Genomic DNA, 54,270 nt, shown 5'->3' with positions numbered 1-54,270 from the left:
TTTCGTGCGCGGCGCGGAGAAACGCGCCCAACGCCGCACGCGCCAGCGAACCGCCCACGCTGACGCGCCGCACGCCCAGCGCGCGCAGGTCGTCGAAACTGAGCAGGACGCCTTGCAGCCCCATCAACACATTGACCGGCCGCTCGAGCGCGCCGACCACGGCGGCGATCTCTTCGCGCGTTTTCAGGCCGGGCGCGTAAAGCACATCCGCGCCGGCTTCCTGATAGGCCTGCAGGCGCCGGATCGTGTCGTCGAGATCGGGCCGGCCCACCAGATAGTTCTCGGCGCGCGCCGTCAACGTGAATGGAAACGGCTGGGCACGCGCGGCAGCGACCGCCGCCCGCACACGCTCCACGGCGGCTTCGAACGGGTAGATCGGTTGATCCGCGCGACCGGTCGCATCCTCGATCGAACCACCGACCACGCCTGCCGCCGCGGCCTGCCTGATCGTTTCGGCACAGTCTTCCGGAGCGTCGCCGAAGCCGTTTTCCAGATCGGCGCTGACCGGCAAGTCGGTCGCGCCCGCGATTTCGGCGAGATGCACCATCATCTGCGCCCGGCCGATGGCGTTATCCGGCAGGCCACGCGAAAACGCATAGCCTGCGCTGCTGGTGGCGAGCGCCTTGAACCCGGCCAGCGCCAGGAGCCGCGCCGTGCCGATGTCCCACGGATTCGGGATGATGAAGGCCTCGCCCGCTGCGTGGTACGACTGGAATTGCTGTGCTTTTTCGGTTTGCGTTGTCATCGACAGTTCCATTGGAGACGGAGACCAGCGTTTTCGCGTCCACGCGCTGTCCGGTCGTCGTTATGTTCGTGAAGTGGCAAATGGTGTGCGGGTGAATTGCAAGTACGCGGCAGATGCAAGTGCGCGGCAAACGACCTGCAAATCGGAAAAACCAACGGAAAGCGGCAGCCGGCGGCGCCTGGCTACCTCTGCCGGCCGGCCCTGCATAGGTTTGCAGTGGATGAACCGCGGCTCAGGTCTCGAGCCTGGCGTCCATCGTGATAGTGGCGTTCAGTACCTTGGAAACCGGGCAACCTGCCTTGGCGTCCGCAGTAGCCTGCTCGAATGCGGCTTTGTCGCCTCCGGGGATTTTGACGGCTACGTCGAGATGCACCGCGGTAATCGAAAAGCCGCCGCCGTCCTTGTCGAGCGTGACTGTTGCCGTGGTGCCGATACGTTCCGGGGTGATGCCGGCCTTGCCCAGTTCGGCCGATAGCGCCATCGAGAAACAACCCGCGTGCGCGGCCGCAATCAGCTCTTCCGGATTCGTGCCGATGCCGTCCGCGAAGCGTGTGGCAAACGAGTATTGAGTTTCCTTGAGGACGCCGCTGTCGGTGGAAATCGAGCCTTTGCCGTTTTGCAGGTTGCCTTGCCAGACCGCTGATGCCTTGCGCTTCATCGCTCTCTCCTGTTTGTGCCCTGCTTCGCGCCGCCCCTCAACCCTACGTGATGCCACCCGCAACGGTCCAGCCCGGATTTTCGTGGTATCGGCATCGGTTGTAAGTGCCCCAGGGAGATTTCCTTCGGGGCATGCCGCGCGGCGCTGCAAGCGCGGGGTGGGCCGAACTTCATCATAGGCGCTTCCGTGTGCCAGTGTCGTGACGACGCCGGCAACCGAATCAAACAGGACGACGCCGGCGCTATTCGGCGAACGGCAAGCTCGCCTGCCCCACGGCTCGCATATCGAACACGTTCAGCGTCATCGCCACCAGCGCGTAGTAGCCGAGCAGGCCCACCAGATTGATCACCACTTCGTGGCCGAAGCGCTCGACCGCCTTTTTATAGGTGACATCCGACACCCGTTTGGTGTCGTACAGTTCGCTCGCGAAGTCGTGGATCAAGGCGTCGTCTGGCTCCGTGAAGGCCGGGCGCTGACCCTGGCGGATCGCCTCGGCGTCCGCTTCGGGCACACCGGCTTCCAGGGCGATCGGATAGTGGATATACCACTCGGCTTGCGCCTGCCAGCGCGCCGCGGTCACCAGAATCGCCAGCTCCGACAGGCGCAGCGGCAAGCCGGTGCGATAGCGGCAGAACGCGCCGAGCCGCTGCGCCTGCTGCGCCAGCTCCGGACTATGAATCCAGCCCAGAAACGGCCCGTTCAGATTGCCGCGCGGGCCGGACAGGATCTCGTCGAGCACGGCCTTCTGTTCAGGCGTGGCATCGGACAGCTCGAAGTGAGGCAAACGCTCGGTCATCGCAAATCTCGCAGGAATGGGAAAGACATCAAATGGCGGTCAGCGCGCCTTCGATCGCATCCGTCAACCGGCTGACGATCTCGTCGATGTCGCGTGCGGTGCAGATGAACGGCGGCGCCAGCAGCACATGATCGCCGAGATTGCCGTCGACAGTGCCGCCCATCGGATACACCATCAAACCCCGCGCGAACGCTTCGCGCCGGATCGCCGCGTGCAGCTTCAGCTTCGCATCGAACGGCGTTTTGGTGGCGCGATCCTGAACCAGTTCGACGCCGACAAAGAGGCCGCGCCCGCGGACGTCGCCGATATGCGGATGCTGCGCATAATGCTCGCGCAGCCGGCCGCGCAACTGCTCGCCGCGCGCCTGCACGTTCGGCAGTAGATGGTCGTCGGCAATCACGCGTTGCACTTCCAGCGCCGCGGCGCAGGCGGTGGCGTGGCCGATATACGTATGCCCATGCTGAAAGAAACCCGAACCGCCGACGATCGCCTGATAAATCCTGTCGCTGACCAGCGTCGCGCCGATCGGCTGATAGCCGGCGCCGAGCCCCTTGGCGATGGTCAGCATGTCCGGCGCGACGCCGTCTTCTTCGCACGCGTACAGGTAGCCCGTGCGGCCCATGCCCGACATGATCTCGTCGAGGATCAGCAGCACGCCATAGCGATCGCACACCGCGCGAATCTTGCGGAAATACTCGCGCACCGGCGGCACCGCGCCGGCCGTGGCGCCCACCACCGTTTCCGCAACGAACGCGGCCACCGTGTCGGCGCCGAGTTCGAGAATCTTCTGCTCGAGTTCGTCCGCGAGACGCTGCGCGAACTGCTCTTCGGATTCGTCGGCGCGCTGCTCGCGATACGCGTAACACGGGCTCACGTGATGCGCTTCGATCAGGATCGGCAGAAACGGCTCGCGCCGCCACGCATTGCCGCCAATCGCCAGCGCCCCCAGCGTGTTGCCGTGATAGCTCTGGCGCCGCGCGATGAAATGACGGCGCTGCACCTCGCCCTTCTCGACGAAATATTGCCGCGCCAGTTTGAGCGCCGCCTCGATCGCTTCCGAACCGCCCGACACGAAGTACACGTGTTCGAGCCCTTGCGGCGCGCTCGCCACGAGACGGTCGGCGAGTTCCTCGGCGACCTGGGTCGTGAAGAACGACGTGTGCGCGTAAGGCAATTGCTGCGACTGCCGTTTGATCGCGTCGATCACGCGCTGATTGCTGTGGCCGAGGCACGAAACGGCAGCGCCGCCTGAGGCGTCGATATAGCGCTTGCCGGTCGAATCGATGATTTCGATGCCGTCACCGGCGACAGCCACCGGCAACGACTGCTTCGGCGAACGATGGAATACAGTGGACATGGTTTCACTTTCCTTTCTGATTGCGACGGCTGCTCAAACGCCGGTCTGCGCTGGCGATAGGCGTGCGATGAAGGTGTCGAACGCGCATTGCCCCTGTCGATAAACTTTCATGGCGACACCGGTGCTGCCGAGTTCGAAAAGCGCCGTGGCGAGGGTGTTTTCGTCGTCGGGATCGAGCGGGTCGTCGCGGTAGATTGGCAGGCCCGAAGGCGCGCGATCCTGCAACACGTCGAGCAATGCAGCCGGCTTGACTGGACCCGCGAGCGTGCCCAGCAGATGATCGACGCGCACCTGCCGGTCACGCGATGAATCGGTGACGATTTGCGCTTCGGCTTCGCAGCCGGAATGAATCAGATGGTTCGCATGGCCGGCGATAGCGGACACTGTCTGCACAGAACATCGCTGCGCACTGGCTTCGACGCTGAAAAGACGCGCGTCGCCCGCGCAACCGAGTGTGTGATGAAAACCGCTCGCGGCCGGCGTACGGCGCAGGATATGCAGCGCCTCGTCGAGCGAAGCCGCGTCGAGCACTGCCCGCGCGAGAATCATGCGCGGCACGCCCGCTGCGGGTACGCGAATGCGCAGATTGTTGATGGCCTGCACGAGACCGGCGCGGCTGGCGGCAAAGGTGTGGCCCGGCAACGATCCGGGGTAATAGAAGCTCACGAAGCCCGGCTTGCCTGCAGGTTGAACCTCGACCAGAGAACAACGCTCGCGCAGAAAGGGATCGCCGTCTTCATTGTGCGCGATGAAACGCGCATCGCCTTCGACGGCCGCCAACGTCGTGCAACCGTCCGGCGCGTTGTGAATCAACTCGCCGCGGCAATTCCACAAAAAGATATCTTCCGCCGACCAGCCCAGTCCTGCCGCCATGCCGTCGAGTTCTACCAGCAGCGCCGGGAAATGCGCTTCGGTAGCATCGCGCAGCTTCTGCACGAACGGATCGCCGCGCCAGCGCCGAACCGCGCGCCATGCGCCGCTCTGCTCCATATAATCGGCGAACACTGGCCTGGCGAGTTCGCCCAGCCGATAGCCGATGTCATACGGCTCACCGCTCACCTGAAAAAGATTCAAATCCTGCTTCGACGCCACGGCGCACACTCATTCAACAATCGGTACGCATTTATACTTCCAAACAACATTTGTTGTCAAACAGTGTGGCGACGAAACAGATGACGCGTTGATGCTCCGTGGCAGATATCGGCCTGATTCAGACGAAGCGCATCAAGGCACATACGCGCCCTTGTCATGCAGCGATTGCTCGGCAATACCGAGTTGCTCGACGGCGCCCGCCCCTTCCAGCGCGAGCAGATGCGCGACCAGCGATTCGGAAATCGCCGTGGCCGCCACCAGCGAAGGAAAGAACGATGGGCTTTCATGCGAAAAAATCAGCACCTTGTCGGCGTTCAACGCGATCGGCGACACCGCACTGTCGGTGATCGCGATCAGCTTGCTGCCCTTTTCCAGCGCCGCCTCCGCCACGCGCGCCGCTTCGACTGAATACGGCGCGAAACTGATGACGATGGTCGCACTGTCGTGCTCGATCGTGCGCAGTTGCATCTCGAGCGTGCCCGCTTCGCCGTTGAGCAGCGACACGGACGAACGGAACAGCCGGTAGCCGTAGATAAGCCCGAACGCCACCGCATAGCAGGAGCGAAAGCCCGCGACATGCACATGCGAAGCGCGCCGCAACAGACGCGCCGCTTCCACGATCGCGCGACCGTTGTGCGCGGCAGTGACCTCCAGATTGTGCTGTTGCGCGGCCAGCAGGTCGTTGGCCAGCGCATCTTTCGATTTGACGAGCGAACGGGCGCGGCTGGTGAGCGGCTCGGGCCGCGTGCGCACGCGCGCGACGAACAGGTTGCGTAATTCGTTCCAGCCGGGGAAACCCAATTGTTGCGACAGGCGTACCAGCGAGGCCGGTTGCACCTGCGCCCGCTCGGCCACTTTACGCATTGATGAGACCGCGACTTCGTCGGGATGATCGAGCAAAAACCCTGCTCCCATCTGGAACTGCGGACTCAGTTCGGAGAAGCGCGCCCGGATCAGGGCGGCAAGCTGGTCGAAGCTGTCTGGCATGCGATATACCGGGTGAACGGTCGATAAGGATGACAACAAATGTTACCACCCGGTGCATCGCATCCAACAAAACTTCCAGCGTATGAACAGCAGTTGCCTAAAGAAGCGCGACCACCCGCACGTCGCCCTGCTCGGCCGCCGATGCGACCACCTTGTCGCCGATTCGCCTGAACGTGATCGACACCGACGAATCGCCCACCTTGAGATCGCCGACCTCGAGCCAGTCGATACCCTCGGGCAACATCGGTTGCTCGATCACGACTTCGCGCCGGGCCGCATCGATCGTGATGCCCAGACAGGCTTCGAGCATCATGAACGGCGAGCCCGCCGCCCAGGCTTGCGGCAGACAGGCGACCGGATAAGCGGTGGGCGGTTCGCCGCGCCGCCGCGGGAAGCCGCAGAAGAGCTCCGGCAAACGCATGTCGAAATTGACCGCCGCCTGGAATAGCGCCTGCAACAGCCGCACGGCCGCCGCCTTGCCGCCGTAGCGTGACAGACCGCGGGCACAGAGCGCATTGTCATGCGGCCAGACCGAGCCGTTGTGATACGCCATCGGGTTGAAGCGCGCCTGGCTCGCGGCCAGCGTACGCACGCCCCAGCCGGTATGGAACAGCGTGGAGTCGAGCGCGTGCACGACAGCTTCGCCACGCTCACGCGAGGGCAGACCGAAGGCCAGCAGGTGGCCCGCATTCGACGCCATCACGCGACACAGTTCGCCGTGACCGTCGAGCGCGATGCCGTAGAAGCCGGCCTCTTCCATCCAGTACTTTTCTTCGACGCACTGACGGATTTTCTTTGCGCGCTCGCTGTATTGCCTGGCGGGATCCTGCAGGCCGCGCAGCTTTGCGAAGTGAGCCATCGTGTCGAATGCCGCGCTCGCATAGGCCTGCACTTCGACGAGCGCGATAGGACCGTCGGGGAAATGGCCGTCGGCGTGGAAGACCGAATCGTGGCTGTCTTTCCAGCCTTGATTTGCAAGACCGCCATCGGATTCGCGCTGGTAGTCCAGCAGACCGTAACGGTTCTTGTCGCAGACACCCGCAACCCATTGCGCCGCGCGCTCCAGCGCCGGCCACAATTCGTCGATCAGTGCGAGATCGCCGGTGCGTGCCGCATAGGCGCCGGCCAGCACGATAAACAGCGGCGTGGTGTCGACGCCGCCGTAGTACAGCGCGAACGGCACTTCGCCGGTGGCGGCCATTTCGCCTTTGCGCATCTCGTGCATGATCTTGCCGGGCGCGGCGTCACGAAACGGCGAATTTTCACGTGCCTGATGTTCGGCGAGAAAGCGCAACACGCCTGCGGCCAGAGTCGGTTGCAGCCACAGCGCCTGCAACGACGTGATGACGGCATCGCGCCCGAACGGTGTTGAAAACCACGGGATGCCGGCGTACGGATACGGACCGGTGGCGAGATCGGTAGTCAGCAAACCCAGATCGGCGAGCGAGCGATCGATCCATGCGTTGAAGAGCGGATTGCTCGAACGCACCCGCGCGGTGACGCGGCGCCGCTCACGCATCACCAAGTGGGCGTCGACCAGTGCGGCGCGCACTGCGGCGCGGCCGACGCGCGGGCGCTCCGCATCGATTTGCGACAGATGAGCCTCGCTCACCGCATGCATGGGTTGTGCGACGTCCGCGCCCGGTTTGTTGGCTTGCGGGACAACTTTCACCGCAACCGACAGATAGATCGACACGCAGGCTTGCGCCGGCAGCTTGACGGTGTAGTCGGCGCGGTCGGCGAAAAGCTTGTCGGGTTCCGGCGAGAAGGCGATCTGCACATTGCGCGCCACGTCATCGAGACCGATATAGCCGAGCAGCACTTCGCGGTTCTCGACACGCGCCGGTTTGACTCGGCCCTGTTTGTCGCGTTTAAGGCCGCGCACTTCGAACATGTCGCGGAAGTCGCTGGCAAACGAGATAGAAAGCGGCACGACGGCGTCGCTCGTGCCGTAGTTGGTGAGTTCGATGGCTTCGTTGAGGACGGTGCCCGAGAGCACACGTACGCGCTCGACGTGGATCACGCCTTCGGGCGTGCTGTCGCCGCCGAGCGGCGGCAAGGGACGGTTGGTCAGGTGCGCGGTGAACGACGTGTTGTCGCTGTTGACGCTGCCCGACAGCAGCGACGGCGCGCGGCCACCGAAGGTGAGACGTAGTTGCGAGAGGACGCGGGTGTCGTTGACGAACAGGCCGTCGTCGTGGCCGGTGATATCGCCGAGGGGGTCGTTGACGATAAAGGTGTTGCCAGACTTCAGCACATGCTGGGTGGCGCTCGCGACGTTGAGATTTTCCGTCGGGATGAATGCGCCGTCCGGCTCGGGTTCGTGGTGGTCGATTCCACCCGAGTGAGACAGGCCGCCGAGGGCTTCTGGCTGCTGCATCAGGGTCGCTCCTATGGGTTCGGGTTTGGGTTCGGGTTTGCTTTCGCTTTTGCGTTTGCTTTCGGATTCGGTTGCTGGTGGGCGGTTGGGCGCTGCCCGGTCGTTTCTGATTGTAGAGGGTCTGTCCGCGTCAGACGAACTTATCACATGGGAGTTTCGATTTTTTGTTTTGATCTCACTTTGGGGTTTGGGTTTTTGTTTTGATTTTTGTTTTGATTGGGGTTTGGATTTTTTTTGGCATGGGAGATGCAGGTGCGGGTTTGATTCCCCGCGCGGGGCTTGTTTGTCTGTTCGCCTGTGGCGTTGGTCTTTCCCTGGTTTTATGGTCTGTGCGACACTTGTTTGTCTGGTTGTCTGTTCGACGCGTTTTTCTGTGCGCTTTTGGCGTTGGCCTTTCTTTGATATGTTTGCCTGCGGGGCGCTTATTGTCTGGTCGCCTGCGGTGTTGGCCTTTTCTTGTCTGGTTGCCTACGGCGTTGGCCTTTCCTTGATCTGGATTCTTTGGGCTTTGGTTCTTGGCCTTTCCTTGAATGGATATTGGTTTATTAGCGTCGCCCCTGTGCGGGGCAGGCACCTACTTTTCTTTGCCTGCTGCAAAGAAAAGTAGGCAAAAGAAAGCAGCTCACACCGCTAATTCTTAAGCGGGTCCCCCGCACAGTCACGGTAGTGGTGCATCTGGAATCGGTGCCCTCGCACATTCGGCCCTGGTGACAAGGCTGTCATGCTTCCCGCCTCGCACTACGTGCTCGCCGGAAGGGGCCATCAGGAAACCAAGGGCTTCGCTTGGTCGTGGCGAAAGCCATCGGCCCCGCCTCGGCGACAACGGTATTGCCTGGGAAACCAGAGGCTTCGTTTGGGCGTGGTGGGAACCATCGGCTCCACCTCGGTGACAACCGTATTGCCCGGGAAACCAGAGGCTTCGTTTGGGCGTGGTGGGAACCATCGGCTCCACCTCGGTGACAACCGTATTGCCTGGGAAACCAGAGGCTTCGTTTGGGCGTGACGTGAACCATCGGCTCCGCCTCGGCGACAACGGTATTGCCTGGGAAACCAGAGGCTTCGTTTGGGCGTGGTGGGAACCATCGGCTCCGCCTCGGCGACAATGGTATTGCCTGGGAAACCAGAGGCTTCGTTTGGGCGTGGTGGGAGCCATCGGCTCCGCCCCGGTGACGACGGTATTGCTTGGGAAACCAGGGGCTTCGTTTAGGCTTGACGGGAACCATCGGCTCCGCCCCGGTGACGACGGTATTGCATGAGAAACAGGGGCTTCGTTTAAGCGCGATGTGGCCATCGGCGTCACCTCGGCAACGATGGAGTTGTGTGGGAAGCTGGGGGGTATCGTGAGGCGCGATTAGGCCATCGGCTTCGCCCCGGCGGAGCGCCGAATAGAGCACTCATGCGAGAACGTGGAGATGAGTTCTTGAAGTGTGCCCATGCCATTGGCGAGTCAAGATACTGAGCGAAACGCGGGTACGAAAACGTAGCGATTGGTTTTATGAAATGCGCGTCGGCGCGCGCAGCGCCGCCGGAAGTATGACGGCCTTGTCACGAACGTCGAATGTGCGAGGGCACCGATTCCAGATGCGCCACTACCGTGACTGTGCGGGGGACCCGCTTAAGAATTAGCGGGGTGAGCTGCTTTCTTTTGCCTACTTTTCTTTGCAGCAGGCAAAGAAAAGTAGGTGCCTGCCCCGCACAGGGGGCAATCCACAAAATATCTTCTTTCCCGCGAACCTCTTGTCTGGCATGGGTTTCCGCGATTTTGCCGTTCACCGGAAGAAGATTTTTATTTGCATCAGGACAATCTGAGGACAATTTCTGCGGCTTTCCTGCAACACACCAGCGTATCCCGCACCCATACACAAAGAAACCCGCCGAAGCGGGTTCTGGCTGTCGAAGCCGTTTATGCCACGCCGGGACAGCGGCGCAGTCAGTCAACCGTTTCCGCTTCCTCTTCAAACACGTCGAGCGTACCGCGCACGCCGGGCCTATGCAGGAGCGACAGGACGCGCGCCGAAACCTGTTCGTCTCCTGGGTAGACCTTGACCCGGAATGTGTACGCGACGGTGCCGCCCTCCCTGGGTACGAACCTGATCCTGTCCAGCTTCGCGTCGGTGAACGGCAGGTCGTCGTCATGATCGCTATCGCTGAATGTGAAGTCAGCAGGGAAACTGCCCGACCAGTGCAACGTCCCTAACTGGGGGTTGCGCAGGCGCGGCGTGTGATCGGGGTCAACCAGATCACCGGTTCCGTCCGCATCATAAAGCGAGCGGCGCAGCGTGGACGACAGCCGGTCGAGCGACGTATTCGGGAGGTCGGTCGTGATTATCAGATCAAGGGCCAGCACTTCGTCATCGCCGTGATACTCAGTGCGCGTATTGATGTGCTCAACCCTGACCGGTTGATTTTCGAAGGTCATCATCGCGCGCCTCTCAATCGGACGGCGGCTCTTGCCGCGCCCAGCGGTATGCTTCGCCGAGATATGCCCGTTTCTCCCGTTGCAGGATTTCGAGCACCAGTATGCTTACAACGTCGCTGTCGATGTCTGCAAGCGTGTTGACTGTCTCCAGCACAACGAGCGCGCCCGCGTAGAAGCATGCGCGCATATCAGAGACCTGCCCGTCAGACAATGTTGCCGGTATCACCTGACGTCTGAAGCGATCCCAGCCCTCGCCAATCGTTACCGTATTCATTGTGTTCATTGCTCGCCCTCCATCCTGTGGCGTTTCGTTACATAGAACTCTTCCAGTTCTTCGCGCTGGCCTTCGTCCGGCACGCTGCGTATCAGGTTGGCGGCAACGTCGAGAAGGCCAGTTGCATCGGCTTTTTCAAGTCCGTCCATGACCTGCGCGAAGGTCATCGCGATCGGTTCCGCGTCAGTTACCTTCCTGCCCGCCTGCGAAGCGGCACGCGCTGCTGCAAGCCTGTCGCTGTACGCGGTGCGCGCAATCTCCTTTTCCTGACCGGTGCGCAACTTCATGGCGAGTTCGCCCGCTGCGGTGAGTTCACCGGCGCTCCGTGCCTCTGCAATCCGCTTCAGGACTTCATCCAGCGTCGGCACGGTTTCGTGTGGTGGCGCATTCCTGCTCATGCGCTGCTTGACGCTGTTGGTGCGCGACGATTCACGCGGCGGGTCGGGCCGCACTTCTTCGGCTATTCCCATATCGTGCACGCCGCCGTCGATCACTTCCAGTTCGTCAGGCGTGCGCACGCCGAAAACAACTTCGGACGCGTGCAGGCGTGACCAGCGCTTACCGGACAGGTAAGCAATCTGCTGCTTCGGGTCGTCCGCCCATAGTGTCGAGTTGCGTACGCGCGCCTGCTTCATCAGGATCGTGAGCACACGCGGTCCGCGCTCGCCCCTGAGCGTCGCGAAGCAACGCACGCCAAGCCTATCTTCGTCTTCGATGTTCCACGCAGGCACGCGATACCGGACAGGCTCGCCGTGTTCGTTCTTCTTCGTCTTCGACTCGCGTTCAGCGAACTGTCCGACGATCTTTTCCCACGGGCCGAACCATTCCCAGTTGATACGGTCCGCCAGCAGGCCGGAGGTGTTGACGGCGGCGATGACTAGCTGCGCTTCATAGCCGATCTGATTGTTGACGAAGTGCGTCTTTGCTGCGACCGCGAATGGGTTCATGTTCCAGGTCAACGCTTGCAATGTCACTGCCGCACAGTTGCCCGGATTGTTTCGATAAGGCTCCGGTACGGTGATGCCGGCTGTGGACATCAGCATCGCGAAGCGCTCGACATACCCAAGGGTATCGGCGTTAAGTTCGAATCGCGTGCCGCTCAATAAGGTGTTGTCGCTCATAGCGTATTTCCCTCATGCAATCGCCGCTTCGCGGCTAGATAAACCACGTAGGCATCGGCGGATGTCGCGTACCGTCCGAGATTTAGCTTTTTCCCTCCTGCTGAAATCTGCGCAAGATACCTTCCTCGCGAAACGTCGTAACTGACGCCAAGCAGCCCTGTTGTGTTGTCGCTGCGGGCTGAGTGCTGATTCTGGGAATTGATCGATGGTGTTGCATCGCGCAGGTTCTTCCAGCGGTTATTCGAGGTTTTCCCGTCGCGATGATCGACGGGGCCTGACGGCCAGCCGCCGGTCATATAAAGAAAGGCGAGCCGATGCGCCTTGTAGTTTCGACCGCAAATATGTATTTGCACATAACCATCGGCATCGAGGCTGCCCGCTATCCGATTGGCGACAGCTTTACCGGACCGGGTTACACGATTGATGAATACCCCGTTGTCAGGGTTATAACTCAACAACTCGCGAAGACGCGGAGCAGTCAACTGTGTGCTCATTACACGCTCTCCCTGGGCTTGCTGTAGGTCAGCGTCGTGTAATCGCAGTCCTCGACGCTGTACGCAGGGCGGTGCACGACCCTGCGCCGGTATGCGCCGCCATTCGGCAGGCGACCTACCGCGGCGTCCCCCATCGCGTGCAGGAGGTGCGCGCGTGCGCCGTCGCTGACGGCCTGATACGACTTGACCTGTTCGTCGGCTTCGATACGCACGTAATGCCAGTCCATCAGCGAAGCATCGAGCCTGACGGTTTCGCCGGTTGTGCCCGGATAAAGCCGCTTCAGGATTTCAACGGCGTGCCGGTGCGAGTAGTCAAACGGCGGTGGTTCGCCGGTTTCCACGAACGTCCAGAACGTCATTTCCTGGTCAATCAGCAGTTCGGAAAATTCGGGGTCGCGCTCAATGGTGTAGGTCACAAGACGGTTGCCACCGACCACCGCGCCAAGGTGCCAGACGTCGTAATCGAGTACCGTCAGATAGTGATGGCACTGGCACAGGTATTCGACCGGAACCTGGTCGGAACCCTGATCGCCCCATTCGCCGGAGAATCTGAAAAAGTCGGCGTTGACGTTCTTCGCTTCGAAGCCTTCGCGGCGGCCTTCCACCAGCCGGTCAACCGACGCCGCCATAAAGGGATACTTCGGGTGGCGGATGATCTGGTTGCGACGGCGCAGGCGCACGCCCATGCGATGCGCAAACATGTCGGCTGCAATTGCTTCCATCGCCTGGCCGAAGCGGATCGCTTCGTTTTCTTCGCGCTCGCCCGCTGTCTGCCCGGTCTTGTCCAGCCACAACTCATAGGCTGTCTGATAGCGCGACTGCCCGATAGCGGCGGCCGCATCGCTGCCGCCGACGCCCTTGCGGCGCTCCGCAAGCCATTCGTCCCTTGAGTTCATGGGCTTTACCCTTTGAGCGAAAGACCACGCAGTGCCAGCGTGTCGGCAACGCAATGCGCTGAGTACTCGCCGATGCCCTGAATCAGTTGCAGGTCATGCAGACTGTGCGCGCACAGTTCGCCTATTGACCAGATCCCGGCCGCCTGAAGCCGGTTGGTGATCCGTGCCGTCACGCCGAGCACCGTAACCGGCTGTTGAGCGAGCAGCGCGCTGACCATCGGGCTACGCTGTGGGAGGTCGAACGTACTCATTGCAGCGGCTCCGGCAGGACGCGAACGAACACCGTCCACAGACCCGTTTCGATGTCGCGGTACTGACCGGTGATGACCGGCATGCGGCTCGCCTGGAGCGAGTCCCGGACAGTCAGCGCATGGCGGTAGGTCACGTCGCTATCGGGTCCGCGAACAACGTGTATTTCGCCGCCGCTTTCATGTGGCATCGCCCAGGTCTCGACAAAACTGTTTTCCACGCGTCCACTCCTTGACTCAGGCACGATTAAGGATACGCACGCGGTCAGATATTTTTCAAGTGACCTATGACGCGAGGACGAGACATTGTTTTTAATTATATGGCGCAAGCCGGATTGAATTGTCCATTAACAATCAATGTGTTATTAGCAATCCTGAGCAACTTTCCTGATGGCTGCATTTTCCAGTCGTGATGACGTAGGTGTATGTCCCATATCCCTTGATTTTTCGGCTGAAACGTCAGAACACATTAGTGCACTACCATGGACAATTAAAGCAAACTGTATTAATTGACCACCGGCCTTTTAGCGGCTAATTTTAATTCATGGAATCTGACCGGCGATTTAAAAAAAGACAACCGGAAGGCCACATTCCATAGCGTCGATTGCCTGATGTGGTTGAACCGGAGAACGGTCGTGGTTAGAAACTCGCCAGTCCTGTGGGCGGCTTACCTCTGTACAGGTGAACAGGGTGCCGCGTCGCGCTCCTTCGCGTAGGGGCGAACATGGCACGCGCCCGCAACATCAAGCCCGGCACGATGGAAAACGAAGCGCTCGCGGCGTTGCCGCCGTTGCACCGGCTGCTCTGGATTTACCTTTGGATGCTTGCTGACCGCGAAGGACGGCTCGAAGACCGGCCGCAGCGTATCAAGGTCAAGGCACTGCCCTACGACAGCGCAAACGTTGATGCGATGTTGCGCGACCTCCATCAAGCCGGATTCATCATCCGCTATGCGGTGAGCGGACGCCGTTTTATCCAGATCGTGAATTTCGCGAAGCACCAGAAGCCGCACGGCAATGAGGCGGTAAGTGAAATTCCGCCGCCCGAAAGCGCTGATCCAGCACCCGCCGAAGCGGTGGGCGCTGGCGACGTGCGCGGCGACGAAGGACTTACGACCATGGTAGTAAGCCCTTCTGATTCTGGTGATAAGGACTTCGCACCAGAAGAACAAGCACTTGGCCCTTGTATCTCTGATTCTCTGATTGACCGATTGTCTGATTCTCTGATTGCTGGGGATGAGAACTCATCCCGGGTTTTAAAGCTTAAGCCGCGCGAAAAACGCGATTCGCGCGGCGCTCGCCTGCCCGAAGGCTGGACGCTGCCCGACGAATGGGCGCTCTGGGCTATCCGCAGGTGCGGATTCTCGCCTTCGCAGGTGTGCGGAACCGCCGAAGCATTTGCCGACTACTGGCACGCGGAAAGCAGCGCGAAAGCGCGCAAGTGCGACTGGTTCGCGACGTGGCGCAACTGGTGCCGCAGGGAACGCGCACAGCACGCCTCACACGGGCCGCCGTATGCGCCTTCCGCACGCGATCTGCGCGAACACCGCGACCGCGTGATGGTGACGGCGCTGACCGGGCGCGACCCGTGGCAGCCGCCGCCCGATGTGATCGATCTTGCACCGGAGGATGTGCGGCATGTTCCCGACAGACGGCACTGAAACGCGCGGCGAATGGCTGTTCCGGCATCAGTTGACGCTCTACGGTTCGCGCTTCCTGGCAATGTGGCGCAACGTTGACCCCGAAGACCTGAAACGCTCCTGGACACAACGCCTGAGCGGTCTTTCGCCCGAAGCGCTGCGCGCAGGGATTGAAGCGCTCGCGGGCGTCACGCATCCGCCGATGCTGCCGGAATTCCTTGAACTGTGCCGCGAGTCACGCGCGCAGAACGCCGCCTATGACCTGCCACGTCTGCCGTTTCCGACTGCGCCTGTGACACCTGAAGTTGCGGAAGCAAACCTCGCACGCATGCGCGCGATTGCCGCCGCGATGCTCAGGAACAGCAGGCCGTCGCCGAAATGGGCATTCGGTTTTCTCGACAAGGTGGCGAAGCTGGGCCGGATTCCAGGCCCGCACGATGCGAGGAAAAACGCGCTTGATGCCGTTGCATCGTCTGCGGGAAGCGCGTATATCGCGAATGCGACGGACGAACAGCGCGGGCGGTGGCGGGCCGCGCTCGCAATCATCGGCTGCGCTGCCGGTCTGATCCCCTCACGCGTGCCTGGTGAGGATGACGAACCTGTTGAAGCTGGGGTGCAGCATGATCCGGTTTGAAAGCGATGCACGCACACGTGGCGAGCAGATGGTGCTGCGCATGATCCTGCGCGGCGAAGGGATCGCACATTCCGACTGGCATTCACTGCGTGCGCAGGATTTCTCGCACGATCTGCACGGCCAGATCTTCCGGAATGCCGAACGCCTGGCAGAGAGGCGCGTGCAGCACGACCCCGCCGCGGTATTTGCATCGATGCGCAGGGAACGTCACGGATGCGTGCAGGGTGTCGCCGGATATCTGGACTGGCTGGCGGGTGACGATCCCTGCTTCGCAACCGGCCGCCTGAAAGCGCTGCTTGCATTCCGTGACGCGCTTGACGCGCAGCACGAAGCCGGAACGCAGCCCAAAGCGATGCGGGGCAGCAGGTGAATGCGCGTCTACTGGTATCGCTGCAATCACCGACGGCGGGCGTATATCGCAATGACCGTTGCGTGCGCGAACGGCATATCTATCACGGCATCAACCGCACGAACCCGCGTGCCGAAATCGTTGTTGAGCTGATGGTGGCGCAACAGGTGCAGTTGCCCGGCTTCCCTGCGGCGGGGGGCCTATGACCTGGTATTTTTCGCGGGCCATGCTCGAAGCCTTCGCGCGTCAGCGGGAGGAACCATGCGCGATGACGGAACCCTGCGCGAACTCGTGCTGTTCGCCGGTGCCGGTGGCGGAATTCTCGGCGCAAAACTGCGTGGACATCGCATCGTGTACGCCGTCGAACTCGACGCCTACGCCCGATCTGTACTCATCGCACGGCAGAACGACGGGACGCTCGAACCGTTTCCGATATTTGAGGACGTGCGTGAGTTTGACGGACGCGCATGGTGCGGCTGTGTTGACGTGGTATCGGGCGGCTTTCCGTGCCAGGACATCAGCACGGCCGGACGCGGTGCCGGAATCGGTGGCGAACAGTCAGGACTGTGGCGCGAAATGGCGCGCATCGTTCGCGAGGTACGACCGCAGTTCGTGCTCGTGGAAAACAGCCCAATGCTCACTGTTCGCGGACTCGGAACCGTGCTTGGAGATCTGGCCGCGATGGGGCTTGATGCGCGCTGGGGCGTGCTATCCGCTGCCGGTTGCGGCGCCCCGCATATCAGGGAACGAATCTGGATACTGGCGCACTCCGCTTGCCGCTGACGCCAGCGACGGAAGACATAACGGCCGCGGCGATCCCGGGCTGAGTGCTGAAGTCAGGCTGTGGCCCACGCCGGTCGCGAACGATGCGAAAAAGCGTGGCGATTTCTACGCGGCAAATCCACGCAATGGTCTGCCTGCAGCCGTGCGAACGTGGCCGACGCCCATGAAAACCGATGCGGCCGGCGCATCGCCGGGCCGCCTGCGACGCCATACGCCGCAACTGTGCTGCCATGCGGACGGCGGGCCGCTCAATCCGGCGTGGGTGGAATGGCTCATGGGCTGGCCCGTGGGATGGACGGACCTCGCGCCGCCCGGTGCCGCGCATTTCGACGCGTGGGCGCGCCAGCACGGCCCACACGCCGCTGGCGAGCCTGATCCATGGTTCGGCATCGACCCGGCGACGCTGGCCCCCGGCGCGCCCGGATTCGTGCCGCGCATGGCACAAATGAAGGTGCCGCACCGCGCGAAGCGCATCGAGGCACTGGGTAACGGCCAGGTGCCACGCTGTGTGGTGCAGGCGTGGGCGGTGCTGCTCGACGGGCACGCTGCGAACGATGACCGCGCCGACGCGCCGCGCCTTGCGGCAGGTGGCGACCCATGAAACCCGCCCGACAGATCCGGCGCAACACGTGCCCGTCTTTTCCGACGCCAGAGAGGTACGCAATGAAACCGTTAGAACTTCATCCGCTGTGCGCGCTGTTTCCCCGGCTTGCGCAAACCGATTTTGACGTACTACGCGCGGACATAGCGGCGCACGGATTGCGCCAGCCCATCGTGCTGTTCGACGGCATGATCCTGGACGGCGGCAACCGCTACCGCGCCTGCATCGAGGCGGGCCTTGAACCGGCTACGGTGCCGTTTGGCGACGGCGATCCGCTCGCTTTCGTCTTGTCTGAAAACCTGCACCGCCGCCACCTGACGCCGGGCCAGCAGGCCGCCATCGTGGCGAGCGCTCAGGACTGGGCGAAAGCCCAGCTACAAGGCGCAAACAGGCACACGATCAAGAGGTGCAACGTTGCACCTCTTGAAACTGTTGCTGATCGTGCGGCGAAATCCGGCGGATCAATTCGCACTCAGAAAATGGCCGACAAGGTGGCAAAAGCGGACCCGGAACTGGCGAAGAAGGTTGCGCACGGCGAAATCACCCTACCGCAGGCAGCCACCATGGCCGCGCAGAAAGACCGGCCGGAAGTGCATCATCCGCGCCCAGCCAGACGCTCAAAGAACGGGAAAAAGGCCGATGCGATGCGCCGCGAACTGGCGCAACTCAGCGCGTATGGTGTGTCGATGCTCTGCACCTATGCGCGCCTGCTGCGCACGGCAATCCACGCCCAGGCAGACTTTAGCGACGAAGAGCGCGACATGCTCGCGCAACTCGGACGCGACATCAGCAACATCCCGGTCAGGAGGGTTTCAGCATGAAAAAGGACATCACGTACCAGTCCGCGATGCTTGCGCACATGCGGGACTTCGTGACCGTGGCGATTTTCGGGGAGTTGCCGAAAAAGAAAAAGGCCATGACAGACGCCACGGCCCCGAAGGGTGTTTCCGAAGACAATCATACACCCTGGGTGGCGCGTCTGCCATTGCACTGATCGCGAGCGCGTCATGAACCTGAAGCAGCGCGAGATTCGCATCATGCACGCCGACCGGTTGCGCGTGCGGGCGCTGCACGACCTCACCAGGGCGCGTGAAGTGCTCGACCTGATACGCGCGCTCGCCGAAGTGCCGACACGCAATCCGGCCACCGCGCTCCAGTCCATCGCGCGTCTTGCGCGTGTAGCGCTCGCGGGCGCGACGCCGCCTGATCCCTCATTCACCCACGGCGAGGAACACGACAGGAGTTAGCCATGATTGAGATACCCGGTCCACTTGCCGATTTCGTGAGCATCGCGGACAACCGTCTGGTCACGGATACGCTGCGCGTCGCAAGGCACTTTCATAAACGTCACGCGGATGTGCTGCGCACTTACGATAATCGGGAGTGCTCAGCCGAATTCAGCCAACGCAATTTTGCGCCGACCGGATATATCGACATACAGGGCAAGTTGCGTCGCATGGTGCAGATGACGAAAGACGGGTTCATGTTTCTGGTGCTCGGCTTCACGGGCAGCGAAGCGGCACGCATCAAGGAAGCGTTTATTGCTGCGTTCAACGAAATGGCCGCTTTCGTGCGCACCGAACAGCGCGGGCTGCTGCATGACCTGTTCGCACTGCACGAGCGGGAGCGGGCATCGAAAGAACGGGCCTCGACCGGATCACATCTGATGCTGGAACGCAAGGCAACAAAACCAGCGATGGAGGCGGAGCGTTACCGGCTGATGGCGATGATCCAGCCGTCGCTGTTCGACTAGCAGGAGGCTTGCGATGAAAAATCGCGAAAGTGGATTTCCGGTGGGCGGCGCATTGCCGCCGCTGGGTGTCACCCTGGGCGACCAGGTGCGGCGTGAGGCGTTGCGCCGTGGCAGTCCGTGGGCGGTGCACGCTGACGAATGCGCGCGCCGGGCCGAAGCGTGGTACGGGCGACGCCCATGCACGGGCGACGATCTGCGGCTCGTATTCAGTGAAGTCTTTCGCGAGAAGTAACGCCATGCCCGAAAACCTCGCGCGGTATGTCGTGAGCGGCCCGGCGCAGATCTGTTTCAGCGGCGGGCGGACTAGCGCGTACATGCTCCATCAGGTCCTGTGCGCCAACTGCGGATTGCCGCGCGACTGCTTCGTGGTATTCCAGAACACGGGCAAGGAACGCGAAGAAACGCTCGCGTTCGTGGACGAATGTGCACGGCGCTGGAGCGTGCCGGTTGCATGGATCGAGTGGACGGGCTTTATTGAAGGTCGCGCACAGCGCTTCTGCACTTACCAGCTTGTCACGTTTGAAACGGCGGCGCGACATGGCGAACCGTTCGCGGCGATGGCGCGTGCCACCAACATGCTGCCGAATCCTGCGGCCCGGCTCTGCACGATCAATCTGAAGATGCGCGCGAGTAGCGCCTACATGCGCGCACAGGGCTTCGAAGAATGGGACAGCGTGATCGGCATACGCGCCGATGAACCTCGCCGCGTGGCGCGCATGATGGACCCCGCCCGCGACAACTCCAACGGCGTGCCGGTGCTGCCGCTCGTGCGAGCGAACGTCACGAAAGCCGATGTACTCGCATTCTGGCGCGCGCAACCGTTCGACCTCCAGCTCGATCCGATGGGCGACCTGGGCAACTGCGACTGCTGTTTTCTCAAGGCGCATCACAAGATCGTTCGTGCTCTGGTTGCCGAACCGTGGCGCGCTGACTGGTGGATCGGACAGGAAAGCGCGGAACACGGCGCGACGTTCCGCAACGACCGGCCGCCGTATCGTGACCTGAAACGCGAGGCGCTTTTTTACGCGCGCCAGATTCCGCTCGCGCTCGAAGACACGGACGAAGCGCCGCTCGTTGACTGTTTCTGTGGAGACTGAGCCATGCCGACGATATCGGACGAAGCAACGGCGCTCGTTGATCTGCGTTATCAGGCGATGTGTCGTGCCATTGCGGAATGTGCCGCAGTCGATGAGGTGAAGGATATCCACGATAAGGCCATGGCGCTCGAAGTGTATGCACGCCAGGCCAACAATTTCGAGGCGGAACGGACTGCGCAGGAAATCCGCGTGAGGGCGGCAAAGCGCATAGGCGCGTTGCTGAACGAACGTCCGGCCCCGGCGAAAGGCGGTGATCGAAAGAGCGCCGAATATCAACGGTCCAGGGAAGTGACCATTGATTCTGATCCGCACCCTGAAACACTTCGTGCGCTAGGCATCTCGAAAAACCAGTCTTCGCAATGGCAACAACTTGCCGCCGTGCCTGACGAAACCTTCGAAGCCGTGATGGCGGACAAAAGCGAACCTTTAAGCGCGCAGCGTGTGCTGAACGTGCATCGCGCAAACCAGGCCACGAAAGAACCGGTTGAAGTCGAATCAACGAAATCCCTGAAACGGATGCATCCTGATGCGTTATGGCTTTGGGGGCTGCATGAAGTGACTGAACGTATCGTGAAGATCGATATCGATGCAATGCTCGAAGAAATGACGGCACATGAAGGCTACGAATTCATGCGCAGCGATACGATCGAGAATGCAAGGGAGCTTGGTACGATCCTGAGTTCGATTGGGGAGAAATATAATGCGTGAGCCAGATCATGATCTGAAGAAGTCCGAGCACGCGGAAATCATCGCGCTCGTAGACCAAACCTTGAGCGACATGCGCAAGCGCAACGAAACGGTAGTCAGGCAGGATGAGATCGGCGACAAGGTGGCTGACCTGCTCGATCCGATGCACCGCGCGCCACACCTTGCGGCCTTTGCGTCGCGCATGATGTGCCGGGAGTATGCGCGTGCCCGCCTGCGCAACTTCAATCGTGAAATGCGCGCCAATCAGCAAGGTGCATTCGAACTTGAACCCTATTGTCCGACCGGAAACGGGGATGAGTATGTACTTCGTCTGGAAATGACGCTCGAAGAGCGCGCGGCGTTTTCGCAGGCGCTCGGCAATGAGATAGAAACCAAGGCGGAGCACAGGAAAGCGTTTGATGCAGAGACGCGCAAGCTCATTGGCGAGAACTACTTTGATGAGCGTGGCCGCCCGAAAAACTCGCGGCGCAATTTCGATAATGCGGCGTGATGAAGCCTGGCGTGGAGCGGCCGCACCTATCGCCACGGCTTCGAGACGAGCATACACCCGACGCCCGCCTATGTCGAAGCGCACCGCGCCGCGCTCGAATGGATACGCGAACATGCAAAGGAGTCGCCATCATGATCGACCCTGTTGCATTACCCGATCCGCTGCTCGTGGTACATGAAGGCGAACCACGTGCGGATTCGTGCATCGTCGCGAAGATACTCGGCAAGCTGCACGCCGATGTCTTACGGATGATTCGTGACCTGCTGAAAACGCGGCCGGAACCAGAACGCAGTTTTGCGTTCCTGATCGATGTCATGGGAGTCCACAATGGCTGAACCTGCATCGATGGTGGCCCGGGCGAGCGCAGGGGTGCTGGCAGGTGCAGGGCTGGCGATCAGCCTGCCGCTGCACCCGGATTTTACGGTGATGAGCGGCGTGCTGTGTGGCGCACTCGTGTTCGTGATGCGCAGCCGCGAGCCTTCGCGCTTCCGGCGCCTGCTTTACTTCGCGGTCTCGCTGGTGGGCGGCTACGCGCTCACGCCTGAACTGCACACCCGTCTTGCATGGCTGCCAGAATGGGCCGCCGCGTTTGTCTCGGCGGCGGGCGTCGTGACCGCCGCAGTCGTGCTGCTCGACTGGTCGGAAAACTCAGTGCCCGCGCTGCTCACCCAGCTCGTGCAGCGCTTCATTGGAGGAGACCGGTCATGATGGCCTCGCTGGTTCATACCTTCGGCGCGAAGGGCGTTGCCGATTTCTGGCTGCTGATGCTCAACGGGCTGCTCGCCACCACGATCTTTGCGGTGCTGCTGCTCGCCCATCCGCGTGGGCACGTGGTCGCCACCTTCCGCGCGCGGCTCGCGCGCTTTGCGCTCGTGTGCGCCTACGGCGTGCTCGCGCTGCGCGTGTGGGCCGGCTGGTACAACACGCCGGTTGAACCCACGCATGTGGTGGTCAATCTGATCGTGCTGTGGATCGTGTGGACCGCGCGTGGCGACGTGTCGGAGATCGTCGCCTCGCTGAAAAACCTGCGCACGGATCACTCGTCTGATCCGCCCACCGCCTGAAACCAGAGGCTCCCGTGGTCTCTCCCATCGGCACAGCGACGGCTGGGCTGTTCTGAAGGGTAACGGGGTGGCCGGGCAATTTACCTCCGTCCCCACGACGACCCGCAGGTTTTCCATCAAGGTCTTGTATGCCTGCGGGTTACCCGGCCGTAAAGGGCAGGAAAAGATGCGAATACCGAAAAAAAGGACTCGCGCCGGTCAGGGTGCGAGTCCCAAGAGGGATCCTAGCTATGAAGCACGGGCGCGACCCAAAGGAGAGAGGCTTGCGCGCCCGGAACTGATTATGACCAGCTCCCGTGAGCGGCGATATGGGAAATATCCTGGCCCAAGCTTCTGCGCGGTATGGCACGTCAGTATCGGGGAAAATGACCTGATTTGCCTCGTGCAGAGCACCCGCACGCCACGGCATGCGGGCAGTACCGCTCAATAACCTTGCGCTTGCCAGGTCCCTAGTGCATGACCTTCGCTCTCCTGAATCATTGATTTCGCGCAAGACATGATGCGATTTCGCACCGCGCGCATCACTGTCGAACCCTCGTGCGATGAGAAAATAGCTGGCACCAGTTGCATACGCTATTCCCCGCCTGAAGCCCGTTCAACATCATTCACATGTCCGACATCCAGCCCGATCCGACCCGCTCTCCAGCCGATGCAACACCGTGTGTTCCCGTTGCGCCGCCAGCTAACGCCAGGCCAGGCTTCTGGCTACTCATGCTCTCAGGGTTCGCGTTACTGGGCGCCGTGCTTGTTCTGGCGCTGATGGTACTTGTGGTGTCCAGTAGCTATGGGTACATAGCCACTGCGACGATCAACACGTTGAGCCTGGCATCCGGCGGGCTCGCAGGTACAGGCGTTACCGTGCTCGCGCTATATGCGTGGATCTACCGGCCATGGAGATTGCCGGATCGCGGCGGACCTGCTTTCTGGCTCCAGGTCGGGTTCGTGGTGTTGGCCCTGTACGTCGCCCTGTACGAGTTGATCGCGCTTGGCTTCTTCAATTTTCACTAAAAGAACTGCACGCGCGACTCGCGTCGTGACTGGCGTGTGCCGTTCGCCTTACCTGCCCGACGCCTGAACCTGAGAGAAAAGGATAACGAAAGATGGGACTCAGCCCGACCGGACCCGAACGTCTGAAATATACGGATATGTTCGACGCGATCCACCGGGGCATCATGCAGCACGAGCGCCTGCTGATGCTGGACACGCCGCTCGGCAGCAATGCGTTGATCCCACTACGGGCACGCGGATCAGCCAGAATCGGGCGCGACTATTCCTGGACCATCGATGTCGCGTCGTTGCGTGACGACACCACGCTGCTGTCGCTGATGCACCAGCCTGTCACGCTCTGGATCCAGCAACCGGGCACGCCGGATGCCGGTCCGGCCTACCGCCCGGTCCACGGTTTCGTGCATCAGGTCGGCTATCTCGGCGGGGATGGTGGGCTGTCTACGTACCAGATCGGATTCTCGTCCGCCCTGGTCTTTCTCGGCAACACGCACAACGAGGAAGGATGGCTCGAACAGGATGCGCGCGAAATAGTCACCGACGTGTTCAACCGGTATCCGCAACTGCAGGGAACATTCCGTTTCGACCTGTCACGCGAACCGGCCAGACGGTCGTGGTGCCGTCAGAGCGAATCGGACCTCCATTTTGTTCACCGCCTGCTCGAAGATGAAGGCTGGTATTTCTACTGGGTTCACGAGACAGCCAGCGGTGACGAAACGCCGAAAACAACGCTGGTAATTCTGGACCGGGTGTCGTCCTTGCCGCAGGCGCAGCCTGCCGGGTTCTATCGCGGCAACAGCGACCATGAGGTCGATGGATTCACGCAGTGGGCGGCCATGCAGACGATGCAGAGTCTGCGGTACATGTCGCACGCATTCGACTACAAGCGCCCTGCGTCCAGCTTCGAAGCCAGCAGTCTCCTCCAGTCTGTCACGTATGAGGTGCAGGAGCGGCGACCGGGGGACGAGCGCAGTATCCCAAGTGCGCCGATGACGGTGTACGAATCGACGGCTTATGGCTATCCCGACCCGGATAGCGGTGACGCACGTGCGCGTCGTCGCGTCCAGGTGTGGGAAGCGCAGGCCCGGCGGTATTTTGGAGTGGGCGGCCTGCGCTGGCTCGATGCAGGTTCGCGCTTCATCCTGAACAACCATCCACGGCATCAGGACAGCGATGCAACAAAACGGGAATTTCTCGTAGTCGAAACGCGCTGGTTCATCGAGAACAACGTACCGGTTGGCAGGCAGACGGCCGAATTTCCGCTCAGTCTGCGCGCGACGCTGGCGCAACAGCAGGCCGTGCGTGGCGCGCGCTTCAGGACACCGGGCCAGGCAGCAGACGGGACGGCGGGTTTTTACGTCATCGAGGTCGAAGCCCAGGACGCCCGCGTCGATTACCGCAGTCCATTCGATCACGTGAAGCCGGTGATGTCGAATGAACACGCGCTTGTCGTGACCCAGAAGGGCTTCGAGGCGTGGTCGAACGAGCGCAATCAGGTCCGGGTGCATTTCGCATGGGACCATAAAAATCCCCCCGGCGCGTTCAATTCGTCGCCGCTGCTGTCGGCGATCCAGTCCGATACCGGCAACGGTTATGGATCGGTTCACGTCCCAAGGGCGGGCGAATGGGTCGTCATCGGTTACTGGAATAACGACTGCGACAGACCATTCATCCTGGGGCGTGTCAATGGCGGCACAACCCCGTCCCCATGGCATACGAACGTCCTGCTGTCGGGGTTCCGGTCTCGCGGCTTCGGCAGTACCGGCGCATACAACGCCTTCGTGCATGACGACGCAACGCATCAGGGCGGCACGCGCATCGTCAGCTACACCGGGAAAAGCTACGCATCGTTCGCACAGGGTTATCTGATCCGGCAGGACGGCAACAGGCGCGGCCGGTATCTGGGTGCAGGTTTCACACTGCACGCCGACGAGTTCGGCGCGGTGCGTGCCAGCAAGGGGCTGTCGATCAGCACGCACCCTAAAGCCCACGATGACGAGCAGATGGGCGTAGACGAGGCGCACTCGCAGTTGCAGCAGGCAGGGATGCTGGTCGAGTCGCTGTCGAGTGCGAGCACGACGGCGCAGGCCGGATCGCTGCGGGCAGGACAGAACGCGCTCAAGGGCCTGTCCACGGAGATCCTGCACCCGGTATCGGGGGCAAGCGCAGGCGGTGTGACGGCGGGCGGCGGCACGGGTAATGCCAATGGATTTGCCCAGCCGAACATTCTTGTCTCGACACCCAGAGACGTCGCAATGGTTGCGGATCGCTCGGCACATATCGTTGCGGATGGTGAGGCCAATATCGTCAGCAACGGCAACACGCATGTTGCGACCGGCAAGTCGCTGATCGCGGCGGCAGCGGAAAAAATCAGTCTGTTCGCGCAGAAGCTCGGCATATTAATCCGCACGGCAAAAGGGCCAATCGATATAACGGCACTCACCGGCAACGTAAACTTCAACGCGGCAAAAGACGCTACCACGAAGGCCAAACGAATCATCCTCGATGCCGACGAAATCTGGATCAGGGCGGGCGGTTCCTACACCCGATGGTCGGCGGCCGGAATCGAGGACGGCACGCAAGGCCCGCGCACCGTCAGGGCGGCATCGTTCAGCCGCCAGGGGCCGGGTTCGGTTGCCCAGCACATGAACAGCCTGCCGAAGGCGATATTCAATGATCCCTACACGTTGCACGACCAGATCACGGGCGAGCCGTTGAAGAATCACCCCTACGAACTGGTGCGAGGCGATGGAACGCGTTTGACCGGGACGACTAACGAGTCGGGACATGTGACCGAACAGAAGAGCGATGACGTTGAATCGCTGATGCTGCATGCGCTGCGGCGAACGCCGGACGCTGGTAGTGCTGCGGAATAACTTCGTCTGACAGATACAAACTTATTTTGCGAATGCTATGGGCACTAATCCGACAGGTAATCCAAACGTAGTTTCGCCGTTCAATAACGACTTCGATCAGGACGTGGTGCAGGTCATGGGGCGCACTGCACCAGACGGTTCGTCTTTCGGAAGTTTCACCCTGACGCCAGCCAGCGACACACGAAGAAAGGAACTTTTGTGCGACGTGCGGCCGATCATTCCGGTGATTTTTATTCCCGGCGTAATGGGTACGCTATTGGTCAACGAGAAAACCGGGGATGAGATGTTTTTCCCGCCGAATGCGGCTCCCGGTGATTCAAAGGCTGCAGCGGGAGCCTGGTTATATGGTGCCTACCACAAGAATGCGGCCGAGCGTCAGACGAAATTCAATCCGCTGGAAGCGAAAGTCACTACACTCGGCCCCATCAATGCCGGTGACGGAAAGACAATCAGTGAAGATGAAGCGCGGCGAAGGGGCTGGGGGTCCGTACATCGATGGAGCTACCACCCGTTCCTTTTATGGCTTGAGCAGACGCTTAACTCACCAAAGTTTTTCGGAAAGCTACAGGGGCCGTGGATCAATCCTGATCCAACCGGTGAGACGTGGGCGCTTCACCCGGTCCTCGGGACCGATCCGAAACAATATGGCGGCTTTGGCAAGGGGGCGCCGATTGCTCCGGATTCAGCGGAGTTCAATCATTTTCTCAAATTTCGTTATCGGGTATATGCGATTGGATACAACTGGCTTCAATCAAACGCTGATTCGGCCAGGCAGGTGATAGAAAGTACCGATTATTTCAATCCGAAATCCAGGAAAAAAACTCACCTGATGGGAATCAGGGAGATCATCGCCGAGAATCATAGTGGCAAGGCCATCGTCGTCACGCACTCGATGGGCGGCCTGGTGGCTCGCATGGCCATCGCGATGCACGGCGCGGAGGATCTGATCCACGGGGTGTTTCATGGCGTACAACCTGCGACCGGCGCGCCGCTGGCCGCGAAGCGATTCCGCGCAGGGGCCGGGAGCGAGGGCCCTACCACGTTCCTGATCGGGGACGGCTATAAAAATGGCGCACTGATGGGCCGCGATGAAAACGAGTTCGTCGCGGTGACGGCGAACGCGCCCGGGCCACTCGAACTGTTGCCGATGCCGGATTACAACGACGGTAAGCCGTGGTGGATCTTTGCTCGCATCAACGGCGAGCCGGTCATGCGGTTGCCGAAGAATGGCAATGCGTACGCAGAGATTTATACGAACCCAAAATGGTACGGCCTTGTTCCCGACGCATCGATGCTTGATCCCGCTGGAATCGTAAAAAAGAGACTGGATGAGATTGGAAGAAATAAAACCGTTCCAGAAAACTTCCGCGATGTTTTGAAAGACGTTGTTGGAAAGCAGAACAATATAATAAATGCTTACCATAAAAACACCTATGCCGCTTACTGCGGCGGTGTCCTCGATCCGAAAATGCAGGGCGGCGCATCGGCAAAAACTGACAGCAAGCCTACCATCGAGAAAGGTGAGCCGCTGGATAAGCTGCTGACGTGGGGCACGGTCGTATGGACCGGAAATCTGCCGGCAGGCGTGACGGAAGAAGAACTGCTTGCAGCCAGACCGCTGTATGACTCGCACAAGGGAGAGTTGCGGGTGTATCTGGAATCGCGCAAGCTGACCGTCGATTTTGAGGTTCAGAAATCGGCTTCCCTGCCAGGTGGCCCGGGCGGGACGCTCAGGACACTGGAAGGAAGCCGGAATGGCATCATTCCCGGCGACGGCACCGTACCCGTGTGGTCGGCACGCGCGCAGGCGCGCGGGCTCAAACCGGGCGCGGATGGTGGTCCTGCGCAGGGCGTGCAGATGGCATTCGAACAGGGCGGATACCCGCACCAGTTCAGCTATGAGCATCCGTGGACGCGCTGGGCGTTGCTTTACAGTATCGTGAACATTGCGCAGGACGCACCGGAACCCAAATGCTGAAACGTATTGCCAAAACTCTGCTGCTCGTGGCAGGCCTCGATGCCTGCTCAGCAGCTTTTTCCGGGGAACCGACCATGACTAGTCCTTTGCTGTCCAAAACGCGGCCGTGGTGCATTGGTCGCTTTGTATTTGACCGTCCTGCCGCGAGCGAAATCTCGAACCAGCGGTATGAGTTTCGAGGGGAGAAGCTCGAAACCCAGTACAACGTCCCGGTTGCGACCTATCAAGCTAAGGTCGAAGCTCGGGAGAAGGAATTACGCACCAGGAAACGCATAGATCCGGGAAATAGAAATAGGGAAACGAGCCATTTCTGGCTTGAAAAAGCACTTTCTCCCATCAAAGACTCGCGAGTCTTCGTTTATCAGGATTCCGCAACGGAAGGAGTTTCGCTTCCATTTGACTCAGAGGGCTTCATTTACGAAAACGGTATGGTATTCCATACGGTTGGCGGATTTGGATCAACAGGATTAAACAAGGTCGATGATTTTTACAATAACCTTTACCATCGAATAAAAGCGCGCGACAACTGGTCGGTGCCGGTGGAGTCAGGATTCTGCTTCGACGGCGGGATCGTGACGGGTTCGTCGACCTACCCGGAGGAAGTAAGCCAGTCATTTGCTCTGATGCCGGAACATCGCCCTGCACTGCTGTTGATCCAGATGCGCGATTCGGTCAGTCAGGATCGCGATCCTGCGGCATCCCTTCTTAAGACCCTGCCTGATTTGCGAGCGAAACTGGATGCAATCGATGCGCCCTACCGTATTTTGCGCCAGGGTCATCGCAAGATCGCGGGCATGGATGCCGAAGAGGTGCTGTTCGAAGTTAGAGACGGGGGCGTTACCGAATACCGCTTCTCTCTACTTGCGCCGGGTGACCCGAGCACGCTGGCAAAGCCGCATACGTCGATTCAGATGATCCTTGGGGACGTCAGTGGCCGTGATATGCCGGCTGAAGAGCGAACCGCTCCAGTCGATGAGGCAGGGGCGTTGCAGGCTTGGGATACGTTTCTGAACAGTTTGCGGCTGCGGCCGGGCGCGGTGTAAAGGGAGGTGGCATGCGACGCTACGACATTGTAAAGGGCGACACGACAACGGCAGGCGGCATCGTGAAAGGCGGCGACGGTGCCGATCCGATCGGTGAGCGCGGACAGGCCTACGAGCACGATCCGGTGTGGTGTCCTGCGTGCGGGACAACTGGCAGGATTGTGTGTGCAGGTCCCCGGATTTCCGGCACGGGACCGGATGGCCGGGAGGTCGCGCTGAGTGATGATCTGTGTGAATGTCAATGTTCGCCAGCACCGACACTCGTGGCGTCACAGTCGGTGTCGTATATCGAGATATGAACCGGACGTGGTGGCGGGCAGGTCGGGATTGCCTGCTGGCCCGTCAGCGCCCATCGCATCATCCGATCCGGCTGCCAGTCCTTCGTTAGAATCGGTGGCCTGGGTCGATCCGTACCGGCCCGATTTATCAGAAATTGACTTTCGCCAGATTCTGGCTAATATGGGCCTCTATCGGGATGCTCGAAATCTGTCCCGAACCAGAACCCGCGCGAGCGGGTTTTTTCATGTCCGGCCCCGGTTGTTCCGTTCCCGTGCGCTGCCTCTATTCCAGTCCCGCCGCCGCCCTGCGCGACGCGTTACGCCATGCCGTCGAACGCGGCGGCCTGTCTTCGCTGGCCGTGTTGCATCAGGGCGTGCCGTCCGCTTCCACGCTGACCGGTACGGATGCGACCGTGCAGGCCGCGCGCATCCGTCGCCAGCTCGAACGGCTCGCGCCGCTGCCGCGCGCGCTGCTTGTACTGGCCTATGCGCCGCATGCGCTCAAATGTTCGTGCGGCTCGCGCTGCTGTTCGGGCAGTTATCCCAATCCCGAATGGGCCGGTGCCATGCGCGTTACGCTCGCGCACGTTGCGCCGCTACTCGCCGGGCACGGTCCCAATGACCGGTTGCGCGCGGCGATCGTGGCCAACGCCCTGACGCGCACGAAAGAGACAACGGTGAGCCTCGCGCAGCGCTGCGGCGTGGACCGCCATACGGTCGCCGCTCACACCGGCATCATCGAGGCGGAACTGGTCGGCAACCGGCATGTACCGGGCCGGTTCGATACCGCGAGCGGGCGCATAGACACCCTGTTACGCGAGGCGGGCATCGTCGCAGACGGGAACGACGACGCGCGTCCGGTCAGTCAGAAGGCGCAACAGGCGGCGTAAGCGGACATTGCCCACGTTGCCGCTGGACACACCACGGGCGCACAACCGGTACGGCCTCAAGCGGACACCCTGCGGGCACGGCAAGCCGCGCAAGCGTGACCGGCAGACGCATCGGGCACCCGGCAGGGTTGGCCGCGATCGCCAGCGATCCGTTACCAGGCATCGGGCATGCGTAGTATCAGTGCGGTCTCTGTGTTGTCTGGCATGGTCCGTAGTCTCGTTGGGAAACAGGCGCTCAGGCCTGAACCGCTGTAAAAAACAGCGGCGTGTCCGAATCTACACGACAGAATTCCTGCGGGCCGTATCGCAGCGTCAAATATTGTCAATATCCAGTCACTTCATGCGCATCGCGTTGATTGGGACATGGCAGGGCTTTCAGTACGCGCAACCACGCGCGAAATTACCGCAGGCGCGAGCCCGAACCCGAACCCGAAAGACGACATCCGCGCGATCGTGCGCGCACTCAACAGGACCGCTGCGCAGGCGCGCACGGGTGGTGCCCGCATGGTGCGCGCATCCGGCTACAACCTGAAGGCGAGCGCCATCAAACGCTCCTTTACGATCGAACGCGCGACACCCTCACGGCTCGCGGTGACGCTCAGGGCAACCGGGCGACCCGTCGCGCTGATCAACTACGGTGCGACGCAGACGAAGAACGGCGTAACGGTGCGTGTGAAGAACGGCCGCAAAACGCTACGCCATGCGTTCATCGCCACGATGCCGAACGGACACAGAGGCGTATTCGAGCGCACCGGCAGGGGACACCGGAAAGTGACGAAAGACGGCCGCACGTACATGTCCGGTCTGCCGATCCGTGAACTGTACGGCCCGTCGATACCGGATGCGCTGCTGAACGACACCGTACAGAAGGCGCTCGCGAATCTCATTGCCGGAAAGTATCCGGCGATTCTGGCGCACGAAATCGCGTGGCTTGCGGGCAGGTGACGCGGCCCGCTGGCCCCTCCCGCCACGCGCGGGAAGGCTCGCCCCGGCCCTTGGCGCAAAAGGTACTTCCGCGCAGGAAACGGGCATGCGGACGCGAAGACCCGCGATATTCGCCTAGCTGCGGTCGAAAAAAATTGTCCTGGGACACTTGAATGGGCGAGCGGATTAGCGCAATGGAATTCGCGCGTCGGGCCGGTTGCGACGTGAAGCAGGTACGCCGCGCAATCGAACGGGGCACGCTCACACGCGGGAAAGACGACAGGCTCGACGCTTCGCAGCTTGCCAAAACATGGCGACGCGCGAACCGACGCACGCAGAGCAAAGACACGCCGCAATTGTCCCAGGACAACGCGACCGGTGAGGAAACTGCCGCGAGTGTCGATGAAGCGCTGCGCCTGTTCGAACAGCAGGCCGCCGCCGTCACTGAGCGCGTGCTAAAGGGCGCGTCCTACTCCGACGCCCTGCGCATCAAGGAAAACTATCTGGCCTTGCTGCGCCAGCTCGAATACTCGATCAAGGCCGGTGCCGTGATCGACCTTGCTGCGGCCGAGCAGACCGTATTCGACCTGTTCCGGGGCGTGCGCGATGCGTGGCTTAACTGGCCCGCGCGCGTCGCACCACTGATCGCCGCCGACCTCGATTACGAAGACGTGGACCGGCTGGGCTCGGTGCTCGCGGCGCACGTGCAGACGCAGCTGGCAGGCCTTGGCGAACCCCAGTACACCTTCGAACGCGGGGAAGGTTGAAGCGCTTCGACGGGTCACCCGTCGCGCATTGACACCGCCGCCGAGCATTTCGGTTGCACAGTGGGCCGATCGCTACCGCTACCTCGCGCGCGAAGCCGGTAGCACGGCGGGCAAATGGAATACAGCAACCGTAGAAATCGCACGCGGGCCGATGGCTGCAATAACGGAATTGGGCGTGCATACCATAACAGTTATGGTTGCCACGCAGCTACTTAAAACGGAACTGCTTTTAAATGTTATTGGGTATCACGCGCATTTAAACCCGTGCCCGATTCTGATTCTGCAACCCAAAGGCGAAAGCGCAGAAGAATTCAGCAGGGAACGTGTTAGCCCGATGATTCGCGTAACGCCGGTTTTGCGTGACCTGATTGGCACGAGAAAAATGCGCAGCGCTGACGAGAAAATCTCCTTTAAACCTTTTGAAGGCGGATTTCTGGCAATTGCGGGTGCGGGCTCACCTGATAACCTCGCACGGCGGCCGGTAAAAATCGTGCTGTTCGATGAATGCGATAAATATATCGTAACCCGCGAAGGCGACCCTATTTCACTGGCGGAAGAAAGACTCGCGACCTATGCGAACTCGTTAAGCATCCGCGCCTGTTCGCCAACCATCGAAGGGCAAAGCCGCATTGCCGCGTCTTTCGAGGAATCAGACCAGCGCCGCGCATCCGTTGTGTGCCCGCATTGCGGACACCGAACGTTTCTGGAATTTTTTAAAGACGTTCGATGGTCGCGTGATGCCGCAGACGAAACCCGACACCTACCACGAACCGCCAGAATTTTTTGCGAAGCATGCGGCGCACAATGGAGCGAAGCGCAACGGCTGCGCGCATTGCAGACAATACGCTGGCATCAAACCAGGGCTTTTGACTGTTGCGGCGTGCATCATGAACCGCTCGAAGATTACGCGCGGGCATGGCACGCGCTCGAAACTGACGCCGCCCCGGATATCGCCGTAAATGGTATATGGGACTGGTGGAGCGGTGAACTGCACGCCGTCTATCGCCTGAAATGCCCGAAGTGCGGCGCGTGGCCCGTCGATAACCGGCATGCAGGCTTTACGGCTTCAAAGCTCTACAGCCCGTGGGCAAAAGACCGGCCCGCCGAAATTGCGGCGAAATGGCTGGCCTCGTATCGCGACGAAGTTTTAAAACAGGTCTGGTGGAACACACAACTTGGCGCACCGTACCGCCTTCGTGCAGGCAAGGAAGTCAAGGTTGAAGTACTGGCCGCGCGAGCGGAACACTGGGCGGGCGAAATTCCCGCAGGCGTCGGCGTTCTGACTGCGGGAATTGACATTCAGGACGACCGCGTTGAACTGGAAATTGTCGGCTGGGGCATTGACGAGGAATCGTGGAGCATTGCTTACGAGATTATCGAAGGCGATCCGAATTCGGTTGACCTCTGGCGCGAAGTGGACGCGGCCTTGTTGCGGACATACCGCCGCGAAGACGGCCGTCCGTTCTCCATCATGGCCGCGTGCATTGATTCGGGCGGACACCATACGCAGGCGGTCTATCAGTTCTGCAAGGAACGCGTTGGCCGCCGCGTGTACGCAATCAAGGGCGAAGCAGCGCGCGCGGGGCAACGTTCGCCCGTATGGCCCAATAAAAAGCCGACGCGCCGCACAAAAGCGACCTACCGGCCCGTGATACTCGGCGTCAATGCCGCCAAGGATTCGATACGCGCGCGGCTCGCGCTCGATGCGCCGGGACCGGGTTACATGCACTTTCCAGCCGACCGCGACCGCAACTATTACGCACAACTGGTTGCTGAGCGCATCGCTGTTCGCGAAGTCGCGGGGCACCGCTTTTACGTGTGGGAACTGCCGCCCGGCCGTGCCAATGAGGCGCTTGATTGTCGCGTTTATGCATTTGCCGCCCTGGCCGCACTTCAGCATTTCGGTTTGCGCCTGAACGTCTTCACGCAGCGCGCCGCCGCGCCCTATGGTGATGCGGATACGGACATCGCCGCTGAGTCTGGCGAGTCTCGCGGATCGCGCGCGCTGCTTTCGCAGCTTGCCTGACCATGGATACGCCCTATGTCCGCAGTTGCGACTGCTACGACCCGTCGCAATCCATCTTTGCGGGCATGACTGCCGCGCAACTGCAGGCCGCGCTCGCGGCGGCGCAGGCGGCCTATGTGAAGCTCCTGGCGGGCGGCCAGGGCGTGTCATTCAGCTACACGCAGGGCGACGGCACGCGCAGCGTCACTTATACCGCAGCGAACCCCGCGACCCTCGCGGCCCTGATCCGGCAATTGCAGCAACAGCTGGGGATTGTCTGCAGGGGGCGCGCACCGATCCGGCTGATCTATCGTTAGATAGCATCGGCTTTTACCCGAAGGAAGCCGAAGTGAAATCATTGTTCCGGAATATCCTGGTGTGGATAACAGGGTCGCCCGCCGCGACGCGCTCCCGGTCCTTACCGGTCGCACCAACGGTACTGCCTGCCCACTGGTACAACGCCATGCAGGCGGAGATGCGGCGCACTATGGCGTCAGCGTCGCATCCGCAGAGGACGCGTCCCCGGTGGAAATCCCCCGGGCAACGAGACATAAAACCTTCGCAATTTCAGGCGCGTTCGAAACGCCAGCGGGGATAAGCGTTGCCGCGCTTTCAAGGGACTTCGCAAATTCGTTCTCATCCAGCAGCTTTCGCGCAGCAAGGTGCTTCACGAGGTGGATATAGGCGGTATCCATCGCCTGAAAGTGAGCGATGACCAGCTCGAAAACCTGCACAAATTCCTTGCCCTGATCCATAAGAGCCTCAGTCGTTGACGGGTTGACCTGCCGGGGAAAACCGCATTTTCGCACGACTGGCAGCGCGATCTGTGACGGCCATGCCAGGCGTTGAAATCCTCGATCCGGACGGGCGGCCGTTCCCGCCGCGCTCGCGTGTCGTGTCCATGCTCGCGGGTAGCGTGCCCTATGACGCGGCGGACGCGACCAGCCCTGATCTGGCGCTCTGGACACCCTGGCTCGGCTCGCCGGACATCGAGCTTAACCCGTACCGCGATCGCATCGTATCGCGCGTGCGCGATCTGGTCCGCAACGACGGGTGGGCATCGGGCGGCGTTACACGGATTCTCGATAACGCGATTGGCGCAAATTTCCGTCCGGTATCGAAACCGGATTTCCGCGCGCTTGCGTACCTGAGTGGTAACAAGGCTTTTGATAGCGAATGGGCCGATGAATTCGGCCGCGCGCTCGATGCGCGCTGGCGGGCATGGGCGAATGACGTGGCGCGCTATTGCGACGTGCAGCGCAATCTGACGATCCCGCAGATTTTCCGCCTTGCCTTCCGCCACAAGCTTGTGGACGGTGACGCGCTCGCCATGCTGCACTGGCTCCCCGATCGCGTGGAACCTGGCCGCGCGCAGTATGCCACCGCCGTGCAACTGATCGACCCTGACCGGCTCTCCAATCCCTACATGATGTTCGACCAGCAGACCATGCGCGGTGGCGTGGAAATCGACGCGCGCGGCGCGGCCGTGTCCTACTGGATTCGCGAGGCGCACCAGTCCTCATGGTTTGAGGGGCCAAAGGTGATGGAGTGGCAACGCGTGCAGCGTGAGACCTCCTGGGGCCGCCCCGTTATCGTGCACGACTTCGAGCACGACCGCGCGGACCAGCATCGCGGCGGCGCCGGCATTTTTACGCCCGTGCTTGACCGGCTGAAAATGCTCATCAGATATGACGCGACCGAACTGGAAAGCGCCATTGTCAACGCGATCTTTTCGGCCTATATCGAGTCGCCGTTCGATCCGTCATTCGTGGAAGACGCGCTGGGCGACTGCGTGGAACTCAGGGGCTACCAGAAGCTTCGCGCCGACTTTCACGACCAGCGGCGGCTCCTGCTTGGCGGTGTGCGTATTCCCGCGCTCTTTACCGGCGAGAAGATCAGCACGGTTAGCGCGGTCCGGCCAACCTCGAATTTTCGTGATTTCGAAGGCGCAGCGCTGCGCAACGTCGCCGCGTGCCTCGGCGTGAGCGCGCAGCAGCTTTCGCAGGACTGGTCGGACGTGAATTACTCCAGCGCGCGCGCCGGTCTGCTCGAAGCATGGAAGACGCTGAACCGTCGCCGCACCGACTTTGCGAACGGCTTTGCGTATCCGGTGCGCGCCGCCTTCGTGGAAGAAGCGCTCGACGTGGACGATCTGCCGTTGCCCGATCACGCACCCGCGTTCATCGAGGCACGCGGCGCGTATTCGCGCTGTACGTGGATCGGCCCCGGCCGTGGCTGGATTGATCCGGTCGCGGAAAAACAGGGCGCGGTGCTTGGCATGGATGCGGGCCTGTCCACGCTCGAAATGGAGTGCGCGGAAAACACGGGCGAAGACTGGGAGGACATGCTCGACCAGCGCGCCCGCGAAGTGCAGGCGTTCAGGGATCGCGACCTGCCGCTGCCGCAATGGGCGGGACTGGCGCAGGCGGAGATTGCAGCGCGCACGCCGCCACGCCCCCAGCCGCAATAAAGGCGAAAGCCCCGGCTGCTCACGACAGTCCGGGGCTTTCTGTTTCCACCATCTGGGTCCAGGCAGACGATGAAACATGTCGGAAAGTATACGCCGTTCCTGCGGGAGTTAAAGATGATGGCCGAAGAACTGCGCGCTTCGCGCTACTGGTCACTCTGGTTCATTGCGTTTCTGCTCGCCGCCGCTCCCGTACTTCTCGCTGTGGCGAAACTTCTTGAGGCGATACGGTGAACGCGACGCCCCCGCGCTTCGCATTCCTCGCGCAACGGCTCTTCAATACGCCGCTCGCGATCCACCCGGCCAAAGCGGAAATCCTGCTCGCCGTGCTTGCGCAGCGCCTGGGCATTGTGAGCGTGCGTGGGCTCGACGGCGACGTACACGCGCCGGGTGCCCCGATGCTTCTCGCGTCAGATGGGGGTATGTCGCGGCACGCTGCACCCGTGGGCTATGACGTGCTTGCGGGCGTGGCCGTAATACCTGTCTACGGCACGCTGGTTCACCGGCTCGGCACATTGCAGCCTGAATCGGGCATGACGGGCTATGACGGCATCCGCCAGAACTTTCTGACTGCGCTCGCCGATAGCGCGGTGCGCGCGATCGTGCTTGATATCGACTCGTCAGGCGGGGAAGTTTCGGGCGCGTTTGATCTTGCCGACACCATCCAGGCCACGCGCGGCACCAAACCCGTGTGGGCCATCCTGAGCGAGAACGCCTATAGCGCGGCCTACGCGATCGCGAGCGCGGCCGACCGGATCACGGTGCCACGCACGGGCGGCACGGGCTCGATCGGTGTCGTATGGATGCACGTTGACTGGTCGCGCGCGCTCGACAGCGCTGGCCTCGCGGTGACGTTCATCACGTGGGGCGAGCGCAAGCTCGACGGCTATCCGGAGTTGCCGCTCTCGCCCGAAGCGCGCGAGCGCGCCCAGGCGGATATCGACGCGACGGGCGAACTGTTCGCCGCAACGGTCGCGCGCAATCGCGGGCTGTCCGTCGATGTGGTGCGCGCGATGCAGGCCGCCACGTTCGCGGGCGCGCAGGGTGTCGCCATGGGTCTCGCGGATGCCGTGCAGGCACCCGACGAAGCGTTCGCGTCACTGCTTGAATCTCTCGCACAGTAAGGGGACCATCATGGGCCTGAATTTCACTGCCACGCGCTTCGCGCATCTGCTGGGGCCGCTTGCGCGACCGTTCGCCGCCGCCCGTGCTGAAGACGACGAAGACGAAGACCAGAAGGACGATGACGCCCGCGCCGAAGATAACGACGAAGACGGCAAGGACGACAACAACGACAACGATAAGGACAGCCGCAAGGGCCGCAGATCGAAGCGCGGGAAGAAGGCACGCGCTGAAGATGACGACGAAGCGCGGGCCGAAGACGAAGATGACGGCGACGACGAAGCGCGCGCAGCCGACGATGACAATGACGACGGCGACGACGATAAAAAGGACGACGCGCGCAAGGCGAAGCATGCACGGCTCGCAGAGCGCGCGCGTTGCGCACAGATTTTCCGGTGCAGCGCGGCCGGTGCCCGCCCCGATGTCGCGGCGCATCTCGCCTTCGAAACGGACATGCGCGGCCCCGATGCCGTCAGGCTGCTGGGCGCGATCGCATCGGGTGACGGCGCGCGCCTTTCACGCGGCGATACATTGCGCGCCCGCATGGCGGGCGTGAGTCTGCCTGCGCTCGGTACTGACGGCGGCACGGCCGGCGAGCGCGACGGGCCGCAGGCCGCCGCCTCGATGATTCTCGCCGCCGCCCGTCGCGCGCGCGGCGAAGCCTGAAGGGACGTAATGGGACGCGATGGGACGTAACTGGACGTAAAGGGAGTGCCACGAAATGACGACGACCACTAGCGACAACCCGTTCATGCCAGGCATGGTGAGCGAGTCCTATGTACCGGATCAGCTCATTGCGGGCGACTTCAAGCTCGTTACCGAAGGCCAGGCAAAATTCCCGGCCGGGCTCCATCTCAGGCGCGGAACCGTGCTGGCGCAACAGGCAGACGGCACCTATGCCGCCGCGACGTCCAGCGGCGCAACGGCTAACGCGATCCTTGCCGATGACGTGGACAGCACGGCCGGGTCCGTTACGGGCGGTGTGTATCTCACGGGCGAATTCAACGGGCGCGCGCTGGTTCTCGATGCGTCGCTTACGCTCGCGGCCGCAACAACGGCGCTGCGCGCATTCGCCATTTTCGTCAGGCCCGGTGTATCCGCCGCCGATCCGAAGTAAGCCCGTTCCGAAGTAAGCCCTTTGTGTCGTTCGCCATCCTTTTTCTAACGTAGCGCGCTTCTCCCGCGATTTCTCCCGATTTCTCCCGAAGGTACGCCGCTCATCGCAGCCCATCTGCGGCCCTCGTCAGCCCGCCCGGTTCCGACCGGTGCGGGCTTTTTTTTGCGCGCGCCGCCAGGAGCCCAGCCAATGAATATCTACGATACGAATGCGCTGATTCTCGTTGTGCCGAATCTCAAGCGCCCGCAAAAATTCCTGCTCGACCGCTATTTTCCGAACATCGTCACCAGCGATACGGAAGAAGTGAGTATCGACGTTGACGTGGGCAAACGGCGTATGTCGCCGTTTGTCTCGCCGCTGCTCGAAGGGCGACTCGTTGAACAGCGCCGCTACCAGACCAACACATTCCGGCCCGCGTATATCAAGGACAAGCGCGTGCCCGATCTGCGCAAGCCGGTTCGCCGGATGATCGGCGAGCGCATCGGCGGCGCACTGAACGGCGAGGAACGCGCGGCGGCCAACATCGCGGCGGAAATGACCGACCAGATTGACCTGCTCGACCGTCGCCTCGAATGGATGGCCGCGCAGGCGCTGATGAAGGCGACCGTACTGATCGAGGGTGACGGCTTCCCCTCCGCGCTTGTCGATTTCGGCCGCGATCCGTTGCTGACTGTTGCACTGTCCGGTTCATCGCAGTGGGGGCAAAGCGGTGGCGCACCCACGCGCGATATCGAACACTGGCAACGCCTGATCCTTAAAAAGAGCGGCGCGCAGGTAACGGACCTTATCTTTACCACGACCCCCTGGGAATGTTTCATTGCCGACGAACGCGTCAAGGCTGCCGTCTACTTTCCGAAGCTTTCCGACTTTGGCAACGCGATCGACCCCGGCGCGCAGATCACCACGGGCGCGGTGTACAAGGGCCGCTGGGGGCAATATTCGCTCTGGGTCTATAACGACTGGTACGTTGACGACAGGGACGTGGAACAGCCGATGTTGCCCGATGGCGTGGTCATCATGGCCGGTCCCGACCTCATGGGCACGCGCGCATTCGGCATGATCATGGACCCGCGCTTCAACTATCAGGCGCTGCCCTATGCGCCGAAAATGTGGATTGCCGACGATCCGCCGCAGCGCTTTCTCATGATGCAGAGCGCGCCCATTGTGATTCCCTCGCGCGTCAATGCGGCACTGTGCGCAACGGTGTGCGCCCCGGTGGAGGACTGAGCCATGAATACGCCAGAGACAACGCCCACGACAACCGAGACCGTGACCATCGCGCGCGGGCATTCCGTGCGCCACGATGGAAAGACGTATTCAGCGGGCCAGCGTGTCACGCTGCCCGCCGCCGATGCGGAGCGACTGCGCGAGCGCGGATTCATCGCGACCCCGCACGATGACCTGCAGGCTGATACACAGCCCGCAGACGAAGAACAGGCCCGCACCCAGGCGCCGACCTTCGAAACAAAAACCGGGCCCAGCGTGAAGCAGAAGCGCTAGCGGTTCTGCTCCGATGCCGCTGGCCGTTCCCGATGACTTCGACGGCCAACTCCTCGCGCCCCTGTTCGATCAGTTTGCCGAAGGCGTCACGTACACCCACGCGGGCGGCGACACGCTCGCGATCAGCGGGATTCTTGACGAAGCCTATCGCGAACTGATCCCGCAGGGCGGCGTGCTCGCGTACACGACCGAGCGCCCCGTGTGTGGCGTGCGGCTTGTCGAGTTCGGCGACTCGCCGCCGCATCAGGGCGACGCGCTGACCGTGGATCGAACGGGCAACGTCTACGAAGTGCAGGAAGTGCGCCTCGACGGACACGGCGCGGCAAAGCTCATGCTGAACTGGATCGACGCCGCCGCGCTGTAGCCGTTCGTTATCGTCGCCGTGTACCGCCCGCCATGCTTTACCGCTCGTTGCTGCGCGATATCGCAGCGGACGTGCTACGGCGCGCGCAGACCCTCGCCGCCGGTCGGGTGTACACGCCCCGCGACTGGCCGACGACACAGTGTTACCCGTGCATTCTCGTGGACTGCCTGAATGACCGGAAGGAATCGCTCGGACAGGAGCCGCCCGCATTCACCGCAACGGCGACGCTCGACGTGACCGCACGCGTGCAGGAAACCAGCGTGGCCGCCGCGCGCGATACGTGCGAGGCGCTATGCGACCAGATCGAATGCACGTTACTGACCTGCCGCGATCTGCTCTCGCGCATCCAGCGTGTATCGACCATCGAAAGCACGATGGAGCTGAACGCGACCGGCCGCGTGCATATCGCCGACATGCGGATGGCGTTTGAACTCGAATATTTCATTGCGTTTGATCCCTTCACCGATACGCCGCCCGCACTGCAACCCGTCGCCGTGCCGCTCCAGTCGCTCGGCATTCACGCCGACACCGTTAGGCCCGCCGACCGTTCGGGCACCTATGCGAATCCACCATTTCCCGACGCCGTGATACCCGCACCGCGCACACGCGGCCCCGATGGCCGCGACGAAGGAACGCTCGACATCACGCCTCAGGACCCGCACGGCGCGCAGTAACCCGCCATCGCCCCGAAGGACTCCCATGAAAACGCTACGCATCCGCCCGGCGGCGGGCCGCGTCGTGCGCGATCCCGATCTGCACGACCTCATCACCGGTGCGCGCACGGTGCCGGATTCGCCTTTCTGGCGGCGTCGCTTGCGCGATGGCGACGTGACCCCCGATGACTCGCCGCCGGGCGCGCCTGAGCCCGTGCATGAACCCACTACGCAAGCAGGCGCACCGCAATCGAAGCGCACCGGCGACAAAGGGGAGACGCCATGATTCCGTTTCATCAGATCCCCGCCAATATCCGGGTTCCCCTGTTCTACGCGGAAGTCGATAACTCGCAGGCGAACACCGCGCAGACCACGCAACGCGCGCTGATTCTTGCGCAGATCACGAAAGACGGCACCGCGCAGCCGAACGTGCCAGCGATTTCGCAAGGCCCGGACGATGCGATCCACGCGGGCGGCGTGGGCTCCATGCTTGCGCTCATGCTCGCGGCGTACCGGGCCAGCGATGGCTTCGGCGAACTCTGGTATCTGCCGCTTGCCGACGCGAGCGGCGCGACCGCCGCAAAAGGTAGCCTCACGATCAACACGCCGCCGACGGCGGCAGGTACGTTGTCCCTGTATATCGCGGGCGTGCGCATCGCCCAGCCCGTGCAGCCAGCACAGAGCGCCAGCGACATCGCCGCCGCGCTTGTCGCGACGATCCGCAAAACGCCGCGTATGCCTGCGACGGCGGACGCGACGGGGGCAACGGTCAGTTTCACGGCCGTCAATGCCGGGCCATGCGGTAACGGGATCGATCTGCGCGTCAACTACCTGGGCACGCCGGGCGGTGAAGTCACGCCGCCCGGCCTGACGTACACCCTGACGCCAATGGCGGGCGGCGCGACTGCCCCCGATCTGTCTGCCGCGCTCGATGCGCTTGGCGATATGGCCTTCGATTTCATCGTCTGCCCCTATACCGATGCGACCTCGCTTGATGCGCTGAAGACCTTTCTGGATGACATCAACGGCCGGTGGTCCTGGCGCCAGATGCTGTACGGCCACGTCTTCACCGCCGCACGCGGCACGTACGGGGAGCTTGTCGCGACCGGCACCGCGCGCAACGACCAGCACGCGTCAATCATGGGCTTTAAAGATAGCCCCACGCCCGCGTGGATCTGGGCCGCGAGTCTCGCGGGCGCGTCGGCAGTCAGCCTGCGCGCCGATCCTGCCACGCCACTCCAGACCCTGCCGCTCATTGGCGTACTCGCGCCACCCGTGCAGTCTCGCTTTGCACTGTCCGATCGCAACGCGCTTCTGTATGACGGCATTTCAACCTTCACGGTGGCCGATGACGGCACCGTTGCCATTGAAAACCTGATTTCGACGTACCAGAAAAACGCCTTCGGGCAACCCGACGACTCCTATCTCGAAGTCGAAACCCTGTACTCGCTTTCGACGGTACTACGCCATCTGCGCGCGGTTGTCACCAGCCGGTATGCGCGCGTGAAGCTGGCCGACAACGGTACGCGGTTTGCCGCGGGGTCGAACGTCGTGACACCCAACATCATCCGGGCCGACCTGATCGCAACGTACCAGACCGACGAAAAAAACGGCCTCGTGCAGGACTCGGCCGTGTTCGCGAAGGGCCTGATTGTGGAGCGCCACCCGGGCAGTCCGAACCGCGTTGACGCGCTCTGGCCGGGCATTCTCATCAACCAGTTGCGCATCTTCGCGCTGCTCGCGCAATTCCGCGTGAGCGCGTGAGCACGTAAGGGGGCAACCATGCCCGACACGACGAACCGGCTAGCCGGTATTGCCTATATCTCGGTCGATGGACAGAGCTACATGCTCGCGGGCGAACTCACGTATTCGCCGGGCGACGTGGAGCGCGAAAGCCTGATCGGCCAGGACCGCGTCCACGGCTACAGCGAAAAGCCGCGTGCGCCGTTCATCTCGGGAAGTTTTCGTGACGCGGGAACGCTGACGGTTGCCGACTTCAACCGCATGACGAACGTGACCGTCACGTGCGAACTCGCGAACGGAAAGACGGTTATCGGCCGCAACATGTGGACCACCACCGCGCAGGAAGTGAAGACGCCCGACGCCACGTTCGAAGTGAAATTTGAAGGCTTTAGCGGCTCGGTCACTGAGCAGTAAGGGGCGCGCCATGGACGAAGAAACCTGTAGCGAAGAAACCTACACGCTTCTCACGCCGATCGGTGGCGTGACGGAAATCGGATTGCGCGAGCCGACACTCGATGAACTCGCGAAGCTCTCCGATGACGCGCAGCGCTTCGGCAACGTGCGCGCCATGAAGAACCTGCTTGCCACGATGACAGGAATTGAAATCGCCTCGATCGGCAGGATGGGCGCACGCGACTTCACGCACTGCAATAAATTCATTAGCGCTTTTTTCGAGTAGTCCCGCGCAATGTCCGCGACGTGATAGCGGACGTGACCTGGTTCTATCACTGGGGGCCGCGCGATGCGGGCGCGCTCACCTGGACCGAGCTGGCCGGGTGGTATGTACACGCGCAGCGCATCGGGCATGCGCAAGGCGGGTGAAGCATGGCGGATGAATCATGGCCGGCAAGACCTTCGAATACACGATCTCGGCCGTTGATAAAGCCACGGCGACGATCGAGCGCGTCAACCGGTCCATCGACAGGATGACCGCGCCCTTCAGGGCACTGTCGAAAAGCACGAAGGCGCTTGCCGATGCATCGGGCCTGACGAAGCTGTCGAAGAGCCTGGGGGACGTGGCGAAACACGCGGACCGGGCTGCGCGCAGCGTGACGAAGATCGCCGCGCCGCTGCTCGCGATCGTGGGCGGCGGCACGCTCGCGGGCCTGTCCGACATGGTGACGCACTGGGAGCGCATCGGCGCGGAGACTGAGCGCACCTCACGCCTGATTGGCATCACCGCAAATGAACTCACGCAGATGCGTGGTGCAGCGAATCTCATGGGCGTATCCGCCGACTCGATGACGGCGGGTTTACAGTCATTGCAGGACACCTTGCAGGATGCGCGCTGGGGCCGCAACCAGGGCGCATTCGCCACCTTGCAGGCGCTCGGCATCACGCTGAAGACGACGAAGAACGGCGCGATCGATACGCACCCGGCCTTGGTTGACCTCGCTGACCGGATGCAGCGCATCCAGAAGCGAGATCCGGCCGCCGCCCGCAATCTCGCACGCTCGCTCGGTGTTGAACAGCTATTGCCCGTTCTCGTCCAGGGGCGCGCGGCGATGCAGCAGTATGAAGCCGAAGCACGGCGCCTGCGCGGCGACTTCACGCCTGACATGGCGACGCGCGCGCAGGGCTTCGCGCGCTCGCTTTCGCGCATGGGCGAAGCTGCGGACGGACTGAAGACTTCGATAGCGGACAGGCTCACGCCGGTTCTGCAGCCGCTGATAGACCGGCTGACAGAATGGATCGCGAAGAATCGCGAAATGATCGGCCAGCACGTGGCGGCGATCGTGCAGCGCATCGCGGATGCACTGTCCAGCGTTGACTGGAACAGGTTCGCCGACAGCCTGACGCGCGCCGTCAGCGACATTCTCGATTTCGCGGGCTCGGTGGCAAACCTCGTTGAGCATCTTGGCGGCTGGAAGACGGTAGCCACCGCGCTCGCGCTCTACATGGGCGGCGGCTTTGTCGCGTCGATTGCAGCAACGATTGCGAGCGTCGTCATGCTCGGCATCCGACTCGCCGGTCTGATCCGCGCATGGGGCGCGGCAGGCAGGGCGGCAGGCACCGCCGCCGAAACGATGGCCGGTGCTGGCGGCGGCCTGCTCGCGCGTGCCGGTGGCTTTGCGGGTCGCCTGCTGACAAGTCCGCTCGCCGCTGGTGCGGCACTGATGGGGTACAGCGCGAACCTGAATACGGGCGAGGACGAACAGCTCAAACGCATCCGGGCGGCCGAAGCCGCCTCGGGCGGTCAGTGGACGGGGGCGAATTTCCAGCCCGCCGACGCCACAAAAAATGCGACGGTGACGCAATGGGCGCAGAAGCTCAATTTCGCAGGCCTCGAAAAACAGTACGGCCTGCCGTCCGGTCTACTTTCGGCCGTCGCGCAAACGGAATCACACGGCAACGCGTCGGCTGTCTCACCGGCAGGTGCTGCGGGCCTTTTTCAGTTCATGCCGAAGACCGCTGCCGAATACGGGATAAACGCACTCGATCCGGCGCAGTCTGCGAACGCCGCCGCAAAAAAGCTTGCCGGGCTCATGTCGCACTATCACGGCAACCTGTCATCGGCACTCTCGGCGTACAACTGGGGCGAAGGCAATCTGGACCGCAAGGGCATCACGAACGCGCCTGCCGAAACGCTCGCCTACGCGCCAAAGGTGATGGCGCTGCTGGGACCGGATGGCGGTATGAACGCGGGCGCACCGATGCCGCCGCTGAACACACCGCCACCGCCGCAGGCGGTGATTGCGCCGCCCGTTGTCAACGTCACGACCCGGGTTCACGTCGAGCGTGACGGGCGTACCGCCGTACGCACTGAAACGCCGAACGGGCTGCACGTCGCGTACCCGATGGCGGGCGCGTCATGAATGCGATACAGCGGCCGTTCTTCTCGTCGTTGCAGACGGCGAGCTGGCGCGGCGTGCCGTTCGCGGTGACGGGTTCAACCGTCAAGGTAGGCCGACGCGTCGCACTGCATGAATATCCGTACCGGGATGACGTGTGGGTGGAAGACCTGGGACGTGCCGGGCGGCGCATTTCGCTCACCGGTTTTCTGTTGCAGGATGCCGCCTATGGTGCGGGCGATGTCATCGCCCAGCGCGCGGCGATGATAGCCGCATGTGAGACGCCCAGCGAGACACCCGGAAACGGTACGGGCGAACTGGTTCACCCGTCGCTCGGGCGGCTCACCGCATCGCTGCTCGATTTCGAATGCGAGGAACGCAGCGGGCGCGGCCGTTCATTTGAACTCCGCTTTACGTTCATCGAGGCGGGTACAGCGCAATTCCCCTCGCTCGCGATCGCGACGCAGGCGCAGACCGGGCTTTCTGTGGTCGCCGCGTATGCGGCCATTGCGCAGGATTTTGCGAATCGCCTGGGCGCGCTGCTACGCACGCCCCCGATTGTCGGGGAGATCGAGCGCACCGCGCGCGCCTTCGTGGTGAACGCGCAGGCGATCACGCAGCGCGCAACGTCGCTCGTTGCGATGGTGGCGGCGCTCAGGGGCAACTATGGCCGCTTTGTCGGCGAATTCACCGCGACTATCAGGAACGCCAGCACGACCATCGAGCAGCTAACCGGTGCGGGCGCGCAGGCACGCCAGGCGGTTACGCAAAGCGGTCACGCGCTGATTGCCGCTGCATCGGTGGACGATTACGCGGGCATGTCAGCGGCGACGCAATTGCTTGTCGCAGCGGTGCAGCATGCGAACCCCGACCCGAACCAGGCCATTCAAAGCCTCGCCTCACTGCAGGCGCAAACGCTCACGCAGGTTCGCGCCAATGATGCACTGACGGCAGCCCATACCGGGCTGACGGCGATGTTACGGCGTGTAGCGGTGGTGGCACTCGCAGACAGTACGCGTGATTATGCGCCCACCTCCTATGACGACGCGCAGGCGCTACGCCCGACCGTCTGCGACGCGCTCGACACAGAAATAGTGAGCGCGGCCGACGCGGGCGACGATGCAACCTTCGAAGCGCTCGGCGCGCTCGAAACTGCCGTTGTGCTCGACCTCACCACGCGCGGCGAATCGCTCGCAACGATGCAGACAATCACAATGGGCGCATCGCTGCCCGTGCTTGTGCTCGCGCAACGGCTCTATCAAGACGTCTCACGCTACGACGCGCTTGCGCAGCAGATAGACCCGGTGAACCCGGCGTTTTCGCCCGTCACCTTCAGCGCGCCGGTTTCGTGAAGCGGTGACAGCGTGACCGATGATGTGACGCTCACGGTCGGCGGTCAGCGCATTGCCGGGTGGACCACGATCCGCATCACGCGCGGCATGGAGCGCATACCGGCCGATTTCGATATCGGGCTGACAGAGCGCTACCCGCACACGACAGGCGTCATCGTCAGTGAAGGCGACCCATGCACACTCGCGATCGGCGGCGATACCGTGATAACCGGCTATGTCGATCGGGTGGCCGAACAGGTCGATGCGCACAATCACGCGCTGGCGATTTCAGGGCGTGGCAGGTGCGAAGACCTGATCGACTGCGCCGCGCAGTTCGATTCGTTCCAGTTCCAGAGCGTCTCCACCGCCGAGATTGCGACGGCGCTCTGCAGGCCGTTCGGCATCGCGGTCAAGGCGCTATCGCCCGGCATCGTACACCCGCAGGTCTGTCTGAACGTGGGCGAATCGCCTTACCAGGTGATCGACCGGCTGTGCAAAATCGCGCAGCTACTCTGCTACGAAGACGCAGACGGCGCGCTGGTAATCGGCCCGCTCTCGACGGTCGAAGCGGCGGGCGGTTTCGCACTCGGCATCAACTGCGAACGCGCGAGCTATACACGCGACATGTCGCAGCGCTTCAGCGAGTACCGTGTCTATCTGGTCGGAACTGGCATATTCACCGATGCGGGGCAACAGCCGTTTGCCGAATACACGTTACAGGACGCCACGATGCCGCGATATCGTCCGAAGGCATTCATTGCAGAAACGGGCGACGCAGGCGCGAGCGTTTCAAAGGCGCACGCGCTATGGGAGTGCAACCGGCGCATCGGGCGCGGGAATCTGGTCACGGTTGCCGCTTCGGGCTGGCGCGACAGTGCAGGAACGCTGTACACGCCCAACACGCTCGCGGCGCTGTCCCTGCCGCAACTGAAGCTGCTGGACGGCCAGAAATTTTTGATTGGCGAAGTCACCTACCGGCGCGACATGAACGGCTCGGGCTGCGATATCACGCTGATGCTGCCGCAGGCGTTCCAGCCTGAGCCCATCCTTTACATGCCGCTCGCGCAGGACGCAGCCGCCGCGCTCGGCATGGGCTAGTCATGCAGTCGCTTTTCTGGAATCTCGTTCGCTCGCTCGGGCGCGCACGCCTCACGCGCATCGATGACAGCGGCGCAGTCCAGCTTGTGCAGATGCAGCTATCGCAGAACGAAACGCACGACGCGACCCCGCGCGTGTGCGAATACGGATTCCAGTCGAATCCGCCCGATGGGGCCGACGCGGTGGCGGTGTTTCTCGCGGGAAACCGGACAAATGGTGTCGTGATTGCGTGCGGCCACCAGCAGTACCGCATGCGCGGCCTCGGCAGTGGTGAAGTGGCGATAAGCGATAACCGGGGGCAATCGGTCTATCTCAGTGCAGCCGGAATCGTCGTCAATGGCGGCGGTCATCCGGTCACGATCACGAACGCCCCTGAAATTACCGCCGATTCACCGCTCATGCACTGCACGGGAAATATCGCGTGCGACGGCAACATCGCGGCGGCCGGTGACATTCTCGACAACAGCGGCACGAACACGCAGAGCATGGCGGCGAGCCGTCGCACCTACGACATTCACACGCACGATGTGCCGAACGTCCAGGGCGGCAACAGTACGGCACACAGTGACCCGCCGCAACCGCAGGAATAGGCGTGCGCCGTGGCCGATATCTCGACAGTCTGGGACGTGCAGCGCATGCGCGGCAACTGGGTACTCTCTGGCCCTTCGCTGCTATCGGGTAATGACCTGCATACCGCCGTGCTTATCAGCCTCTTTTCAGACCGTCTTGCGTTACCCAGCGATCCGGTACCGGACGGTGACCGGCGCGGATGGTGGGGTGACGATCCGAAATACCCGACTGGTTCGCGTCTGTGGCTGCTCGATCGGGTCAAGGGACCGCAGGACGTGCCGCAACGCGCGCAGGACTACGCCGCCGAGGCGCTGCAATGGCTGATTGATGACGGCGTGGTCGCGCGCTTCGACATCGTGGCGCAGTGGATTACACCTGACCGGCTCGACCTCACCATCACCGCCAACCGTCGCGACGGCTCACGTGTCGCCATGCAATTCCCGCAGGTCTGGACGCGCTAGCCGTTCCCGATTGCGCGCGGCACAGCCCGCGCCGTTCCGCCATGCCTTTTTCGCGCCCCACGCTCACAGCGCTACGCGCGCAGGCGGCGCAGCAACTGAACGCGCAATTGCCCGGTGCGGATGCGCTCCTGCGGTTTTCGAACCTGCGCGTCATCGGCGACATCGAGGCGGGTCTCGCGTGCATGCTGTACGGCTATCTCGACTGGATCGCGCTGCAATGCACGCCGTTTACGGCGACCGATGAATACCTCGAAGCCTGGGGCGCGCTTAAAGGCGTCACGCGCAAGCCGTGCGCGCAGGCTTCCGGCTCGCTTGTCTTCACGGGCGCAGACGGCAAGGTAATCGACATCGGCGCAGCCGTGCAGCGCAGCGACGGCCTGGCGTACACCACGACCGGCGCGGGCAAGGTCGCGGGTGGCGCGGTAACGGTGACCGCTTCGGCCGTCCCTGATCCGCAGGGGCTGACGGGCGCGAACGGCGACTGTCCAGCGGGGACGGCTTTCACACTATCGAATGCGATTGCCGGTATCGACTCGACGGGTTCCGCTGCAACCGCGTTTCTCGGCGGGGCCGATATCGAGCGTAACGACGATTACCGCGACCGGGTTCTGTACGTCTACCAGAACCCGCCGCAGGGCGGCGACGAAAGAGACTATGTAGAGTGGGCGCTATCGGTTCCCGGTGTCACGCGTGCATGGTGTGTCGGCAACGGCTACGGCATCGGCTCCGTGCTGATCTATTTCATGATGGACGCAGCGAACGCGGCGCATGAAGGTTTTCCGCAGGGCTTGAACGGATGCGCGACGCGCGAAACGCGTGGCCCTCCTGCGACCGGAGACCAGCTCACGGTCGCCAACGCGATCTATCCGCTCAGGCCCGTGACCGCACTCGTATATGTCGTCGCGCCGGTTCGCCGGGCGATTGATATCAGCATTCGCGGCGTTGCCGTGCAATACCAGGCGGCGGTGGCGGCCTCGATCGATGCGCAACTGAAGGCGGATGGACAGCCGGGCGGCGAAATTACCGTTTCGCACCTGTGGTCGGCCGTGTCGGCCGTGCCGGGCGTGGACGATTTTCTGCTTCTCTCGCCCGTGCAGGACATCCGTCTGCCTGCCGGCACCATCCCCGTTGCCGGCCCGATAACGTGGAGCTGATCGCGTGGGCACGGATAACACGTGGGCCGCGCGCGGCATCGTGGCGGCGCGCAACACGGCGGCCGACTATGCCGGTGTGCTGCGCAGACTGCTACCGCGTGGGCGCGTCTGGACGCGCGACGGGGTGGACAACGATGGCGGCACGCAGGCCGCCGTGCTCGATGCGCTCGCGGTAACGGCCGAAAGTCTCGATAGCGAGGCGCTCACGCTGATTGCCGCGGGATTTCCCGCGACGGCCGGTCAACTCCTGCCCGAATGGGATGAAACATTAGGGCTCCCCGATGCGTGCTTCGGGCCATTCGCGAATGATGCAGCGAATCGCCAGCAGGTCGTGGCGAAATTGATCAGCACGGGCGGGCAAAGTATTCCGTACTTTGAATCGCTCGCGCGCTCGCTTGGTTACGTCATCCACATCACCGAATTCGCCATCCATACGGTTATCAGTCCGGTCACGGCACCTGTCGCGGGGCTCGACTGGCCCTTTACATGGGAAGTCGAAATCATCGGCACGCCGGGCGTGCGCTGGCACAGGGTGGACGGCCCCGTGCGGGAAGCGCTTTCATTCCTTGGCACGACACCAACCGAACAGGTTCTCGAATGCCTGTTAAGGCGCTACGCCCCCGCGCATACCGTGCTGATTTTCCGGTATTCATGAATTCATGATGCGAGGCACCGATGGACCACTACTGGGAAGCAAACGCGCACACCACCGCGCCGCCCGTGCCGTCGAAATCATCAGGCACCTATCCGACTGACGGCAATCCCGTCACCGTCACGCCGCCGACAACGCCGGGCGCGTGGTGGTATTACCAGATCACCGAAGAAATCCGCAATGCGATTGTGAAGCTCGGCGGTACACCCGATTTCACCCGGGTGGACCAGCTCGCCAGTGCGCTCGTTGCGTCGATTGGATCAGCTATCAGCGGCATGGCCGACCAGCTTGCGAAAGTCGCGTATTCGGGCAGCTACAACGATCTGAAAAACCAGCCAGCCATACAGGCACCGCTCGGCTTTACGCCCGTTCAGCAGGGCGGCGGCATAAGTCAGGCCGCCAACAAAGTTTGCATCGGATGGGACGGCGGCGGACTACGCGCGACGGTTGACAGCACGGACGAGGGACGCTTCGTGTTTGAAACTGAACTGCAGGCGAACATGACGAACCTGCAGAACAACATTAACAGCGTCGCCAGTTCGGCTGGCAATGGGTGGACGCGTGGCAACCTGCAACCGCTTAACGTGAACGGTATCGGATATGTCGCCTTCATCGTGAAGAGCGGCGACGGCAGCCAGTCTGCGAATGAAGGCACCGTTGCGGTGTTGCCGGGGCGGCCCGGTTCCTGGCTCAGTAGCGGTAACGCGGCCTCATCGGGCGACCACTGGTGCGTATGGACACGGATCGCGTGATGGACTATCTGCGCGTGACGGCGCCGCAATGGGCCGATGCCGCGCACAGCGCAATACGTTGCCGCGTGCAGTTTGCGGGTTTTCCTGTGGACGTGCCATTCATGGCGATGCCCGATGATCCGCACGCGCACGGGCGCTCGATTTTTGATGAATGCGTGGCCGGGCGCTACGGGCGGGTACGTGAATGGGATGGGTCCGGCGCGACGGACGGGGTGTAAGACGGACGGGGCGTAATATGGACCGCTATTACCAGGCCAATGCGGTGGCCGATGCCCCGGCCGTACCCGCGAACAATCCGGGCGGCTATCCGGCAAACGGCAACGCTGCAGTAGGCATCGATGGCACGGTGCCTGGCGCGTGGTGGTATCACACGATCACTGAAGAATTGCGCAACGCGATCGTCGCGCTTGGCGGTGCGCCCGATTTCACGCAGACGGACCAGCTCGCGACGGCGTTGCTTGCCAGGTTCGTGCAGCCGTGGGTCACGCCTCAGGATTTCGACGCGGTGTGCGATGGCGAGACTGACGACAGCGCGGCGCTGCACAGGGCGCTGGGTTCCGGCAAGCCGGTACGTCACCTTCACGGCGTGCTGGCGATCTCGTCAGTCACCGTCGATACGACGTGCGACTTCGAGATTGCGGCGGGCGCATCGGTCAGGCTGTTACCTACGGGCAACGCCAGTACCGGTCTTACGCTGAACGGACCTCATTCGCGCCTGGTTGCGTGGGGGCTGATCGACGGCAATCTCACCGGCCGCACGGCAGTTGCGCTCGGCACGCCCGGCGGCGCGACAGCGGACTACGCCCAGGCGTATCTCTTCAACGTGCAGAACGTATCAGGTGAAACGTTTTCGGGCACGCATCCGTCCGGTATTGAAATCAACGGCGGCACCGGCCAGAAGTTCTACATCAACGCACGCAATTTCCCGAACAACCTGGCAGGGCAGACAGGTTCCCCTGCGCGCGCCGCGACGGTAGAAGGCCATGCGGACCGCGTGGTAGGCGAAGTGGACGCGGACAATGTGTGGATCGGTGTCGTGCTGGCAACGACAACGTGCCATATGACGCGCGTCAAGGTGACGAATTCGGGTCTGGAAGCCGTCTACAACCTCAACGGCGATAACACCATTGGAGACGTGATTTACGCGGGCCAGTATCAGGCGGTCGTGAATGAGGCGAGCGTTCATGTCGGCCGGATTTTTCACACGGGCGGCAACCCGCCGACCGGTGCGCAGAGCGCGACAAATGGCGGCGCAACCATCGCACTACAGAACGCGACGGTGACCGATGTCGGCCTGATCCAGGTCGGGACCAATCCGGCGCTACCTGTCAAGGGCTCGGGGACGCTGCTGATCGTGCGCGCAGGCAACGTCCAGAGCGGCCCGGTCCGGATTGGTCGTGTGCAGGGGACCATGCGCCCGGCGTCGGTTGCATCGCTCACCTATCACGGTCTGGTGCAGGAAGTCTCGATCCAGAACGTAGACCTGAGCGTGGAGTACGACAGCACCGTCATGACTTCACCCGCGAATTTCTGCGATCTGACGGCCGCGCAGGAATTCTCCCTGCGCAACTGGCGCATGAAAGTCATCGACGTGAACAGCCAGTTCCCGCACAACTTTTTCAGTTTTAACCTGCCGGGCGCGAACCTGATACGTCCGGGCCATTTTGAGGACGTGCATATCCGCTTTTACGAAGCGGACGGCGCGACGCCTGCCGATCCGGCGACATCGGCTTACCTGCACGTCTACGGCGCGGCAAATCCGCTGGTCTACACACGCAACCAGGTCTGGCAGGGAAACCTCATGCTGATCCGTGAAGCGTCCGCCTACGGGGGCGCAGTGAACGGCGGCGATACCTGTACATCCGTGCCGGTCGCTGGCACATGGGCGGCGGGCCGGTACATGTGGAATTACGCGCCTGTCCTTGCCGGACCGGCAGGCTGCCAGTATGTCGTGCGGGGGTGGACATGTGTCGCGGCAGGCACGCCGGGAACGTGGGTGCAGGACTGCGCGCTGAGCGGGCCGATCGTGCTGAAGCCCGGCGCAGCCATTGCGCTGACTGACGTTGCGGGCGGTATCCAGATCGACGTGACGCCCGCGACACATGTCGCGCTGGGTGGCATGAAACCCGGTGTGGGCGTGTCG

66 protein-coding genes (2 of these 66 running past the window's edge) are annotated in these 54,270 nt (G+C 62.2%); 51 read left to right on the top strand and 15 right to left on the bottom strand.

Translation table 11 applies throughout. The features are described from left to right. From ACOSV0_RS28975 to ACOSV0_RS28945, 7 genes are all read right to left on the bottom strand, one after another. Positions 1-745, bottom strand: partial view of an isocitrate lyase/PEP mutase family protein gene (locus tag ACOSV0_RS28975; RefSeq protein WP_434110467.1) — the 5' portion only. Its footprint begins 110 nt before the window's first position; the window shows 745 of its 855 coding nt (coding positions 1-745); the start codon lies at positions 743-745; its stop codon lies beyond the left edge, outside the window. Positions 746-977: 232 nt separating this feature from the next. Continuing rightward, complete coding sequence (locus ACOSV0_RS28970) at positions 978-1,403, bottom strand: OsmC family protein (RefSeq protein WP_434110466.1); 426 nt, start codon at positions 1,401-1,403, stop codon at positions 978-980. A 241-nt stretch (positions 1,404-1,644) separates the two neighbouring features. Beyond that, a complete protein-coding gene (locus tag ACOSV0_RS28965; protein WP_434110465.1) occupies positions 1,645-2,199 on the bottom strand; it encodes a carboxymuconolactone decarboxylase family protein in 555 nt (184 codons plus the stop codon). Between the two features lie 28 nt (positions 2,200-2,227). Then, positions 2,228-3,556, bottom strand: a complete 1,329-nt coding sequence (locus tag ACOSV0_RS28960) for an aspartate aminotransferase family protein (protein WP_434110464.1) — start codon at positions 3,554-3,556, stop codon at positions 2,228-2,230. Positions 3,557-3,589: 33 nt separating this feature from the next. Continuing rightward, a complete protein-coding gene (locus ACOSV0_RS28955) occupies positions 3,590-4,630 on the bottom strand; it encodes a C45 family autoproteolytic acyltransferase/hydolase (RefSeq protein WP_434110462.1) in 1,041 nt (346 codons plus the stop codon). 150 nt (positions 4,631-4,780) lie between these two features. Further along, positions 4,781-5,635, bottom strand: coding sequence for a MurR/RpiR family transcriptional regulator (locus ACOSV0_RS28950; protein ID WP_434110460.1), 855 nt, complete (start codon positions 5,633-5,635; stop codon positions 4,781-4,783). A 97-nt stretch (positions 5,636-5,732) separates the two neighbouring features. Next, the gene (locus ACOSV0_RS28945; protein WP_434110458.1) at positions 5,733-8,015 is read right to left on the bottom strand and encodes an amylo-alpha-1,6-glucosidase; all 2,283 of its coding nucleotides are present in this window, start codon (positions 8,013-8,015) and stop codon (positions 5,733-5,735) included. Between the two features lie 13 nt (positions 8,016-8,028). Here ACOSV0_RS28945 and ACOSV0_RS28940 point away from each other — a divergent pair, with 13 nt between their 5' ends. Then, positions 8,029-8,622 carry a hypothetical protein gene (locus ACOSV0_RS28940; RefSeq protein ID WP_434110456.1) on the top strand — a complete coding sequence of 198 codons (594 nt, stop codon included), beginning with the start codon at positions 8,029-8,031 and terminating at the stop codon, positions 8,620-8,622. A gap of 1,323 nt (positions 8,623-9,945) precedes the next feature. On the opposite strand, the gene ACOSV0_RS28935 is transcribed toward ACOSV0_RS28940, so the two are convergent. From ACOSV0_RS28935 to ACOSV0_RS28905, 7 genes are read right to left on the bottom strand one after another with little or no spacing between them, the layout of a single operon-like run. Further along, complete coding sequence (locus ACOSV0_RS28935) at positions 9,946-10,437, bottom strand: hypothetical protein (RefSeq protein ID WP_434110454.1); 492 nt, start codon at positions 10,435-10,437, stop codon at positions 9,946-9,948. A 10-nt stretch (positions 10,438-10,447) separates the two neighbouring features. Further along, on the bottom strand, positions 10,448-10,708 hold the full coding sequence (locus tag ACOSV0_RS28930; RefSeq protein ID WP_434110452.1) for a hypothetical protein: 261 nt from the start codon (positions 10,706-10,708) through the stop codon (positions 10,448-10,450). Positions 10,709-10,713: 5 nt separating this feature from the next. Continuing rightward, the gene (locus tag ACOSV0_RS28925) at positions 10,714-11,829 is read right to left on the bottom strand and encodes a recombinase RecT (RefSeq protein ID WP_434110450.1); all 1,116 of its coding nucleotides are present in this window, start codon (positions 11,827-11,829) and stop codon (positions 10,714-10,716) included. Continuing rightward, entirely contained in the window at positions 11,826-12,323 is a 498-nt protein-coding gene (locus ACOSV0_RS28920) for an HNH endonuclease (RefSeq protein WP_434110449.1), read from the bottom strand. Before ACOSV0_RS28920 ends, ACOSV0_RS28925 begins: the two co-directional genes overlap by 4 nt. Next, a complete protein-coding gene (locus tag ACOSV0_RS28915; RefSeq protein ID WP_434110448.1) occupies positions 12,323-13,219 on the bottom strand; it encodes a YqaJ viral recombinase family protein in 897 nt (298 codons plus the stop codon). Before ACOSV0_RS28915 ends, ACOSV0_RS28920 begins: the two co-directional genes overlap by 1 nt. A 5-nt stretch (positions 13,220-13,224) precedes the next feature. Then, positions 13,225-13,470, bottom strand: coding sequence for a DNA-directed RNA polymerase subunit alpha C-terminal domain-containing protein (locus ACOSV0_RS28910; protein WP_434110446.1), 246 nt, complete (start codon positions 13,468-13,470; stop codon positions 13,225-13,227). Then, complete coding sequence (locus ACOSV0_RS28905; protein WP_434107674.1) at positions 13,467-13,688, bottom strand: hypothetical protein; 222 nt, start codon at positions 13,686-13,688, stop codon at positions 13,467-13,469. Before ACOSV0_RS28905 ends, ACOSV0_RS28910 begins: the two co-directional genes overlap by 4 nt. Before the next feature lie 503 nt (positions 13,689-14,191). Here ACOSV0_RS28905 and ACOSV0_RS28900 point away from each other — a divergent pair. The 27 genes from ACOSV0_RS28900 to gpW all read left to right on the top strand — a co-directional run bounded on the left by ACOSV0_RS28900 (position 14,192) and on the right by gpW (position 34,668). Then, positions 14,192-15,127, top strand: coding sequence for a hypothetical protein (locus tag ACOSV0_RS28900; protein WP_434110444.1), 936 nt, complete (start codon positions 14,192-14,194; stop codon positions 15,125-15,127). Next, positions 15,105-15,740, top strand: coding sequence for a hypothetical protein (locus ACOSV0_RS28895; protein ID WP_434110442.1), 636 nt, complete (start codon positions 15,105-15,107; stop codon positions 15,738-15,740). Before ACOSV0_RS28900 ends, ACOSV0_RS28895 begins: the two co-directional genes overlap by 23 nt. Before the next feature lie 28 nt (positions 15,741-15,768). Further along, positions 15,769-16,110, top strand: a complete 342-nt coding sequence (locus ACOSV0_RS28890; RefSeq protein WP_434110440.1) for a DnaB-like helicase N-terminal domain-containing protein — start codon at positions 15,769-15,771, stop codon at positions 16,108-16,110. Continuing rightward, complete coding sequence (locus tag ACOSV0_RS28885; RefSeq protein ID WP_434107670.1) at positions 16,107-16,295, top strand: hypothetical protein; 189 nt, start codon at positions 16,107-16,109, stop codon at positions 16,293-16,295. Before ACOSV0_RS28890 ends, ACOSV0_RS28885 begins: the two co-directional genes overlap by 4 nt. 55 nt (positions 16,296-16,350) lie before the next feature. Continuing rightward, entirely contained in the window at positions 16,351-16,872 is a 522-nt protein-coding gene (locus tag ACOSV0_RS28880; protein ID WP_434110438.1) for a DNA cytosine methyltransferase, read from the top strand. 163 nt (positions 16,873-17,035) lie between these two features. Further along, positions 17,036-17,473 carry a hypothetical protein gene (locus ACOSV0_RS28875; RefSeq protein ID WP_434110437.1) on the top strand — a complete coding sequence of 146 codons (438 nt, stop codon included), beginning with the start codon at positions 17,036-17,038 and terminating at the stop codon, positions 17,471-17,473. Further along, positions 17,470-18,294, top strand: coding sequence for a ParB/RepB/Spo0J family partition protein (locus ACOSV0_RS28870; RefSeq protein ID WP_434110435.1), 825 nt, complete (start codon positions 17,470-17,472; stop codon positions 18,292-18,294). Before ACOSV0_RS28875 ends, ACOSV0_RS28870 begins: the two co-directional genes overlap by 4 nt. Further along, entirely contained in the window at positions 18,291-18,467 is a 177-nt protein-coding gene (locus ACOSV0_RS28865) for a hypothetical protein (RefSeq protein ID WP_434110434.1), read from the top strand. Before ACOSV0_RS28870 ends, ACOSV0_RS28865 begins: the two co-directional genes overlap by 4 nt. Positions 18,468-18,480: 13 nt before the next feature. After that, the gene (locus ACOSV0_RS28860) at positions 18,481-18,720 is read left to right on the top strand and encodes a hypothetical protein (protein ID WP_434110433.1); all 240 of its coding nucleotides are present in this window, start codon (positions 18,481-18,483) and stop codon (positions 18,718-18,720) included. A 2-nt stretch (positions 18,721-18,722) separates the two neighbouring features. After that, the gene (locus tag ACOSV0_RS28855; protein WP_434110431.1) at positions 18,723-19,226 is read left to right on the top strand and encodes a Rha family transcriptional regulator; all 504 of its coding nucleotides are present in this window, start codon (positions 18,723-18,725) and stop codon (positions 19,224-19,226) included. A gap of 13 nt (positions 19,227-19,239) precedes the next feature. Further along, on the top strand, positions 19,240-19,458 hold the full coding sequence (locus ACOSV0_RS28850; protein WP_434110429.1) for a hypothetical protein: 219 nt from the start codon (positions 19,240-19,242) through the stop codon (positions 19,456-19,458). A 4-nt stretch (positions 19,459-19,462) separates the two neighbouring features. Next, the gene (locus ACOSV0_RS28845; RefSeq protein WP_434110427.1) at positions 19,463-20,323 is read left to right on the top strand and encodes a phosphoadenosine phosphosulfate reductase family protein; all 861 of its coding nucleotides are present in this window, start codon (positions 19,463-19,465) and stop codon (positions 20,321-20,323) included. A gap of 3 nt (positions 20,324-20,326) precedes the next feature. Continuing rightward, a complete protein-coding gene (locus tag ACOSV0_RS28840; RefSeq protein ID WP_434110425.1) occupies positions 20,327-21,031 on the top strand; it encodes a hypothetical protein in 705 nt (234 codons plus the stop codon). Then, positions 21,024-21,521 carry a hypothetical protein gene (locus ACOSV0_RS28835; RefSeq protein WP_434110423.1) on the top strand — a complete coding sequence of 166 codons (498 nt, stop codon included), beginning with the start codon at positions 21,024-21,026 and terminating at the stop codon, positions 21,519-21,521. The genes ACOSV0_RS28840 and ACOSV0_RS28835 overlap by 8 nt, the downstream gene beginning before the upstream one ends. 131 nt (positions 21,522-21,652) lie before the next feature. Continuing rightward, positions 21,653-21,856: a hypothetical protein gene (locus tag ACOSV0_RS28830; protein WP_434110421.1), complete on the top strand. Its 204-nt coding sequence runs from the start codon at positions 21,653-21,655 to the stop codon at positions 21,854-21,856. After that, positions 21,849-22,229, top strand: a complete 381-nt coding sequence (locus tag ACOSV0_RS28825; protein WP_434110419.1) for a putative holin — start codon at positions 21,849-21,851, stop codon at positions 22,227-22,229. The genes ACOSV0_RS28830 and ACOSV0_RS28825 overlap by 8 nt, the downstream gene beginning before the upstream one ends. Beyond that, entirely contained in the window at positions 22,226-22,585 is a 360-nt protein-coding gene (locus ACOSV0_RS28820; protein WP_434110417.1) for a hypothetical protein, read from the top strand. Before ACOSV0_RS28825 ends, ACOSV0_RS28820 begins: the two co-directional genes overlap by 4 nt. 711 nt (positions 22,586-23,296) lie before the next feature. Then, a complete protein-coding gene (locus tag ACOSV0_RS28815) occupies positions 23,297-23,593 on the top strand; it encodes a hypothetical protein (protein WP_434107658.1) in 297 nt (98 codons plus the stop codon). Positions 23,594-23,685: 92 nt separating this feature from the next. Beyond that, positions 23,686-26,466, top strand: coding sequence for a type VI secretion system Vgr family protein (locus ACOSV0_RS28810; protein ID WP_434110415.1), 2,781 nt, complete (start codon positions 23,686-23,688; stop codon positions 26,464-26,466). Positions 26,467-26,503: 37 nt separating this feature from the next. After that, on the top strand, positions 26,504-28,444 hold the full coding sequence (locus ACOSV0_RS28805; protein WP_434110413.1) for an esterase/lipase family protein: 1,941 nt from the start codon (positions 26,504-26,506) through the stop codon (positions 28,442-28,444). Further along, positions 28,438-29,487 carry a T6SS immunity protein Tli4 family protein gene (locus ACOSV0_RS28800; protein WP_434110411.1) on the top strand — a complete coding sequence of 350 codons (1,050 nt, stop codon included), beginning with the start codon at positions 28,438-28,440 and terminating at the stop codon, positions 29,485-29,487. The genes ACOSV0_RS28805 and ACOSV0_RS28800 overlap by 7 nt, the downstream gene beginning before the upstream one ends. 11 nt (positions 29,488-29,498) lie before the next feature. Beyond that, positions 29,499-29,786 carry a PAAR domain-containing protein gene (locus ACOSV0_RS28795; RefSeq protein WP_434110409.1) on the top strand — a complete coding sequence of 96 codons (288 nt, stop codon included), beginning with the start codon at positions 29,499-29,501 and terminating at the stop codon, positions 29,784-29,786. Between the two features lie 224 nt (positions 29,787-30,010). Then, the gene (locus ACOSV0_RS28790) at positions 30,011-30,655 is read left to right on the top strand and encodes a hypothetical protein (protein WP_434110407.1); all 645 of its coding nucleotides are present in this window, start codon (positions 30,011-30,013) and stop codon (positions 30,653-30,655) included. A gap of 363 nt (positions 30,656-31,018) precedes the next feature. Beyond that, a complete protein-coding gene (locus tag ACOSV0_RS28785; RefSeq protein WP_434110406.1) occupies positions 31,019-31,600 on the top strand; it encodes a phage tail protein in 582 nt (193 codons plus the stop codon). Between the two features lie 173 nt (positions 31,601-31,773). Continuing rightward, the gene (locus ACOSV0_RS28780; RefSeq protein WP_434107648.1) at positions 31,774-32,346 is read left to right on the top strand and encodes a hypothetical protein; all 573 of its coding nucleotides are present in this window, start codon (positions 31,774-31,776) and stop codon (positions 32,344-32,346) included. A 28-nt stretch (positions 32,347-32,374) separates the two neighbouring features. Continuing rightward, entirely contained in the window at positions 32,375-34,372 is a 1,998-nt protein-coding gene (locus ACOSV0_RS28775) for a phage terminase large subunit family protein (protein WP_434107647.1), read from the top strand. A 2-nt stretch (positions 34,373-34,374) separates the two neighbouring features. Then, entirely contained in the window at positions 34,375-34,668 is a 294-nt protein-coding gene (gpW, locus tag ACOSV0_RS28770; protein WP_434107646.1) for a gpW family head-tail joining protein, read from the top strand. 168 nt (positions 34,669-34,836) lie between these two features. On the opposite strand, the gene ACOSV0_RS28765 is transcribed toward gpW, so the two are convergent. Further along, a complete protein-coding gene (locus tag ACOSV0_RS28765; protein ID WP_434110404.1) occupies positions 34,837-35,106 on the bottom strand; it encodes a hypothetical protein in 270 nt (89 codons plus the stop codon). Between the two features lie 80 nt (positions 35,107-35,186). On the opposite strand from ACOSV0_RS28765, the gene ACOSV0_RS28760 reads away from it, so the two are divergent. From ACOSV0_RS28760 to ACOSV0_RS28650, 23 genes are all read left to right on the top strand, one after another. After that, positions 35,187-36,821 (top strand): phage portal protein, encoded by a 1,635-nt coding sequence (locus tag ACOSV0_RS28760; RefSeq protein WP_434110403.1) that lies wholly within the window; start codon positions 35,187-35,189, stop codon positions 36,819-36,821. Between the two features lie 69 nt (positions 36,822-36,890). Beyond that, positions 36,891-37,052 carry a hypothetical protein gene (locus ACOSV0_RS28755; RefSeq protein ID WP_434107642.1) on the top strand — a complete coding sequence of 54 codons (162 nt, stop codon included), beginning with the start codon at positions 36,891-36,893 and terminating at the stop codon, positions 37,050-37,052. After that, the gene (locus ACOSV0_RS28750; protein ID WP_434107640.1) at positions 37,049-37,942 is read left to right on the top strand and encodes a S49 family peptidase; all 894 of its coding nucleotides are present in this window, start codon (positions 37,049-37,051) and stop codon (positions 37,940-37,942) included. Before ACOSV0_RS28755 ends, ACOSV0_RS28750 begins: the two co-directional genes overlap by 4 nt. Positions 37,943-37,952: 10 nt before the next feature. Then, positions 37,953-38,606 (top strand): hypothetical protein, encoded by a 654-nt coding sequence (locus tag ACOSV0_RS28745; protein WP_434115873.1) that lies wholly within the window; start codon positions 37,953-37,955, stop codon positions 38,604-38,606. Between the two features lie 55 nt (positions 38,607-38,661). Further along, positions 38,662-39,057, top strand: coding sequence for a head decoration protein (locus ACOSV0_RS28740; RefSeq protein ID WP_434115870.1), 396 nt, complete (start codon positions 38,662-38,664; stop codon positions 39,055-39,057). 189 nt (positions 39,058-39,246) lie between these two features. Beyond that, on the top strand, positions 39,247-40,284 hold the full coding sequence (locus ACOSV0_RS28735; RefSeq protein WP_434107637.1) for a major capsid protein: 1,038 nt from the start codon (positions 39,247-39,249) through the stop codon (positions 40,282-40,284). A 3-nt stretch (positions 40,285-40,287) separates the two neighbouring features. After that, on the top strand, positions 40,288-40,557 hold the full coding sequence (locus tag ACOSV0_RS28730) for a DUF7210 family protein (RefSeq protein ID WP_434115868.1): 270 nt from the start codon (positions 40,288-40,290) through the stop codon (positions 40,555-40,557). Positions 40,558-40,570: 13 nt separating this feature from the next. Continuing rightward, on the top strand, positions 40,571-40,921 hold the full coding sequence (locus ACOSV0_RS28725) for a head-tail joining protein (protein WP_434115866.1): 351 nt from the start codon (positions 40,571-40,573) through the stop codon (positions 40,919-40,921). Between the two features lie 32 nt (positions 40,922-40,953). Next, complete coding sequence (locus ACOSV0_RS28720; protein ID WP_434115864.1) at positions 40,954-41,595, top strand: hypothetical protein; 642 nt, start codon at positions 40,954-40,956, stop codon at positions 41,593-41,595. Positions 41,596-41,620: 25 nt separating this feature from the next. Further along, positions 41,621-41,860 carry a DUF2635 domain-containing protein gene (locus ACOSV0_RS28715; RefSeq protein WP_434115862.1) on the top strand — a complete coding sequence of 80 codons (240 nt, stop codon included), beginning with the start codon at positions 41,621-41,623 and terminating at the stop codon, positions 41,858-41,860. Beyond that, a complete protein-coding gene (locus tag ACOSV0_RS28710; protein ID WP_434115860.1) occupies positions 41,857-43,338 on the top strand; it encodes a phage tail sheath subtilisin-like domain-containing protein in 1,482 nt (493 codons plus the stop codon). The genes ACOSV0_RS28715 and ACOSV0_RS28710 overlap by 4 nt, the downstream gene beginning before the upstream one ends. Positions 43,339-43,356: 18 nt before the next feature. Further along, the gene (locus ACOSV0_RS28705; protein ID WP_434115858.1) at positions 43,357-43,731 is read left to right on the top strand and encodes a phage tail tube protein; all 375 of its coding nucleotides are present in this window, start codon (positions 43,357-43,359) and stop codon (positions 43,729-43,731) included. Between the two features lie 10 nt (positions 43,732-43,741). Further along, positions 43,742-43,996 (top strand): phage tail assembly protein, encoded by a 255-nt coding sequence (locus ACOSV0_RS28700; protein ID WP_434107628.1) that lies wholly within the window; start codon positions 43,742-43,744, stop codon positions 43,994-43,996. Between the two features lie 160 nt (positions 43,997-44,156). Continuing rightward, positions 44,157-46,133, top strand: a complete 1,977-nt coding sequence (locus ACOSV0_RS28695) for a lytic transglycosylase domain-containing protein (RefSeq protein WP_434115856.1) — start codon at positions 44,157-44,159, stop codon at positions 46,131-46,133. Then, positions 46,130-47,461, top strand: a complete 1,332-nt coding sequence (locus ACOSV0_RS28690) for a DNA circularization protein (protein ID WP_434115854.1) — start codon at positions 46,130-46,132, stop codon at positions 47,459-47,461. The genes ACOSV0_RS28695 and ACOSV0_RS28690 overlap by 4 nt, the downstream gene beginning before the upstream one ends. Before the next feature lie 12 nt (positions 47,462-47,473). Then, positions 47,474-48,538 carry a phage baseplate assembly protein gene (locus tag ACOSV0_RS28685; protein ID WP_434115852.1) on the top strand — a complete coding sequence of 355 codons (1,065 nt, stop codon included), beginning with the start codon at positions 47,474-47,476 and terminating at the stop codon, positions 48,536-48,538. A gap of 2 nt (positions 48,539-48,540) precedes the next feature. After that, entirely contained in the window at positions 48,541-49,128 is a 588-nt protein-coding gene (locus ACOSV0_RS28680; protein WP_434115850.1) for a phage baseplate assembly protein domain-containing protein, read from the top strand. A gap of 9 nt (positions 49,129-49,137) precedes the next feature. Beyond that, positions 49,138-49,569: a phage GP46 family protein gene (locus tag ACOSV0_RS28675; RefSeq protein WP_434115848.1), complete on the top strand. Its 432-nt coding sequence runs from the start codon at positions 49,138-49,140 to the stop codon at positions 49,567-49,569. 41 nt (positions 49,570-49,610) lie between these two features. Then, complete coding sequence (locus tag ACOSV0_RS28670; RefSeq protein ID WP_434115846.1) at positions 49,611-50,723, top strand: baseplate J/gp47 family protein; 1,113 nt, start codon at positions 49,611-49,613, stop codon at positions 50,721-50,723. 4 nt (positions 50,724-50,727) lie between these two features. Then, complete coding sequence (locus ACOSV0_RS28665; RefSeq protein WP_434115845.1) at positions 50,728-51,378, top strand: YmfQ family protein; 651 nt, start codon at positions 50,728-50,730, stop codon at positions 51,376-51,378. A gap of 20 nt (positions 51,379-51,398) precedes the next feature. After that, positions 51,399-52,127 (top strand): hypothetical protein, encoded by a 729-nt coding sequence (locus ACOSV0_RS28660; RefSeq protein WP_434115843.1) that lies wholly within the window; start codon positions 51,399-51,401, stop codon positions 52,125-52,127. Then, entirely contained in the window at positions 52,127-52,345 is a 219-nt protein-coding gene (locus ACOSV0_RS28655) for a hypothetical protein (RefSeq protein ID WP_434115841.1), read from the top strand. Before ACOSV0_RS28660 ends, ACOSV0_RS28655 begins: the two co-directional genes overlap by 1 nt. Before the next feature lie 17 nt (positions 52,346-52,362). Continuing rightward, a protein-coding gene (locus tag ACOSV0_RS28650; protein WP_434115839.1) for a hypothetical protein crosses the window boundary here: on the top strand, positions 52,363-54,270 show its 5' portion. It continues 369 nt past the right edge of the window; only the first 1,908 of its 2,277 coding nucleotides appear in the window; the start codon lies at positions 52,363-52,365; the stop codon falls past the right edge of the window.

Source organism: Paraburkholderia caffeinilytica (assembly GCF_051027425.1).
GTDB classification, from domain to species: domain Bacteria; phylum Pseudomonadota; class Gammaproteobacteria; order Burkholderiales; family Burkholderiaceae; genus Paraburkholderia; species Paraburkholderia caffeinilytica_A.
This window is presented reverse-complemented; position numbering and strand designations above follow the sequence as displayed.

Excerpts from the sequence above, each read along its gene's own strand:
- ACOSV0_RS28845 (WP_434110427.1), top strand. The coding sequence starts at position 19,463 with ATGCCCGAAAACCTCGCGCGGTATGTCGTGAGCGGCCCGGCGCAGATC.
- ACOSV0_RS28820 (WP_434110417.1), top strand. The coding sequence starts at position 22,226 with ATGATGGCCTCGCTGGTTCATACCTTCGGCGCGAAGGGCGTTGCCGAT.
- ACOSV0_RS28730 (WP_434115868.1), top strand. The coding sequence starts at position 40,288 with ATGAATACGCCAGAGACAACGCCCACGACAACCGAGACCGTGACCATC.
- ACOSV0_RS28810 (WP_434110415.1), top strand. The coding sequence starts at position 23,686 with ATGGGACTCAGCCCGACCGGACCCGAACGTCTGAAATATACGGATATG.
- ACOSV0_RS28660 (WP_434115843.1), top strand. The coding sequence starts at position 51,399 with ATGGACCACTACTGGGAAGCAAACGCGCACACCACCGCGCCGCCCGTG.
- ACOSV0_RS28900 (WP_434110444.1), top strand. The coding sequence starts at position 14,192 with ATGGCACGCGCCCGCAACATCAAGCCCGGCACGATGGAAAACGAAGCG.
- ACOSV0_RS28670 (WP_434115846.1), top strand. The coding sequence starts at position 49,611 with ATGCCTTTTTCGCGCCCCACGCTCACAGCGCTACGCGCGCAGGCGGCG.
- ACOSV0_RS28850 (WP_434110429.1), top strand. The coding sequence starts at position 19,240 with ATGAAAAATCGCGAAAGTGGATTTCCGGTGGGCGGCGCATTGCCGCCG.
- ACOSV0_RS28735 (WP_434107637.1), top strand. The coding sequence starts at position 39,247 with ATGAATATCTACGATACGAATGCGCTGATTCTCGTTGTGCCGAATCTC.
- ACOSV0_RS28795 (WP_434110409.1), top strand. The coding sequence starts at position 29,499 with ATGCGACGCTACGACATTGTAAAGGGCGACACGACAACGGCAGGCGGC.
- ACOSV0_RS28880 (WP_434110438.1), top strand. The coding sequence starts at position 16,351 with ATGCGCGATGACGGAACCCTGCGCGAACTCGTGCTGTTCGCCGGTGCC.
- ACOSV0_RS28895 (WP_434110442.1), top strand. The coding sequence starts at position 15,105 with ATGTTCCCGACAGACGGCACTGAAACGCGCGGCGAATGGCTGTTCCGG.
- ACOSV0_RS28680 (WP_434115850.1), top strand. The coding sequence starts at position 48,541 with ATGCAGTCGCTTTTCTGGAATCTCGTTCGCTCGCTCGGGCGCGCACGC.
- ACOSV0_RS28935 (WP_434110454.1), bottom strand. The coding sequence starts at position 10,437 with ATGATGACCTTCGAAAATCAACCGGTCAGGGTTGAGCACATCAATACG.
- ACOSV0_RS28785 (WP_434110406.1), top strand. The coding sequence starts at position 31,019 with ATGGCAGGGCTTTCAGTACGCGCAACCACGCGCGAAATTACCGCAGGC.
- ACOSV0_RS28695 (WP_434115856.1), top strand. The coding sequence starts at position 44,157 with ATGGCCGGCAAGACCTTCGAATACACGATCTCGGCCGTTGATAAAGCC.
- ACOSV0_RS28655 (WP_434115841.1), top strand. The coding sequence starts at position 52,127 with ATGGACTATCTGCGCGTGACGGCGCCGCAATGGGCCGATGCCGCGCAC.
- ACOSV0_RS28700 (WP_434107628.1), top strand. The coding sequence starts at position 43,742 with ATGGACGAAGAAACCTGTAGCGAAGAAACCTACACGCTTCTCACGCCG.
- ACOSV0_RS28910 (WP_434110446.1), bottom strand. The coding sequence starts at position 13,470 with ATGAGTACGTTCGACCTCCCACAGCGTAGCCCGATGGTCAGCGCGCTG.
- ACOSV0_RS28870 (WP_434110435.1), top strand. The coding sequence starts at position 17,470 with ATGAAACCCGCCCGACAGATCCGGCGCAACACGTGCCCGTCTTTTCCG.
- ACOSV0_RS28790 (WP_434110407.1), top strand. The coding sequence starts at position 30,011 with ATGTCCGGCCCCGGTTGTTCCGTTCCCGTGCGCTGCCTCTATTCCAGT.
- ACOSV0_RS28840 (WP_434110425.1), top strand. The coding sequence starts at position 20,327 with ATGCCGACGATATCGGACGAAGCAACGGCGCTCGTTGATCTGCGTTAT.
- ACOSV0_RS28715 (WP_434115862.1), top strand. The coding sequence starts at position 41,621 with ATGAAAACGCTACGCATCCGCCCGGCGGCGGGCCGCGTCGTGCGCGAT.
- ACOSV0_RS28920 (WP_434110449.1), bottom strand. The coding sequence starts at position 12,323 with ATGAGCACACAGTTGACTGCTCCGCGTCTTCGCGAGTTGTTGAGTTAT.
- ACOSV0_RS28960 (WP_434110464.1), bottom strand. The coding sequence starts at position 3,556 with ATGTCCACTGTATTCCATCGTTCGCCGAAGCAGTCGTTGCCGGTGGCT.
- ACOSV0_RS28765 (WP_434110404.1), bottom strand. The coding sequence starts at position 35,106 with ATGGATCAGGGCAAGGAATTTGTGCAGGTTTTCGAGCTGGTCATCGCT.
- ACOSV0_RS28950 (WP_434110460.1), bottom strand. The coding sequence starts at position 5,635 with ATGCCAGACAGCTTCGACCAGCTTGCCGCCCTGATCCGGGCGCGCTTC.
- ACOSV0_RS28875 (WP_434110437.1), top strand. The coding sequence starts at position 17,036 with ATGAAAACCGATGCGGCCGGCGCATCGCCGGGCCGCCTGCGACGCCAT.
- ACOSV0_RS28865 (WP_434110434.1), top strand. The coding sequence starts at position 18,291 with ATGAAAAAGGACATCACGTACCAGTCCGCGATGCTTGCGCACATGCGG.
- ACOSV0_RS28860 (WP_434110433.1), top strand. The coding sequence starts at position 18,481 with ATGAACCTGAAGCAGCGCGAGATTCGCATCATGCACGCCGACCGGTTG.
- ACOSV0_RS28890 (WP_434110440.1), top strand. The coding sequence starts at position 15,769 with ATGGTGCTGCGCATGATCCTGCGCGGCGAAGGGATCGCACATTCCGAC.
- ACOSV0_RS28835 (WP_434110423.1), top strand. The coding sequence starts at position 21,024 with ATGCGTGAGCCAGATCATGATCTGAAGAAGTCCGAGCACGCGGAAATC.
- ACOSV0_RS28720 (WP_434115864.1), top strand. The coding sequence starts at position 40,954 with ATGCTTTACCGCTCGTTGCTGCGCGATATCGCAGCGGACGTGCTACGG.
- ACOSV0_RS28930 (WP_434110452.1), bottom strand. The coding sequence starts at position 10,708 with ATGAATACGGTAACGATTGGCGAGGGCTGGGATCGCTTCAGACGTCAG.
- ACOSV0_RS28805 (WP_434110413.1), top strand. The coding sequence starts at position 26,504 with ATGGGCACTAATCCGACAGGTAATCCAAACGTAGTTTCGCCGTTCAAT.
- ACOSV0_RS28925 (WP_434110450.1), bottom strand. The coding sequence starts at position 11,829 with ATGAGCGACAACACCTTATTGAGCGGCACGCGATTCGAACTTAACGCC.
- ACOSV0_RS28945 (WP_434110458.1), bottom strand. The coding sequence starts at position 8,015 with ATGCAGCAGCCAGAAGCCCTCGGCGGCCTGTCTCACTCGGGTGGAATC.
- ACOSV0_RS28855 (WP_434110431.1), top strand. The coding sequence starts at position 18,723 with ATGATTGAGATACCCGGTCCACTTGCCGATTTCGTGAGCATCGCGGAC.
- ACOSV0_RS28965 (WP_434110465.1), bottom strand. The coding sequence starts at position 2,199 with ATGACCGAGCGTTTGCCTCACTTCGAGCTGTCCGATGCCACGCCTGAA.
- ACOSV0_RS28760 (WP_434110403.1), top strand. The coding sequence starts at position 35,187 with ATGCCAGGCGTTGAAATCCTCGATCCGGACGGGCGGCCGTTCCCGCCG.
- ACOSV0_RS28970 (WP_434110466.1), bottom strand. The coding sequence starts at position 1,403 with ATGAAGCGCAAGGCATCAGCGGTCTGGCAAGGCAACCTGCAAAACGGC.
- ACOSV0_RS28915 (WP_434110448.1), bottom strand. The coding sequence starts at position 13,219 with ATGAACTCAAGGGACGAATGGCTTGCGGAGCGCCGCAAGGGCGTCGGC.
- ACOSV0_RS28830 (WP_434110421.1), top strand. The coding sequence starts at position 21,653 with ATGATCGACCCTGTTGCATTACCCGATCCGCTGCTCGTGGTACATGAA.
- ACOSV0_RS28815 (WP_434107658.1), top strand. The coding sequence starts at position 23,297 with ATGCTCTCAGGGTTCGCGTTACTGGGCGCCGTGCTTGTTCTGGCGCTG.
- ACOSV0_RS28755 (WP_434107642.1), top strand. The coding sequence starts at position 36,891 with ATGAAACATGTCGGAAAGTATACGCCGTTCCTGCGGGAGTTAAAGATG.
- ACOSV0_RS28800 (WP_434110411.1), top strand. The coding sequence starts at position 28,438 with ATGCTGAAACGTATTGCCAAAACTCTGCTGCTCGTGGCAGGCCTCGAT.
- ACOSV0_RS28725 (WP_434115866.1), top strand. The coding sequence starts at position 40,571 with ATGCCGCTGGCCGTTCCCGATGACTTCGACGGCCAACTCCTCGCGCCC.
- ACOSV0_RS28825 (WP_434110419.1), top strand. The coding sequence starts at position 21,849 with ATGGCTGAACCTGCATCGATGGTGGCCCGGGCGAGCGCAGGGGTGCTG.
- ACOSV0_RS28710 (WP_434115860.1), top strand. The coding sequence starts at position 41,857 with ATGATTCCGTTTCATCAGATCCCCGCCAATATCCGGGTTCCCCTGTTC.
- ACOSV0_RS28690 (WP_434115854.1), top strand. The coding sequence starts at position 46,130 with ATGAATGCGATACAGCGGCCGTTCTTCTCGTCGTTGCAGACGGCGAGC.
- ACOSV0_RS28740 (WP_434115870.1), top strand. The coding sequence starts at position 38,662 with ATGACGACGACCACTAGCGACAACCCGTTCATGCCAGGCATGGTGAGC.
- gpW (WP_434107646.1), top strand. The coding sequence starts at position 34,375 with ATGGATACGCCCTATGTCCGCAGTTGCGACTGCTACGACCCGTCGCAA.
- ACOSV0_RS28780 (WP_434107648.1), top strand. The coding sequence starts at position 31,774 with ATGGAATTCGCGCGTCGGGCCGGTTGCGACGTGAAGCAGGTACGCCGC.
- ACOSV0_RS28940 (WP_434110456.1), top strand. The coding sequence starts at position 8,029 with ATGGGTTCGGGTTTGGGTTCGGGTTTGCTTTCGCTTTTGCGTTTGCTT.
- ACOSV0_RS28705 (WP_434115858.1), top strand. The coding sequence starts at position 43,357 with ATGCCCGACACGACGAACCGGCTAGCCGGTATTGCCTATATCTCGGTC.
- ACOSV0_RS28745 (WP_434115873.1), top strand. The coding sequence starts at position 37,953 with ATGGGCCTGAATTTCACTGCCACGCGCTTCGCGCATCTGCTGGGGCCG.